This is a genomic window from Sphingobium chlorophenolicum (assembly GCF_000722875.1).
In the GTDB taxonomy this organism is placed as follows: domain Bacteria; phylum Pseudomonadota; class Alphaproteobacteria; order Sphingomonadales; family Sphingomonadaceae; genus Sphingobium; species Sphingobium chlorophenolicum.
Genome location: NZ_JFHR01000006.1, coordinates 57672 through 115342, shown reverse-complemented (window position 1 = coordinate 115342; position 57671 = coordinate 57672). Strand labels below are relative to the sequence as shown.

Genomic DNA, 57671 nt, shown 5'->3' with positions numbered 1-57671 from the left:
CGCCGAAACCGACCGCTATGGGCAGGTCGGTGGCGGCCTTGAGTTTCGCGACGGCCTGTTCGACGGCGGCTTGCGCGGCCTGCTGCTTGCCGGTGATGCCCGCGACGGCGACATGGTAGAGGAAGCCGCTGGCGCCGTTCAGCACGGCGGGCAGGCGGGCCGCGTCGGTGGTCGGGGTAGCGAGGCGGATCAGGTGGATGCCCGCTGCACGCAGGGCGGGGCCGATTTCGGCGTCCTCCTCCGGCGGGACATCGACGCAGATGACGCCGTCGACGCCTGCGGCCTTGCACTGGTCGGCGAACCAGTCGGGGCCGCGCGCGAGCATGGTGTTGGCATAGCCCATCAGCACCAGCGGGATGTCCGGGTGTCGGACGCGGAAGGCGGCGGCGAGGGCGAAGATGTCCTTCGTCTTCGTGCCGGAACCCAGGCTGCGCAGGTTGGCGAGTTCGATCGCCGGGCCGTCCGCCATCGGATCGGTGAAGGGCATGCCGAGTTCGATGATGTCGGCGCCGCCCTCCACCAGCGCGTCGAGGATCGCGGGGGTGTCGGCCGCTGTCGGGTCGCCCGCCGTCACGAAGGTGATGAGGGCGGCGCGGCTGCGCGATTTGCAGGCGGCGAAGCGGGTGGCGAGGCGGTCAGCGGTCACAATGAATTCCCAACATCCGTTCGCCCGGAGCCTGAAGAGAAGTGGAGGGCTTCGACAAGCTCAGCCCGAACGGGTGTGGGGTGGGTGCGCAGAGCGGAGCGGTCATATTTCCACTCCCAGGGCGCTGGCCACGGTGAAGATGTCCTTGTCGCCGCGGCCGGAGAGGTTGACGATGAGGATTTGGTCCGCGTCCAGCGTTGGCGCGACCTTTTCCGCGCTGGCGACCGCGTGGGCGGATTCCAGGGCGGGGATGATGCCTTCGAGCGCGGAGAGCTTCTGGAAGCTGGCCAGGGCTTCGTCGTCGGTGATCGGCATATAGTCGACCCGGCCGATTTCGTGCAGCCAGCTATGTTCCGGGCCGATGCCGGGATAGTCGAGACCCGCCGAAATGCTGTGCGCTTCGGTGATCTGGCCGTCCTCGTCCTGGAGCAGATAGGTGCGGTTGCCGTGGAGGATGCCGGACTTGCCGCCAGCCAGCGAAGCGGCGTGCTTGCCATTCAGCCCTTCGCCCGCCGCTTCGACGCCGATCATCTTGACGTCGGCATCGTCCAGGAAGGGGTGGAACAGGCCGATGGCGTTGGAGCCGCCGCCGACCGGTGCGATCAGCATGTCGGGCAGGCGGCCTTCCAGTTCCAATATCTGTTCGCGGGCTTCCCGGCCGATGATCGACTGGAAGTCGCGGACCAGTTCGGGATAGGGGTGCGGGCCTGCCGCCGTGCCGATGATGTAGAAAGTGTCGTGAACGTTCGACACCCAATGGCGCAGGGCGTCGTTCATTGCGTCCTTGAGGGTTTGCGAGCCGGAGACGACCGGGATCACCTCCGCGCCGAGCAGTTTCATGCGGAAGACGTTGGGCTTTTGCCGTTCGACATCCTTCGCGCCCATGAAAATCTTGCATTCCATGCCGAACAGGGCGGCGACGGTCGCGGTGGCGACGCCGTGCTGGCCCGCGCCGGTTTCGGCGATCACCTTCTTCTTGCCCATGCGGCGGGCGAGCAGCGCCTGGCCGATGCAATTGTTGATCTTGTGCGCGCCAGTGTGGTTCAGTTCCTCGCGCTTGAGGTAGATTTTCGCGCCTTTTCCGGCCGGGGCTTCGGCGCGGAGGGCTTCGGTCAGGCGCTGCGCATAATAAAGCGGGTTGGGGCGGCCGACATAGCTGCGCAGCAATTCGGCGAATTCGGCTTCGAAAGCGGGGTCTTGCCGGGCTTCCTTATAGACCTTCTCCAGCTCCAGGATCAGCGGCATCAGCGTTTCGGCGACATAGCGGCCGCCGAAGGAGCCGAAATGGCCGGAGGAGTCGGGCTGCGAGCGCAGGCTGTTGGCCAAGGTAGCGGGCAGGGTGATGGTGTTGGTCATCGGATCAATCTCGTCAGGCAAATGGGATCACTTCTTGGGTGCAAGCAAGTGATCAACGCCATCGTGTGCTGGTTAGCCGCCTCATGAGGATGCCGCATTGCAGAAGGCCATGATCTTGTCCACACTCTTGATGCCCGGCGCGCTTTCGACGCCGGAGGAAACATCGACCAGCGGGGCGTTGGTGATGCGGATGGCTTCTGCGACATTGTCGATGCCAAGGCCGCCGGACAGGCCCCATGGGACCGATATGGGGACGCCGCGCAGCAGCGTCCAGTCGAAGCGCAGGCCCATGCCGCCGGGAAGGGCCGCGCCGTCCGGGGTCTTGGCATCGAAAAGGAGGAGGTCGGCGGCGCCGCCATAGGTTTTGGCGGCGTCTATGTCGGCGCGGGTCTTGACGGAGATGGCTTTCCAGACGGGGAGGTTGAAGCGCTGGCGGATGGCGGCGGCGCGTTCGGGGCTTTCCTTGCCGTGGAGTTGGAGCGCGGTCAGGGCGTCGGTGGCGGTGAGTTCGGTCAGGACTTCGTCGGTGGGGTCGACGAGGATGGCGACGCGTTCGATATGGGTCGGGACCAGCGCGGCGAGGGCGCGCAGTTGGTCGGTTTCGATATAGCGGGGGCTTTTGGGGAAGAAGTTGAAGCCGAGATGGGTCGCGCCTGCCCTGATCGAGGCGCCGACGGTGTCGGGGGTGGAGAGGCCGCAGATTTTGATGGCGAGTCGGGACATGGAGGGGCTTTAGCGGGTGTTGGGGGGAGTGAGAACTGTTGTTGGATGTGGGGGCATGTGCTTCGATACGAGGCTTCGACAAGCTCAGCCTCTACTCAGCACGAACGGAGGGGGCTTCTCCTGTTCCTCCCCATCGGGAGATGGGGAGGGGGACCATGCGAAGCATGGTGGAGGGGAATGGGGCACGACCTCCGAATTTCCCCTCCACCACTCGCTTCGCGAGCGGTCCCCCTCCCCACGCTGCGCGTAGGGAGGATTTTTAGTTGGCTAGGTGGTGAGGTCCATGTCGTGGAGGGCGAGCCATTGGTCGGCGTGGTCGATGCAGGCTTGGCCGAGGAAGGCGTCGACCTGATCCATGATCTGGTCGTCCGTCAGGGTCGCCGGGTCCAGGGGGGCGTGCCAGTGGACGCGGAAGTGCGGACCCTGGGTGCGGATCATGTAGAAGGGCAGGAATTTCGCGCCGACCTTTCGGGCGAGGCGCAGGGCGACGGACAGGTTGCCGGACGGCGGCAGGGCGCGGCCGAAGCGGGGGAACCACACCTGACGGTCGCGGCGTTCGTCCAGCAATATATAGAGGGTGGCGCGGTCTTTGGTGGTGAGGTGTTTGAGGATGGCGCGGGCGGCGCCGTCTCCGGTGATCGCTTCGCCCATATAGCTGGAGCGGGCGCGCTTGAGTTGGGCCGCCTGCTCTGGATTTTCCGGCGGGTCGTAGACGCCCAGGCCGGGGCGGTCGGTGGACGCCTTGATATGGGCGGCGAGCAAATCCCAATTGCCGACATGGACGGCCAGCGCGATCAGCGGGCCGGGGCCGTCGAGCACTTGTTGATAGCCTGCGACGTCTTCGACCGTGATATGGTTGTTTTCGATCAGCCGGTCGATGTTGGTGAGTTCGGCCATGGTGCGGCCAAGGTTGAACCAGCGGCGGGTGAGGAGGGCTTCGCTGGTTGCCGTGTCGAGATCGGGGCGGAGGATGGCGAGGTTGGCGCGGGCGCGTCGGTCGCGCAATTTCATGCTCTTGCGCGCGACGTTCACGGATAGCCAGCCGCCAAGCCAGGAGGCGATGGACGCGGGGAGGAGGCGGAGCAGGCTGAAGAGAAAGGGGTTGGAGAGCATCGCCTGCCGTCATACAGCAGCGGTCGGGGCGGTAAAGGGCTTGGGTTTGCAATGAGTTTCGCTTTTGCGCTGTGGATGCTGTTGCAGGGGCTGAGCCTGTTGGGGGTGCTGAATTATTGGCGGCATCTGCCGGTGGATCGTCAGGAAGAGGCGCCGGAGGGCGTCGTGCTGCTGTTGTCGGTGCGGGATGATTGGGACGGTGGGGCGGCGCTGATCGCGCGGTTGAAGGCGCAGACGGCGCGGTTTCGGTTGGTGATTGCGACTTCTGGCGGATGTGCCGCGGCGGAGGCTTTGGCGGCGCGTGAGGGGGGCTGGGTGCAGGTCGTCCGGGCGGGCGTCGCGGACGATGAGGGGCAGAAGGTTCATAAGTTGCGGGCGGCTTTGCGGGCTTTGCGGCCGGAGGATCGCTGGCTGGTGTTCGTGGATGCGGATATTCTGCCTCCGGCGCGGTTGGTGGGGCGGTTGCTCTTTCCTCTGGTGCGGGGGAAGGCGGATATCGTGACCGGTTATCGGCTGTTGCTGCCGGAGGCGCGGGTGGGCGCGGCTCTGGTGGGGGCGGTGGAGATGCAGTTGGCGACCTTGCCGCGGGCGGCGAGTGCGACCATGCCGTGGGGCGGGGCGATGGCCTTGACGCGGGAGGTGGCGGAGCGGCTGGACCTGGATGCGGCGCTGGCTGGGCGATTGTCCGACGATATGGCGATTGGGCTGGCCGGGTGGCGGGGGAAGCTGCGGTTGCGGCCGGTGCGGGATTTGCTGGTGGCTTGTCCGTTGGAGGGGGCGGGGGCCTTTGGTTTCGGGGTGCGGCAATATCGGCATATCGTGACCAATAGTGGCGGGATGTGGGGGATTGCGGCCCTTGTGGTGGCGGTGCAGGCTTTTGGGTGGGTCTGGGCTTTGGGTTGGGGTGGCTGGAGTGCGGTGGCCTTGGGTTATGGGGCGGCTTTGGCGCGGGTTTTGGTGCGGCGGCGGATTGTCGCGGCGGTGGTGGAGCCGGGGCAGGCGGGGGGGGCCGGGCGGTCGCTCTGGTGGGATTTGCTGGCGCCGTTCGCGGTGTGCTGGGCGCATCTGGGGATGCAGGTGGTGGCGGTTTGCTCGAGCCGGATCAGGTGGGGCGGGTTCGATTATTGGGTGAAGCGCGGGAAGGTCGTGCGGATGGAGAGGGTGGGATGACCGCTTTGATATCCCGGATTTTGCTTTGTTTTTTGCTGGTCGGTTCGCTTGTGGGGGAGGTGCGGGCTGGTGTTGGGCCGGCGGTTGTTCAGGCAGGGCGGGTGACGGATGAGGCCGGGCTTTTCACGGACGAGCAGAAGCGGGTGCTTTCCGAGAAATTGGAGAGGTTGGAGCAATCGACCCGGCATCAGATGGTGATCGTTACTGTCTCTTCCCTGGGTGGGGCGGAGATTGGGGTTTTTACGACGGCGCTGGGGAATGAATGGGGGATTGGGCGCAAGGGTCATGATGATGGTGTTGTTGTGTTGGTGGCGCCGCAGGAGCAGTTGGCGCAGATTTCGGTGGGATATGGGCTGGAAGCGGTTTTGCCGGATGAGCTTTGCCAGAGCATCATGAATGAGCGGATGATCCCTCGCTTTCGGGAGGGGGATTTATTTGGTGGGGTTGATGCTGGGGTGGATGCTTTGATTGAGCGGTTGGATTGATGGGGTAGAGGTGATTGGGCATTAGCTGCCACTAATTCCTCCCTGCGCGAAGCGTGGAGGAGGGGAAATGGCGTGACCTGCGTATCTTCCCCTCCACCAGCCTTCGGCCGGTCCCCCTCCCCATCTATCGATGGGGAGGAATAGGATAGGTCAGCTTTCCATCCACTCCGGACGGTATGGGGAAAGGGGCGGTGGTTAGAAGCCTGCCGGGAAGAGGTGTTTGCCCTGTTCGTCCAGGCGCAGGACGACCTTGCCTGCGACCGCGCTCAGCGGGAGGTCGGCGTAGAGGTGGGGGAAGAGGGCGCCGCCGCGTGATTCTTCCCATTTGATCGCTTCGCCGAAGGGGGCGAGGTCGATCATCAGCATCACCAGATTGTCCTGACCCGCGAAATGTTTGGCGGCGGTTTCGGCGGCCTGTTGACGGGTGGACATGTGGATATAGCCGTCCTGAAGATCGACGGGCGCGCCCTTGAACGTGCCGTCGGCCTTCAGTTGGTCATACTGATCCTTCGTCAGTATCTTGTAGGCGAAGAGGTCGGTCACGCCTCCGGCGCTGCCGTTTCCGCCGTGTCTTCGGCTTCGTCGCTTTCCTCGATCTTCGCGGCGCTGACGACATGTTCGTCGTCGGACACGTTGAACAGGCGCACGCCCGCCGAGCTGCGGCCGATGACGCGCAGGCTGTCCAGGCCCATGCGGATCAGCTTGGCCTGGTCGGTCACCAGCATCAACTGGTCGGCCTGGCTGGCGGGGAAGCTGGCGACGACCGGGCCGTTGCGGCCGATATTGTCGATGTTGGTGATGCCCTGGCCGCCGCGACCGGTGCGGCGATATTCATAGGCGGAGGACAGCTTGCCATAGCCGTTGGCGCAGACGGTCAGGATGAACTGTTCGCGCTCCTTCATCACAGCGAACATGTCCTGATTCTGCATTTCCCCTTCCTTTTCCGGCTTCCACGGGGCGAAGCGCAGATATTCCTCGCGCTGGTCCTGATCGGCGCCGGAGCGGTGGAGGATGGAGAGGGAGATGACCTCATCGTCGCCCTTGAGCGTCATGCCGCGCACACCGGTCGAGGTGCGGCTCTGGAATTCGCGCACGTCGGTGGCCTGGAAGCGGATTGCCTTGCCCTGGCGGGTGGCGAGCAGGACGTCATCCTCTTCGGTCAGCAACGCGACGCCGATCAGCCGATCCTCGCTGTCGTCGTCGAAACGCATCGCGATCTTGCCGTTGGAGGGGATGTTGGCGAAGGCGTCCATGCTGTTGCGGCGGACCGTGCCGTTCGCGGTGGCGAACATGACGTGCAGATCCTTCCAGCTATCCTCATCCTCCGGCAGGGGCAGGACGGTCTGGATCGTTTCGCCGGGGCCGAGCGGGAGCAGGTTCACCATCGGGCGGCCGCGCGTGGCGGGACCGCCTTCGGGCAGGCGCCAGACCTTGAGACGATAGACCTTGCCCGCCGTCGAGAAGAAGAGGACCGGCGTGTGGGTGGAGGTCACGAACAATTCGGTGATCGCGTCCTCATCCTTGGTGGCCATGCCGGAGCGGCCCTTGCCGCCGCGCGCCTGTGCGCGGAAGCTTTCGAGCGGGGTGCGCTTGATATAGCCCTGCACGGTGACGGTGACGACCATCTCCTCACGCTCGATCAGGTCTTCGTCGTCGATGCCGTCGGCGGCGGCGGTGATTTCCGACAGGCGCGGGGTGGCGAAGTCGCGCTCGATCGCCTCGAACTCCTCGCGCATGACAGCGTAGAGTTTGACCCGGTCGCCAAGGATGGCGAGATATTCGGCGATGGCGGCGGCCAGTTCGGCCAGTTCGTTGCCGATCTCATCCCGGCCGAGCGCGGTCAGGCGGTGCAGCCGCAGGTCCAGGATGGCGCGGACCTGCGTGTCGGACAGGCGATAGGTGTCGCCGGACGCTTCGGTCTCGATGGCTTCGACCAGTTTCAGGTAAGGCGCGATTTCCGCCACCGGCCAGTCGCGGGCGAGCAAGGTTTCGCGGGCCTCTGCCGGACTGGCCGAACCCCGGATGATGCGGACGACTTCATCCAGGTTGGTGACCGCGATGACGAGGCCCAGCAAGATATGGGCGCGGTCGCGGGCCTTGTTCAGTTCATATTTGGTGCGGCGGGTGATGACCTCTTCGCGGAAGCGGACGAACGCTTCGATAATGTCGCGGATGTTGAGCAATTCCGGGCGGCCGCCGCGAATGGCGAGCATGTTGGCCGGGAAGCTCGACTGGGCGGGGGTGTTGCGCCAGAGCTGGTTGAGCACGACTTCCGGTGTGGCGTCGCGCTTCAGGTCCATGACGATGCGCACGCCTTCGCGGCTCGATTCGTCGCGAATGTCGCTGATGCCCTCGATCCGCTTGTCCTTGGCGGCTTCGGCGATCTTTTCGACCAGGCCGTTCTTGCCGACCTGATAGGGGATGGCGGTGAGCACGATGGAGCGGCGGTCGCCGCGCCCCTCCTCCACCACATGGCGCGAGCGCATCATGATGGAGCCGCGTCCGGTATGATAGGCGCTGCGCGCGCCCGACTGGCCCAGGATCAGCGGCGCGGTCGGGAAATCGGGGCCGGGGACGATCTGGATCAGTTCGTCGACCGTGATGCCGGTGTTGTCGATATAGGCGAGGCAGGCGCGGATCACTTCGCCAAGGTTATGCGGCGGGATGTTGGTCGCCATGCCGACCGCGATGCCGCCCGCGCCGTTGACCAGCAGGTTGGGGAAGCGCGCGGGCAGAACCTGCGGTTCGCTTTCCGAGGCATCGTAGTTCGGCTGGAAGTCGACCGTATCCTTGTCGAGATCGTCCAGCAGGGCGTTCGTCACCTTGGCCAGGCGCGCTTCGGTGTAGCGCATGGCCGCCGGCGGATCGGGGTCCATGGAACCGAAATTGCCCTGGCCGTCGATCAGCGGCACGCGCATCGACCAGTCCTGCGTCATGCGCGCCAATGCGTCGTAGATCGCGCTGTCGCCATGCGGGTGATATTTACCGATCACGTCGCCGACGATGCGGGCCGACTTGCGATAGGGTTTGTTGTGGGTGAAGCCCGATTCATGGGCGGAAAAGAGAATGCGGCGGTGCACTGGCTTCAACCCGTCGCGCACGTCCGGCAGGGCGCGGGCGACGATGACCGACATGGCATAGTCGAGATAGCTCGCCTTCATCTCCTCCACGATGGAGATGGGGCTGATGTCCGAAGGGTCGGCGAGGGCAGTCTCGTCGGTCAAATCGATTCTCTTTTTGGTGAATGTATGTTGTGGACCATGCACTAGCGGAGCGAAACAAATCTGTCACCCCTCGCGCGCGCACGCGCAAAGGCATGAGATGCGTGCCGGGCGCGGCGGATCGTTTCCGGGGGGCTGACAGGCGGTTAACTGGTGCATATAGATCGTTCAAACGTTATTCACGCGCCGACCCCTAATCGGCGTCAAGCAAAGGCCGCCTGTCCCCCGGGCGCAGAGGAGAAGATGAACATGCGTTTTGTTACCCCCGTGGCGCTCGCGCTGACCCTGGCGCTGGCCGGCGGCGCCGTTTCGGCTCCGGCCTTCGCGGCCAAGAAGGAAGAGAAGAAGGGCGGCGGCCTGAAGCTGAACGTGTCGCCCGACGTCATCAAGGCGTTGCAGACCGCTCAGCAGGCCGCGGAGAAGCAGGATTTCGCGGCTGCCAAGGCGGCGCTGGCCGATGCGGACAGCAAGGCGAAGTCGAACGACGACAAATATCAGATCGGCGCGATCAAGCTGAACACCTCCATCGCCAGCAAGGACACGGCGATGCAGAGCGAGGGGCTGACCCAGATGCTGGACAGCGGCCTGACCCCGCCGGAGCAGGCCGGGCAGTTCAACGCGGTGGCCGCCGAACAGGCGTTGCAGGCGAAGAATTACGATCTGGCGATCACCCGCGCCAAGGCGGCGGGCGCCGCGGGTTACAAGCCCGAAGCGGTCAACGTGACGCTGGCCCAGGCCTATTTCGGCAAGGCGGGCACAGCCAATCCCTCCGTCGAACCGCAGCGCAGCCTGAACCAGCAGGGTCTGGCCGCGCTGAAGGCGGCTGCCGACGCCACCAAGGCGGCGGGCGGTCAGGTGCCGCCGCAATGGTATCAGATCGGCGTCAGCCGCGCCGCGACGGCCAAGCTGCCGGAAGTCACCGAATGGGCGAAGTCCGCCTATCAGGCGGCCCCCAATGGCGAGAATCTGCGCACGCTGGTTCGCCTGTTCCAGCAGGCCAATCCCACCATCTCCAACCGCGAGAATCTGGACGTGCTGCGCCTGATGGCGACGTCCGGCGGGCTGGTGCTGGCGCAGGATTATCTGGAATATGCCGAAATGGCGTCCAAGACCGGTATTTACGGCGAAGTGAAGTCGGCGATCGACGCGGGCCGCAGCAAGGGCGTGCTGAACGCCAGCCAGGGCGGCGACCTGTATCAGCCCGCCGTGGCGAAGATGGCGGGCGACAAGGGTTCGCTGGGTTCGGCCGAGGCTGATGCGCGCAAGGCCGCCACCGGCAAGATCGCGGCGGCGACCGCGGACGCCTATCTGGGCTATGGCGACTATGCCAAGGCGGTAGCGATGTTCGAACTCGCCAAGCAGAAGGGCGGCGTCGACGCGGACGAGATCAACACCCGCATGGGCATCGCCAAGGCGCTGGGCGGCGACAATGCGTCGGCCAAGGCGGCCTTCCAGTCGGTGCAGGCCGGTTCGCGCAAGCAGGTGGCCGATCTGTGGCTGGCCTATCTGGCGACCAAGGGCTGATTTTGCCTGATATGAGGCGCGCTGCCCGTCAGGGGCGGCGCGCCTTTCTGTCTTCGAACATGATGAACGATCTGGCCAGGGCCAGGCGACAAGGGGGATGGCTGACATGGCCATGATGCGACATTCGATTCCGACCTTTGGGCTTTTGGTTGGGGCGGCTTTGCTGACCTCCACGCCGGCCGTCGCGAAGAAGCCGGTTGCCGTTGGCCCTGTGATCCAGATGTCGGACAGCTTCCGCGCCGCGACCCAGGCGGCGGACGGCGCGATCAAGGCGGGCAATGTCGCCGCCGCGCAGACGCAGATTTCCGGGCTGATGCCGGTCAGCGATTTCGAATCCTATGTGGCGGCAGGTCTGCGGTTCGAACTGGCGGTGCTGAAGGTCGACCGGCAGGCGCAGCGCGTTGCGTTGAACGACATGTTCAAGACTTCTTCCGTGCCGAAGGGGGACATGCCGCGCCTGCGCTATATTGCGGGTTATCTGTCCTTCGTCGTCGGCAATTATGACGATGCGACCGCGCAGCTCGATTACGCCAAAACGCTGGGGTACGACCCGATCGACGCCACCATGTTGCGCGCCGACATCGCGCTGCGGCGGAACAAGGCGAAGGATGCGCGGGCCTATGTGCAGGAGGCGCTGGCGCGGCAGCGGACGGCGGGGCAGCCGATCCCGGCGGCCTGGTATGACCGGGCGATCTCCATGGCCTATCAGGCGGGGGATTGGACCGATGTGGGCGCGCTCTATCGCGAGCGGCTGAGCCATTATGATTCGGCGGGCGAGTGGCGGTCGGCGCTGGCCAATTATCTGAGCGCGCCGGGCATGGACGCGCAGGTGCAGTTGGATCTTTATCGCTTGCAGGCGGCCAATGGCGCGATGGCGAGCGAGCGCGACTATCAGGCTTATGCGCAACTGGCCGACAAGACGGGCTATAGCGCGGAGACCAAGGCGATCATCGAGGCCGGGCGCTCTTCGGGCAAGCTGACGCCGACGCAGGCGGTGACGGCGCAGCTCATGAAATCCGCGACGCCCAAGGCGGCCAAGGAGATCGCGGCACTGCCCGCTGCGGTGAAGAAGGCTGCGGCGGCCAAGGACGGATCGGCGGCGATGGCGGTGGGGGATACCTATTTCTCGCTTGCCCAGTTCGCGCAGGCCGTGGGGCAATATCGGCTGGCGCTGAGCAAGGGCGGGGTCGATGCGAACAAGGCCAATGCCCGGCTGGGCGTGGCGCTTGCGCGGTCCGGCGATCTGGCGGGCGCTAAGGCGGCGCTGGGGCAGGTGACGGGGGGGAATTGGGCGAATGTCGCGGGATTCTGGTCGGTTTGGGTGGATCAGCAGAGCCGGAAGACGGCGTTTACGCCGGTGGTGGTGACGCCCGCGAGTTGAGGTGATGGCGGGTTTTGGCCAATGGCGGTCACTCTCCGTTCGTCCTGAGTAGCATTGAGCTTGTCGAAATGGCGTATCGAAGGACCGCGCAGACCCTTCGATACGGGCCTTCGACTTCGCTCAGTCCCTACTCAGGGCGAACGGAGGAGAGAAAGCGGACTGACTGCCATCCACCCCTCGCCGCCCTCAAACCGGGAGGGGAACGCCTGGCATGTTCTTCGACGTGCGGATGGTAAGGGACGTCTTCACGCTCACCACATTGGGGGCGGGGGTCAGTTTCGAGGTTAGGAATTGCTGGAAGCTCTGCAAATCCTTCGCCACGACCTTCAATATGAAGTCGATCTCGCCGTTCAGCATATAGCATTCGCGCACTTCCGGCAGGGTGGCGATATGGTCCTCGAACGCCTTCAGGTCCGCCTCGGCCTGGCTTTTCAGGCTGACCATGGCGAAGACCGTGATGGTGTAGCCCAGCATCGATGGGTTCACCACGGCATGGTAGGAATTGATGGCGCCGCTTTCCTCCAGCGCGCGGACGCGGCGCAGGCAGGGGGGAGCGGTCAGGCCCACCTTGCGGGCCAGCTCCACATTGGTCATCCTGCCGTCGCCCTGCAATTCGCCCAGGATCTGGAGGTCGATGTCGTCAATATTGGGGCCGGCCATTATTCCGCTTATTTCCTTGCCTGTTAATATCGCGTTATCATAATAATATTTCAGAGCAATGCAATTGTCCCACTATGCGACGTTCGCATAAGAACCCATTTGCGTCCCTTCCCCTTTGGTCCGGGAAGCATTATTCCTGTGTAACGATATCGCCGGCTGATGCCGGAAATGGGGAATTTGCGTGCGCTTCAACGATCTTATGCAGACGGTACTCGCCGGGGAAGGCCGAAGCGGCCTGGGTGCGGTGACGCTGTGGCGGCAATGCGTTGATCTGCTGGCGCAAAATGACCGGCATGACCGGTCGGCCCTGTCGGATGCCGAGCGCGGGGCGCTACTGGAGCGGCTGAACGGGCTGCTGCCCAAGCTGTCGGAAACGCAGCGGATCGCCACCGTGGTGGAACTGGGCGGGCGGCTGCGGTCGCCGAGTCTGATCGAATTTTTCGCCAATGACCGGCCAGCGATCGCGGCGGCCGCCATGTCCCGCGCCCGCCTGCCCGATGCGGCTTGGGTGGAGATGTTGCCGCGCCTGACGCCGACGGCGCGGGGCGTGTTGCGGTCGCGGCGCGACCTGGGGGAAGAGACGTTGCAGGGGTTGGCCGCCTTTGGCGCGACCGATCTGGTGCTGACCAGCGATGCGGAGGTCGAGCAGGAGGATATGCTGCTGACCGAGGCGATGATCGTGCAGGCCGATCCGCCCGCCGCGCCGCAGCCGGAGGAAGTTGTCGAGGAGGACGCGGCCGAGGAGGTTGGGGAGGGGCGGAGCCAGATCCGCAATCTGGTCGACCGGATCGCGCGCTTCACCAGTGCCCGCCGGGCTGGCGAGGAAGAGGAGCAGCCGCAGCGCGCCGCCGTGGCGGGGCCGCGTGCCTTCGCCTTCGAGACGGATGCGGCGGGGACCATCGTCTGGATCGACCAGGGGCCGCGGGCGGCGTTGATCGGGCTTGCGCTCAACGAGACGGCGCTGGAAGGCGGCAGCGGGCCGGACGGGCATGTCGCGGGTGCCTTCATGCGGCGCAGCGGGTTCCAGAATGGCCGCTACACCATCATGGGCGGGACGATGGCGGGCGAGTGGCGCCTGTCGGCGACGCCCTTTTTCGATCCGCGATCCGGCCGGTTTCAGGGCTATCGCGGGCAGGCGCGGCGGCCTTTCCTGCATGAGGTCGCGTCCGAGCCGCGTGCCGAATCCGTGGCGATTGCGGGGCTTTCCGCCGATTCGATCCGGCAACTGGTGCATGAATTGCGCACGCCCCTGAACGCCATTTTGGGCTTTGCCGAGATTATCGAGCAGGAACTGTTCGGTCCGGCGGGGCTTCAATATCGCGATATGGCGGGCAAGATCGCGGTGGATGCGCGGCATTTGCTGACGGCGTTCGACGATCTGGACCTGGCGGCGCGGGTTGCGCGGGGGGAAGGCGGGGAGGCGCCGCGCTCGGTCGATCCGGCGTTGCTGGTGACGCAGGTTTCGGCGCGCTTCCGCGAGCAGGGCGACAGCGCGCAGATCGACATCGCCATGGGACGCGACCTGCCGATGGTGCGGATCGACCCGGTGCAGGGCGAGCGCATGGTGCAGCATCTGCTGCGCACGCTGATTTCCGTGTCGCCTGCGGGAGAGGCGTTGACCGGGGCCTGCTGGTATCAGCCCGACGGAGCCGATGGGCGCGTGGTGCTGGCCATCGACCGGCCGTCATCACTGACGGGGATGGAAGAGGATCGATTGCTCGATCCGGGCTATATGCCGGACGGGAATTGGGCGGATGGGCCTTTGCTGGGGCTGGGTTTTTCGCTACGGCTGATCCGCAGTCTGGCCACGGGATGCGGCGGCGCGCTGGAGATTGAGCCGGGCCGTTTCCTGCTGGCCGTGCCTGCCCTGACCGAAACCGAGGATGCGGTCGGCAGCGCCTGATTTCTGCTTAGGGAAACCCTATCGCAACCAAATCGGGTTAGCGATGGCGGGATGACCAGCTTTTCCCATGATGGCGGCCTGCTGCGCATGCCTGCGGCGGAGGACAGGATCGCGTTCGATCCGGCATTTGGCACGCGGTTCATGCTGTTCGTGGATACGGAGGAGGAGTTCGACTGGAACGCGCCCTTCCGCAGGACCGGCCATGGCGTGACGGCGCTGGACGGCATGGCGCGGGGGCAGGCCTATTTCGCGGCGGCGGGGGTGAAGCCGGTTTATGTGACCGACTATCCGGTGGTCGACAGCGATGCGGCGGCGGAGATGATGGGGCGCTGGCTGGCGGATGGCGCGGCGGATGTCGGCGCGCATCTCCATCCCTGGGTCAATCCGCCGCATGTCGAGGAAGTGACGGCGGCCAACAGCTATGTGGGGTTCCTGCCGGAAGCGGTGGAGCGGGCGAAGCTGGAGGCGTTGTGCCAGAGGATCGCGGAGCGCTTTGGCGCGCGGCCGGTCGCTTATCGGGCGGGGCGCTATGGCGTGGGGCCGAACAGTGCGCGCCTGCTGGAGGAGGCGGGGTTCCGGCTGGACAGTTCGGTGCGCGGGCGGTTCGATTATAGCGGGCAATATGGGCCGGATTTTCAGGGTTTGCCGCAATATCCCTATTGGGCGGGGCCGGGGCGGAGGCTGGTGGAACTGCCGCTTTCGACGGCCTTTGTCGGTTGGTTGCGAGGGGGCGGGGAGCGGCTCTATCGCGTGGCGCAGCGCATGGGGCCTGTCGCGGGCGCGCTGGCGCGGGCGCGGATGCTGAGCCGGATACCGCTGACGCCGGAGGGGATCGCGCCGCAGGAGGCGATTGCCGCCATCGATGCGTTGATCGGGGAGGGCGTGCCTGTGCTGAATTTCAGTTTCCACTCCCCAACGTTGGAGCCGGGCCATACGCCCTATGTTCGCGACGAAGCGGACCGGACGGCTTTTTATCGCTGGTGGGATAAGGTGCTGGGCCATCTGGACCGGCGGAATGTCCGGGCGGTGACGCTGGATCAATTGCTGGGCGCGGTTCAGCCGCACGGACGGGCTTGCCAAGCGGCCTGATGCTGCCTATCCGGGCACGAAGGTGGGGCCTGTAGCTCAATGGTTAGAGCTGGCCGCTCATAACGGCTAGGTTGCGGGTTCGAGTCCTGCCGGGCCCACCAAATCCCCGCTTTGCCGCTATCGCCCGGATGACACTTTGCGCGATTTTCTTATTTTGTGAGAGATAAGGTTGGGCGGCAAATTGCCTCCTGGAAGGGGACGACGTAACGTCGTCGGCGGTATTTCACATTCCAGGGCAGGGAAATCTTGAGCAATTTCGAACGGACGGCCGCGGCCTTGCGGGCTGCTTATGACGGCGAGGCGATTGCCCCGTTGCGCGGCGTGCTGGAACCCACCGACGCTGCGGGTGCATATGCGGTGCAGGCGATCAACACCCGTTACTGGAGGGAGGCGGGCCGTCGCATCGTCGGGCGCAAGATCGGGCTGACCGCCAAGGCGGTGCAGGCGCAGCTTGGCGTCGATCAGCCGGATTTCGGGGTGTTGTTCGCTGATATGGAGATTGCCGACGGAGGCGTGCTGCCGGCGTCGAAGGCGATCCAGCCCAAGGCTGAGGCCGAGATTGCCCTGATATTGGGCCGCGATCTGGACGATGTGGACGCCACCGTCGAAACCGTGGCCGCAGCGGTGGAGCATGTCGCGGCGGCCATCGAGATCGTGGACAGCCGTATCGCCGACTGGAAGATCAGCTTTGCCGATACGGTCGCCGATAATGGCTCCTCCGCCTTCTTCGTGCTGGGGCAGGAGCGCAAGGGGCTGGCCGGGCTGGATCTCTATAGCTGCGGCATGGTGCTGGAGGTTAATGGGGCGGTGGCTTCGCTGGGCGCCGGCGCGGCCTGCCTCGGCCATCCGTTGAATGCCGCCGTCTGGCTGGCGCGTACCATGGCGGGTCTTGGCGAGCCGTTGCGGGCCGGGGATATAGTGCTGACCGGGGCGCTGGGGCCGATGGTGGCGCTCAATCCTGGCGACTCTGTGGTCGCCAGGATTGGCGGGTTGGGGACGGCTTCTTTCCGCGTGGTTTAAAAATTCATGCCGACCGCGATGCCGTAGCGGCGCGGTTCCAGCGTGAAGATGTTCGTGAACAGGCCCGAAGGCTGGTCGGACACGTACAGGCCGGTGATCGCGTTGCTGTTCGTCAGATTCTGCACGAAGGCGCGGGCGAACCAGCGGTCGTCCCGGCCGTTGAGCTGCATCTGGGCGTTCAGGATGACGTAGCTGGGGATGCGGTTGGCGTTGCCGTTGAACACCGATCCATAGCTGCCGCCGGTCAGGATGGCGTCGATGCGGGGCACCAGGGTCATCCCGTTTCCGCCCAGGTCGACGCTATATTGCGCGCCTGCCGAAACCTTGAAATTGGGGGCCTGGGGCAGCCGGTTGCCGCGCAGGTTCACCGGATTGCCGTCGGTCAGGACCGTCACCCCGCTGGCCCCCGTTCCCCCCGCGCTGGCGACGTAGGAGGCCAGGACCGAACAGACGCCGTAGGCGCCGGTCGCGCCGTTCAGGCCGCTGGCCGCCGGGAAGGGCGTGGTCCCCTGCAACCCCGCCCCCGGCCGGAACATGGGGCGTCCGGTCGACTGGTTGATGACGCGGCCCGCGTTGATCTCTCCATTCACGAAGTTGACGAAATTGTTCGCCGCCGCCGCGTTTCCGGCGGTGTTGGGCAGGACCGTGCAGTTGGAGCCGTTCGCGATATCCTTCACGATGACGGCGTCGCTGCGCCCGCCCGACGGATCGCGGGGGTTGGTGATATAACGGTCCGACGATACTTTGGTGTGCAGGTAGCTGGCGTTGATGTTCACCGTCAGGGCGGGAATGGGCTTGGCGATCGCCTCCAGCTCCACGCCGTAGATGTCCGCGTCGACATTGTCGTTCACGCTGGTGCGGCTGACGATGCGGCTGAGTTGCAGCCCCTTATATTGATAGTAGAAGGCGGAGGCGTTGAAGCGCAGCGTGCCGTTCAGGAAGCTGTTCTTCGTTCCGATTTCGAAAGCGTTCACGAATTCCGGTTCGAAACTGTCCGAAATGCTGAAGATCGGCAGCAGCGGCGGGTTGATGCCGCCCGATTTATAGCCCCGCGAATAGGATGCGTAGAGCAGGTTCCTGGGCGTGATCTGGAAATCCAGCACGGCGCGGCCGGTGAATTCGCTGAATGTCGCGTTGCGCAATTGCACCGGCTGGATGCCCGGCCGTCCGGCGTCGGCGTCATAGGCGGCGAAATAGGGAGAGTCGAAGGCGTTCGCCGTGCCGTAGGGAACGGGGAAGGAAATGACGGTGTTGCGCGCCCGATTGGACTTGCTGTCATGATTGTAGCGCAGGCCCGCCGTGAATTTCAGCCGGTCGTCGAGGTCGATATAGCCTTCGCCGAACAGGCCGTAGGATTTGAGCTGGAAGATCTGCGAATTATTTTTGACATAGGGCGATGCCAGGAAAACGGTGGGATAGGTGACGGGCTGGCCCGCCGCCTGTTGCGCGCCCTGCTGGCCGAGCGAGGTCAGCACGCCCAGCACACCCGCCGCATAATCGACGTTGAAGGCGTTCACATTATAGTCGGCGTTGCGGTTGCGGTAATTGCTGTAGATGCCGCCGACCAGGAAGTTGAAGGGGCCGTCGAACTTGCTGGATAGGATGGCTTCGCCGGTATAGGCGCGGCCGAACAGGCTGGTGCGGTCGAAATCCTGCGGCGTGGCGGCGCAAAGCTTGTGCCCGCCATAGGCGCCGGTGGCGCTGTCGTCCACGACCGAGGTGCAGTAGGGGCCTGCCGGACCGTTGGGGATCAGCGCCGCCGCCACCTGGCCGAACTGCGCCAGCGAGGGGCCCGCTACGCCGTTGCCATAGGCCTGGAGCGTCGTGAGGCCCGGCAGCATGCGCGCCGCGTTGTTGACGCTGAGATTATAATCCTGCGACGCGGCGGTGCGGGTGCGCTGATATTGGCCCGACACGCGCAGGGTGACGGGGCCGAAATCATGTTCGATCCGCAACTGGGCCTGAATCTCGTCGGAGAAGAAGGTGGGATGGAAATCGGTGTTCACGGTCCTGGGATCGGAGATCAGCGGATTTCCAAGGTTCGCGTCGGGGCCGTAGAGGCTGCCCAGGGCGAGCGCGCCGATGCCGGGGCCGCCCTGCATCGTCAGATATTCGCGGGACGTGAGCGTGCCGCCGAACGTCGCGTTGCCGTTCGTATAATCGTTGCCGAGACGGCCGGGCAGGCAGCCCAGCACGCCGGTGGGGTCGCGCAGGCACTTCTGCTTCTGGATGCGCAGGCGGTTGTCGCGCTCATGGAAATAATAGCCGACAAGGTCGATGGTGGTCGAACTGGACGGTTCCCAGCGGACCGATCCGCGAACGGCGTAGATGTCGCGACCGTCCAGATGCGATCCGTCGTAGAGATTCTTCGTATAGCCGTCGCGCTTGACGTAGATGCCCGCGACGCGGACGCCCAGAGTATCGGTCAGGGGCACGTTCAACATGCCCTTCACCTTCTTCGAATCATAATTGCCATATTCGAATTCGCCCGACGCGTGGATGCCGTTCAGGTCCGGTCTCGCGGTGATGAAATTGACCACGCCGGAGGTTGCGTTGCGGCCGAAGAGGGTGCCCTGCGGTCCGCGCAGCACCTCGACCCGTTCCAGGTCGAAATATTCGACTTCGAACAGGCGGGTGTCGAACAGGGGCAGGTCGTTGCTGGTGATGCCGGTCGCGCTGTCGCAACTGCTGCCGACGCACAGGTCGCCGATGCCGCGGATCGTGAAGCTGGACTTCGAGAAATTATTCTTGGTGAAGATCGTGTTGGGCAGCGAAAGCTGAAGGTCGAGCGAATTGTCGATCTGCTGCTGCTTGAGCGATTCCGATGTGAAGGCGCTGACGGAGATGGGGACGCTTTGCAGCGACTGGCTTTCGCGCTGGGCCGTGACCACGATGTCGGGCATGGTGGCGGGCGGCGGCGCAGGCTGCTGCTGCGCCAGCGCGCCGGACGACGCCATCAGGCCGGCCAAGGATGCGCCGAATAGCAGGCTGGCGCGCGTTCCGATAAATTTCGTGGTCATTTTTCTGTCCCCTCCTGGCCTTTTGCGATGGGCGGTTGTTGCCCTGTCCATCTGCGAGTCCATTTCTCAATGAACGATATATATTATTTTGATCGCTGTTACGAATAAATATCGATATTATTTTTCAGGTCAAGCGGCGCCGGTATCGGAATGCGCTGCCATCGTAGAAAAGGGCGTCGACGCCCGGTTCGGAAACATGCACCACGCATAGGCGCGGCGCATGTTTCGGTCGTTCGACCGTTATTTGCGGCGGCGGACGGTGTTGGTCAGCGTGCCGATGCCGTCGATCTCCAGCGTGACCTCATCCCCGTCTTCGAGGAAGCGGTCATGTTCCAGGCCGCAGCCATTATCCATCGTGCCGGAGCCGAGAAGCTCGCCCGGATGGAGCGTTTCGCCGCGAGAGACATAGGCGATGATATCTTCGAACCGGTGCAGCATGACGCTGTTGGACCCTTCCGCCCACAATTCGCCGTTGACGAAGGCGCGCATCCGGATGTCGTGAACGTCGGGAAATTCGTCCGGCGTCACGATGCAAGGGCCGATCACGTTGCTGCGGTCGAAATCCTTGCCCTTGGCCGGGCCCATCATGCCGGGCATTTCCGCCATCTGGGCGTCGCGGGCGGAAAAATCGTTGAAGATCGTATAGCCGAATATGTGGGCGGCGGCATTATCCGCGGAAATGTCGACGCCGGGGCGGCCGATGACGATCGCCAGTTCCAGTTCGAAATCCATATATTGGCTGTAGCTGGGCCAGAGGATTTCCGTGCCGGGGCCGACAACTGTCAGAGGGTTGCCCTTATGGTAGATCGCCTTTTCCAGATAGAGGGCCGGTATCTCCGTCAGCGGGGGAACGGCGGGTGCGGACGCTCCCGCCAGCTTCGCGCCCAGGCGCTGCATGCCTGCATAGGATTGGCGGATATGGCCGGGGAAGGTGAAGAAGTCGCGAATCGATTGCGGGCGCGGCAAGGGGGCCAGCAGGCGGACGGCGTCGGCGGAGACGATGTGCCCGTCCGTTTCCAGCAGGCGGCGCGCTTCGTCCAGGCCCGCTTCCCCGGATTCGATCAGGGCCTGCATGCTTTTGAACCAGGCGGGGTCTCCGCGTCCTGAGGCGGAGCTTGCTTCGGTCAGATTCTTGATCCCGCCGATGCCGACCAGCGCGCCCACATAGGTGCCGTCCGACTGTTCAAAGGTCACGAATCGCATATTTCCTCCTGATTTGAATCGTCATATATTTATCGATATTTTTATGTAATGACGATATCTAATGTGATTATCAAGCTAAATGGCGGGAAGGAAAAAGGGTGTGATCGATCGCGTGGCGTTGTTGGGCACGGGACTGATGGGTGAGCCGATGGCCCGGAATCTGGTTCGGGCGGGGTACGCGCTGAGCGTCTGGAACCGGACGCAAGCCAAGGCGGCGGCGCTGGCCGACGAGGGCGCGGCGGTGGCGGAAACGGCGCGCATGTGCGTGGCGGATGCGGATGTCGTGATCTTCATGCTGAGCGACGGGCCGACCTGCGACCGGCTGCTGTTCGATGAGGATTCGGGCGGCGTGGCCGGGGCGATCAAGCCGGGCGCGACGGTCGTCATGATGAGTTCCATCGCCCCCGATTCGGCGAGGCGGCAGGCGGAGCGGCTGGCGGCGCTGGGCGTGGACTATATCGACGCGCCGGTGTCGGGCGGGGAGCGCGGGGCCATCAAGGCCAGCCTCACCATCTTCGCGGGCGGCGCTCCGGAAATCGTCGAGAGGATGAGTCCGCTGCTGGGCGCGCTGGGCCGGGTCAATCTGGTGGGCGGGGTTGGGAGCGGGCAGTTGGTCAAGCTCGCCAACCAGATGATCGTCGGGATCACCATAGAGGCGGTCGCGGAGGCGCTGCTGCTGATCGAGCGCGGCGGCGGACGACCGGCGGCGGCCTTCGCGGCGCTGGAGGGCGGGTTCGCCGATTCCACCGTCCTGCGCCAGCATGGCGCGCGCATGGTGAGCGGCGATCATGTGCCCGGCGGCACCGTCGCCACCCAGCTCAAGGATCTGCGCATGGCGACCGCCATGGCCGCCGACCTCGGCCTTTCGCTGCCTTTGCTGAGCGAAGCGGAGGCCATGTTCAGGCAGGCCGCCAGCGGGCCTGACGCTGCCCTGGACCACAGCGCCGTCCACCGCACGCTGCGCGGGCTGCAACCAGCCGAAATCCAATCCTGAAAGTGACCAATCCTGAAAGGGGAGTGAGTATGAAGATCAGCGCCAGCATATCGATGATGTTTCGGGAGGTGCCGATCCTCGACCGGTTCGCCGCCGCCGCGAAGGCGGGCTTCGACGGGGTCGAGATACAGGTGATCGATGAGGGCGATCCGGTCGAGATGGCCGGGGCGGCCCGCGCCGCCGGAATGCCGGTCGTGCTGATCAACCTGCCGCTCGGCGATCTGTTCGTCGGCGGTGTGGGTCTGTCGGGGGTGCCCGGCCGGGAGATGGAATTTGACGAAGCGGCCGAGCGGGGGCTGCGCGCCGCTGGCATATTGGGCGCGCGTTTCGTCCATATCGGGCCGTCCCGCATTCCGTCCGGCCATGGCAGGGAGGAATGTCTGGAGACCTACCGGCGGAATGCCGCCAGCGCGCTGGACCTTGCGGCGCGCCTGGCCCCCGATGCCGTGTTGCTGGCCGAGCCGATGAACCGGGTGGAGATGCCCGATGCCCTGTTCGCGTCCATCGATGAGGCGGCGGACATGGTTCGCGCCATCGGCGATGCGCGTTTCGGGCTGCTGTTCGATCTTTATCATATCGCCATGAACGGCGACGACATCGCGCGGGCATGGACGTCGCACGGATGGTTGGCGCCGCATGTCCAGTTTTCCGATGCTCCGGGCCGGAACGAGCCGGGCACGGGATCGATCGACTTCGCCGCTGCTTTCGCGCTTCTGCGGGCTTCGGGCTATGGCGGCTGGTATGGGGCGGAATATCGTCCGGCGGGCGCGACGGCGGCCGGGCTGGAGTGGATCGACGGGATGCGCGGCATCGTCGCCTGATCATGCGGGGCGGCGTGGAGGGGATTGCCTCCACGCCGCCTTTTAGGCTGTATCGACATTCAGTTCTGGCGGCCTGCAAATGGCGCTTTCCCGCGCTTCCGGTGCTCACGTACTTTTAGTACGCTGCGCGCCGGGTCACGAAAAACCACCATTTTCGGCTCGCCATCTTCTGAATGTCGATACAGCCTAGTTCAGATCGCCCGTCCGCTCTGGCCCCAATAGGCTTCGCGCAGGCGGCGCTTGAAGATCTTGCCCGAATCCTCGCGGGGCAGGCTGGCGGCGAATTCCACCACCTTGGGTATCTTGTAGCGGGACAGCGTGTCGGCGAGCCTTGTCCTGATGCCCGCGGCGTCGAGCGAGGCTTCATCGTCAGGTTCGACATAGGCGCATACCGCCTCGCCGAATTCCGCGTCCGGTATGCCGAAGACCGCGCAGTCGCGCACGCCGCCGATGGTCAGCAGCGCCGCCTCCACCTCCGCCGGATAGATGTTGACGCCGCCCGATATGATCATGTCGCGGCGGCGGTCGCACAGGAAGAGGAAGCCGTCCTCATCGATCCAGCCGATGTCACCGACCGTGACGAAGCCCGCCCGTTCGATCTCCGATTTCTCGTCGTCGCGACCGTGATAGGAGAAATCGGGCACCGACCGGGAATGGACGTAGATGTCGCCGATGGCGCCCGGTTCGACATCCTTCCCATCCTCCCCGATGGCGCGCATCGTCACGCCGGGGAGCGCCCGGCCCACCGTGCCCGGCTTCGCCAGCGCTTCGGCGGAACCATGGCCGGTGACGAGGCCCGTTTCGGTCGATCCATAATATTCGTGGATGACCGGTCCCCACCAGTCGATCATCTGCCGCTTGATCTCCATGGGGCAGGGGGCTGCGCCGTGGACCACGAACTTCAGGGAGGATATGTCATATTTCGCCCGCACGTCGGGCGGCAGCTTCAGCAGCCGGACGAACATGGTGGGAACCATGTGCATGTGCGTGATGCGATGTTCCTGCACCAGCGCCAGCAATTCCTCCGCATCGAAGCGGGGTTCGAGCACGATCCTTTCCGCCAGTTCGGTCGACACCAGGCCGTATGCGTTCGGCGCGGAATGGTACATCGGGCCGGTCATGAGCACCCGGAGCGGCTGGCTGGGGTCCAGCCCATAGCCCGCCACCGCGACCTCTGCCTGGGCGGCGAGATGTTCGGGCTGGAACGGCCTGCGCCGCACGCCCTTGGGCTTTCCGGTGGTGCCGCTGGTGTAGATGAGGGAGGATGCGCCGCCCGGTCCACGCGGCGGTGCGGGCGTGCTGTCGTCCGGTAGCCAGGCGTCCCATGCGGTCGCCTCCGCCAGAGGGGCCGAAGGGGTAAGGCCGTAGGCGGCGGTGATTTCGGGCGGGGTCGGCACGGCGACCAGCGTCCGTCCCGCCAGTTGACCGGCGAGCGGAGCGGCCAGATCGTCATGCGCGATCAGCAGCTTCGCGCCGCTGTCATCCAGGATATAGCCTATCTCGTCCGGCGTCGCGTGCCAGTTGATCGGCATGGCGAAGGCGCCGATCCAGCGCGCCGCAAGGCTGGCGGAGAAAAAGGCGAAATCGTTGCGCAGCAGGAGCGCGACGGCGTCCCCCGGCTTGACGCCGCTGGACAGCATGGCGGCGGCGGCGCGCTCTATCTGCCGGTCCAGCGCGGCGGGGGGAAGGTTCCGGCTTCCGGAAATGAGGGTGGCGGTCGTCATCTGCGCACTCCATGAATGGGGATCGATATTCTGCGGTCGGCCGAACGGGTCGGCGTCAGGCCGGCGATTGGCGGCGGTAGACCGGCTTAGGGATGCGGCGCGTACAGGCCCGCATTCACGGCGAGGCGCTGCGCCACCGCCCCCAGCATGTCCAGCGTGGGGGTCTCCAGACCCGCCGCCCTGGCGAAGGCTATGGGCGCGCGGACGAGCGCGTCGATCTCCAGCGCCCGGCCGAGCAGGAAATCCTGGAGCAGCGAAGGCTTGTGATCGGGGGCGCGATAGCCGGGCGGCATGGGTGGGATGGCATATCCCTGCGCTCCGGCGATAGCCCCGGCTTCGCCGATCAGTCTGGGCACCAGATCCTTGAAGATCGGGTCTTCGACCGCTTCCCGCGCCGTCTGGCCGGTGATCATGCAGAGGACCGAGACCGTCATGTTCGCCAGCAGCTTGCGCCAGAGCATTTCCCGGACGTCGCCATTGGGGGGGCTGGCGAGGTCAGCGTCGCTCAGCACCTGCCGCAACCTGCCGATGCGGTCGCTTTCGGAACGGTCGGGCTCGCCGATGATGAGGGCGTTATGTTCGGGGGAATCGTTGCGGATCACGCCCGTTTCGAGCACCTCGTTGGACGAGAAGATGACGCCGCCGATGGTCCTTTGAATGCCGATGTGGCGTTCCAGTTGCCCTTCGGGGTCCAGCCAGTCGAGGCGCGGGAGTTTTTCCGACGGCGGCAGGCCGTGCGTGTACCACCAGGGAATGCCGTTCTGGGCGAAGATGACCGGCGTGTCGGGGCCGAGCAGGGGTTGAACGCCCTCCGCCAGCGCGCCGAGGGAAGAGGATTTGAGCGTGCTGATCACCAGATCCTGCGGCCCCAGTTCCGCCGCGTCGTCAGAGGCGCTGACGTTGACGTTCAGGCGATCCGTCCCCGTAAGAAGGGTCAATCCCTTCGACCGGATGGCCGCCAATGCCGCGCCGCGCACGACGACCGATACGTCATGACCGGCGGCCGCCAGCCTGGCGGCGAAATGGCCGCCGACGGCCCCGGCTCCATAGATCGCTATTTTCATCGGCTGCATGCCATGCGGGCAATCATCGTCGAACGGTCAATGGCGGTCGCCATCGGATCGACAATATGGCGGTGGATCATCACTGTCTCCAATATTCATTCGACTGGAAGGGGTTTCCGTCATTCCTTGCGGATTCTGACGCCCTCGACGGTCGGCGCGTCGCATCGGGCCGCGCTTCACGAGCCTATGGTCCCATCGCCGGTCCGCCGGTTCAATTTATCGATATTATATCAATATATCGGTTGTCAATCGATGTTCCGGCATGTTATCGATATTTGTAAATGGAGGATGAAGAATGGATGGAAGAGCGACAGGCGCGGCGAACCCGGACATCAGGCTTTTCGGAGAGACGGGCGAGGCGGAGGGCGCTGGCGAGCTTCGCCATGGCTGGCCGATCATCCTGGTCGCCTTCCTGAGCATCACCGTCGGCATCAGCAGCACCTTCCTCTTTTCGACCGGCCTGTTCCTGAAGCCCGTGGCCGACGCGTTCGGCTGGGGGCGCGGGACCGTCAGCGTCGCGCCGTTCGTGGCATCCATGCTGACGGCGCTGTGCGCGCCTGTCGTGGGCCGTTATGTGGACCGGCTGGGCGTGCTGCCGGTTCTGCTTCCCTCCCTGATCGGGCTGGCCGTCGGTTTGCTGCTGCTGGGCGCGCTGACCGCCAATTTCATCTCCTATGTGGCGTTGATGGCGCTGGTCGCGCTGCTGGGCGCGGGGACCGCCGCGCCGGTCATCACCAAGATGATCATCGCCGGATTCAAGCGCCACAGGGGGCTGGCGCTGGGGCTTTCGCTGGCGGGGTCGGGGCTGGGCGGGGGGCTTCTTCCCTTGATCCTGACGCCGATCATCACCACGCATGGCTGGCGCGCAGGCTATATGGCCCTTGCGGCCGTGGAACTGGCGGGATTTGCCGTCATCGGCGTGCTGGTCTGGTTCTGGCGGCGGACCATCCTGCCGCCCGCCCGTCCGACCGGCGTCCGTCCTGCCGCGCAGGAAGCCGCCGCCGGGCGTGACGGACCATCGTTGCTGCGGGACCGCACTTTCCTGCTGCTGGCGGGCGCATTCTTCCTGTCGGCCTGGGGCATCCTTACGACCGTGGTGCATTTCGTGCCGATGCTGACCGACGCGGGCGTCGATCCCACGCGGGCCGCGGGCATGGCGGGGACGATCGGCGCGGCGCTGATCATCGGCCGAATCGTCGTCGGTTACCTGCTGGACAGGCTGCCCGCGGTCAGGCTGGCGCAATGCCTGTTCGCGATGGTCGCGGCGGGGATGCTGGCGCTGGTCGCGGGCGGCGCGGAAGTCGCGCTGGTCGCGGCGGTGGCGGCGGGAATCGGCATCGGTTCGGAAAACGACATCATGTCCTTCCTGGTCGGCCGCTATTATGCGACCAGCCGCTTCGGCTCCGTGAACGGGGCGCTCTTTGCCGTATTCCTGATCGGCGGGTCCATCGGCCCGGCCGTATCGGGATATATGTTCGACGCGACCGGGGCCTATACGCTGGCCCTGCTGGTTTCGGCGGGCGCGCTGATTTCGGCCGCGCTGCTGCTGTTCGCGCTGCCGAAGTTGCCATCACCCGCGGATGCCCGCTAAGCGGTCCGCAAGACTTGCCCATCCTGCAACCACATGCGATCCTGAAACCGACATGCCCAACGACCAAATGAAAACCAACCCCGCCGAAACCGCCTTCGCCACGCATACGGAGGCGGCGGCGCGCCTGTTGTCGGATGCGATCCTTTCCGGCGACATCGCACCGGGCGCCAGGCTCAACATCCGGGCGCTTTCCGAAGGAACCGGCCTGGGGCCGACGCCGATCCGGGAAGCGCTGGCCAATCTGGCCGGGCGGGGCCTTGTGACCTTCGCCGGGCAGCGAGGGTTTCGCGTGGTGCCGGTCAGTCCGGAGGATCTGGAATCCATCATGACGGCGCGCACCGTCGTGGAGCAGGGCGCGCTGACCCTGTCGATGGCGCGGGGCACCGAGGAATGGGAGGTGGAGGTCGTCGCCAGCCTGCACAGGCTGAAGATGTTCACCGACAATCCGCCCGCCGATCTGGAAACGCGGATCGAAACTTTCGAACGGGTGCACTGGCGCTTTCACCTGGCGCTGATCGCGGCATGCGGTTCGGACCATCTGATTGCCATCTATCGCGATCTATATGAGCAGACCCGCCGATACCGTTCGCTGATGTTCAAGTCGGACGCGGACGCAGGCGACGCTTATGAGAAGCATGGCCAGCTCGCCCAATATTGCCTTTCGCGCGACAAGGATCGCGCGCTGGAGGTTCTGTCGGGGCATAACAATATATTGCTCAATACGATCTACGAGCGTTAGTGAGCGACGTCATGCTGAAACAAATTCAGCATGACGATTAGAATGAAGCTGGCGCCAATCGTACGAAATAGCTGAATGTGGATGCAGCCTAGGCGGCGTGGACAAATTCAAGACTCGCCGGACTGAGTGATTTGGGTGGAAAACGGACCTATCCTATTCCTCCCCATCGAGAGATGGGGAGGGGGACCGCGCGTAAGCGTGGTGGAGGGGAAGATACGCAGGTCACGCCATTTCCCCTCCACCATCGGCTGCGCCGACGGTCCCCCACGCTTCGCGTAGGGAGGAATTGTGTCCGCCATTGGCCATCTCCCGACATTCCGAATTTGTCCACGCGGCCTAGGCTTCGCCTGCCGCTACTGCGCGCTGGATTTTGCGTGGGCGTGTAAGGTTCGTCCTTCATTCCGACGGGTGCGCGAAATGGGAGGCAGTTGCGTTTTGTGCAACGCAAAAATTTTGCTTGCGACTCGCGCGAATCGGTGACAGCTTCCCTTTCGTCGAAGCAGGGGCGCTTCGACGCTCTGGTCGAACCCGCCGATGACGGTAAGGTTCGGCTCCGGTTCGTAAAAGAGCCGATTTGGCAATGACGCCGCCCGGACAGGTCTGAAAGAGACCTTTGTCCCGGCGGCTTTTTTATTGGTTTTCCGCTGGCGGCATGGATGTCGCCGGGCGGCCTTCAACATCAACTTTCGAGCGCCGGACTGGCTTCCGGCGATGGCCGGTTGCGCCCTTTCGCGCAGCGGCGACGATCATCAGGGAAGGACTTTCGGAATGGCAGAGGGGGATAATCCGGACAGCGTCAGCCGGCGCGGATTGATCAAGACGACCGGCACGGCGGCGCTGTTCGCTGCGGTGCAGCAGGCCTTTCCCTCGGGCGCTTTCGCGGCGGGTTCCGGGCCGGAGGTTACGGGCGCGAAGCTGGGCTTCATCGCGTTGACCGACGCGGCGCCGCTGATCATCGCCAAGGAACTGGGTTTCTTCGCCAAATATGGCATGCCCGACGTGCAGGTGGCGAAGCAGGCAAGCTGGGGCGCGACCCGCGACAATCTGGTGCTGGGCAGCGCGGGCGGCGGCATCGACGGCGCGCATATCCTGACGCCCATGCCCTATCTGCTGACGCTGGGCGCCATCGGCAAGGCGACGCCGATGAGCATCCTCGCCCGTCTGAACGTCAACGGCCAGGCGATCTCGGTTTCGAAGGAATATCTGGGCGCCAAGGCGGACCTGAACGCGGGCAAGATGAAGGGCGTGATCGCCCAGCGGAAGGGCGCGGGCAAGAAGATCACCATGGCCATGACCTTCCCCGGCGGCACGCATGACCTGTGGCTGCGCTACTGGCTGGCGGCCGGTGGGATCGACCCGGACAAGGATGTGGAACTGATCACCGTGCCGCCGCCGCAGATGGTGGCGAACATGAAGGCCGACACGATGGACGCCTTCTGCGTGGGCGAGCCGTGGAACGACCAGTTGGTCGCGCAGCAGCTTGGCTACACCGCCGTTTCGACCGGCCAGATGTGGATGAACCATCCCGAAAAAAGCTTCGCCATGCGGTCAGACTGGGTGGCGAAATATCCCAAGGCGGCGCAGGCGATCACCGCCGCGATCATCGAGGCGCAGCGCTGGGCCGACAATCCGGGCAATATCACCCGGCTGGCGGGCACGATTGCGGGACGCGACTATCTGAAATGCCCGATCACCGACATTGCCGACCGCTTGCAGGGCAATTTCAACATGGGCGACGGGCGCAAATTCCCGAACGCGGCCTTCAAGATGAAGTTCTTCGCGGGCTATGCGTCCTTCCCCTACAAGAGCCATGACCTCTGGTTCCTGACCGAGAACCAGCGTTGGGGCAAGCTGCCCATGACGCTCGACACCAAGGGCACCATCGCCAAGGTCAACCGCTCCGACATCTGGCGCAAGGCCGCCGCGATGCTGGGCGGGAAGGGCCCGGCCAGCGACAGCCGCGGCGTTGAGAAATTCTTCGACGGCAAGACGTTCGATCCCGCCAATCCCAAGGCCTATCTCGCCAGCCTGGCGATCAAGCGGGCCTGATGAGCAAGGCCAGATGAGCAAGGAGAACAGCATGGCGTCGCCATCGCCCAGCAAAAATGGTGGACCGTCGGCTTCGGCCGGCGGGACGCCCACCGAATTGGGGGTTATCGTGCCCTATCCCGAAGAGGCCATCGCCCGCCGCAGTTTCGAGCCGGTGGCCGCGCCCGTGCATCCGCTGGTGCGGATCGCCCGATCCATGGCGGCGAGCGCGCTGCCGACCGTGGTGATGATCGCGGGGCTGCTGGCCTTCTGGCAATTGCTCTGCGGATCGCCGAGCGCGGCTTTCCCAAGCCCGCTTGCCGTCTGGGAACAGAGCCATGACGTCATCATGCATCCGTTCAAGGGCGTGGACATCGGCCTTACCCATTTCAGCATTCAGGATGGCGGCGATGTCGGCATTGCCGGGCATGTGCTGACCAGCCTGAGCCGCGTACTGATCGGCTACAGCATCGCGGCGGTGATCGGCGTGGCGCTGGGCATATTGATCGGGCAGAGCGTTTTCGCTTTCCGGGCGCTCGATCCGCTGTTCCAGGTGCTGCGCACCGTGCCGCCGCTGGCCTGGCTGCCGATCAGCCTCGCCATCTTTCAGCAGGCGCAGCCTTCCGCCATCTTCCTGATCTTCATCACCGCGATCTGGCCGGTCATATTGAACACGGCGGCGGGCGTTCAGACCATTCCGGCGGCCTATCGCAACGTCGCCAAGGTGCTGGCGCTCAATCCGGTCGAATATTTCGTGCGGATCATGTTGCCCGCCACCGTGCCGCACATGTTCACCGGCCTGCGCATCGGCGTCGGCATGAGCTGGCTGGCCATCGTGGCGGCCGAGATGGTGCAGGGCGGCACCGGCGTCGGCTTCTTCATCTGGGACAGCTACAACAGCTCGCTGCTGACCGACACCATCGTCGCGCTGATCTGGATCGGCATGGTGGGCTTCGCGCTGGACCGCATCGTCGCCTTTGCGGGCCGCATCATCGGCCGCGCAGGCTGAGCAGGGGAGGGCATTTTCATGAAACAGCGCAGCTATCTCGCGCTTGAGGGCATCACCGTCGAATTCCCGACCAAGGCGGGGCGCTTCTGCGCGCTCGACGGGATCGACCTGGAGGTGGAGAAGGGCCAGTTCGTGGCGCTGATCGGCCATTCGGGTTGCGGCAAGTCGACGCTGCTCAATGCCGTGGCCGGGCTGGTCAAGCCGACGCGAGGGGCGATCTTCCTCGATGGGGAAGTGGTCGACGCGCCGGGGCCTGACCGGGCGGTGGTCTTTCAGGACCATAGCCTGCTGCCCTGGCTGACGGTCGAGGAGAATGTGCGGCTGGCGGTCGACAAGACGGCGGGCGGCAAGAACAAGGCCGAGCGCAAGGATTGGGTCATGCACAATCTGGAACTGGTCCAGATGGCCCACGCCGCCGCCAAGCGCCCCGGCGAACTGTCCGGCGGCATGAAGCAGCGCGTCGGCATCGCCCGCGCCATATCGATGAACCCGCGCGTCCTGCTGATGGATGAGCCGTTCGGCGCGCTGGACGCGCTGACGCGGGCGGCGTTGCAGGATGTGGTCATGGATTTGCAGGCGCGGCTCAACAACACGGTGCTGATGATCACCCATGACGTCGACGAGGCGGTTCTGCTGGCCGACCGGGTCGTCATGATGACCAACGGCCCGGCGGCGCGGATCGGCGAGGACCGGGCCGTGACGCTGGCGCGGCCCCGCAACCGGCTGGAGGCCATAGACGCGCCTGAATATGCGGAGGCGCGCTCCGCCGTCATCCACTTCCTGCACGAGCGTTACCGCAATCCGGCGACGCTTGCCGCCTGAAATCCAGAAAAGACGAGGGGATGCCCTGAAAAGGCCCAGAAAAGCCATCGGGAGCAAATGAAGGGGGATTTATGGGTAAGGTTTCATTTCTGTTGTCGGCGTCGGTCCTGACCGCAATCGCGGCGCCGGCACTGGCGCAGGATATCGTGTTCAAGCCGATCGTCGAGGCGCGGCTGCGCTACGAGACGGTCGATCAGGCCGGTCCGGCGCCGCTCAGCAGCAGCCGCGACGCCCAGTCCGTGACGATGCGGTTGCGCGCTGGCGGCGAGATTTCGAAGGGGCCCTGGGCCTTCCTGGCGGAAGCCGAGGGCACGCTGGCCATCGACGAGGATTATAATAGCGGCGTCAATGGGAAGACGCTCTATCCCATCGTCGCCGATCCGGAGACGGTCGAGGCCAACCGGGTGCAGATCCAGTACCGCACCAAGCCGCTGGTCGTGACCGTGGGCCGTCAGCGGATCAACCTGGACGACCAGCGTTTCGTCGGTTCGGTTGCATGGCGGCAGAATGAGCAGACATTCGATGCGGTGCGCGTCGAATATATGGGCGTGAAGAACCTGAAGGTCGACCTGACCTATGCGATTTCGGCGCGCACCATCTGGGGCGTGGACGGCGGCAAGTTCGGTTCGACCAACCGGCCGACGCAGATCGACGGCGACAATATCTTCGCCAATATTTCCTACAAGACGAAGCTGGGGACGCTGACCGGCTTCGCCTATCTGGTGGATGAGGATGAGGCGGTGGCCGCGCTACGGCGCAACAGCAGCCAGACCTATGGCCTGCGCTTCATGGGCTCGCGGCCGCTGACGAAGAAGGTGAAGCTCAGCTACCTCGCCAGCTATGCGCGGCAGAGCGACTATGCAACCAATCCTGTCGACTATTCGGCGGACTTCGTCACGGCGGAACTCGCGCTGGATGTTGCCGCCTTCAAGCTGACGGGCGGTTATGAACTGCTGGGGTCGGATGCAGGCGCGACCGGGATCGCGGGCGGTTTCGCCTTCCAGACGCCCTTCGCCACGCTGCACAAGTTCAACGGCTGGGCGGACAAGTTCCTGACGACGCCGGGAACGGGCATTCAGGACTATTATGCCGGGGCCGCCTATACCGTGCCGAAGGTCGGCAAGGCGGGGCCGCTGGTGGCGTCCTTCACCTTCCACCGCTTCAGCAGCGACCGTCTGTCTATCCATTATGGCGACGAATATAATGCGCAGGTGACGCTCAAGCTGAACAAGCATCTGAGCGCGCTCGTCAAATATGCGGATTATCAGCGCAAGGGGATCGCCAGCTATACCGGCGATGCCGATACGAAGAAGTTCTGGGCGCAGATCGACTACGCGTTCTGAGTTGCGACGGCGGGGCGGCGACGCCCTGTCCCAAGCGCCATCGCCGCCGGTTCGCGGAAAAACCGGCGGCGGTGGCGTTTGTCCTTTTTGGAACTGCCGTTCGTTGGGCAGCGTGGACAAATTCAGGACTCGCCGGACCGGGTGATTTTGGGTGGAAAACGGACCTATCCTATTCCTCCCCATCGAGAGATGGGGAGGGGGACCGCGCGTAAGCGTGGTGGAGGGGAAGATACGCAGGTCACGCCATTTCCCCTCCACCATCGGCTGCGCCGACGGTCCCCCTCCCTACGCTTCGCGTAGGGAGGAATTGTGTCCGCAATTGGCCATTCCCCGACATTTCAAATTGGTCCACGCGGCCCGATGGGCGTGGCGGAACATCTGCCGGGCCTGGACAGTTGGAGGAGGAACGAAACGGAAGAGGATGGGTCAGATGGGCAAAGGCATATTGCTGTGGCTGCTGGGCGTGCCCATTCCCATCATCATCATTTTGTGGCTGCTGTTCCGCTGACATCCGTCGCGGCCGCGCAAGGCGTCGGATTTCTGCGAAAAGGGTGAAATCTCACGGTCGCCAGAAGGTGGTCGGGGAGACAGGATTCGAACCTGCGACATCCTGCTCCCAAAGCAGGCGCGCTACCAGACTGCGCTACTCCCCGGCGCTCGCGGGCCTTAGCGGTGAAGCAACCGGCGCGTCAATCTTGCTTTTGTGCCTTTCGCCGTTCGCCGCATAGAAAAAGGGCGGATCGTACAAGACGATCCGCCCTTTCGAAAATCTCGCTGAAGCGAAGATTATTCGGCGTTCGCGGCGTTGCCAGCGACGTTCGCAGCGTTCGCGGCGTTGTCGGCAGCGTTCGCGGCGTTGTCAGCAGCGTTAGCGGCGTTCTCGACAACGTTCTCAACAACAGCGTTCGAAGCGTTCGCGGTCTCGTTGGCCGGCTTCTCACCGCAAGCGGCGAGGGCCATCAGGCCGGCCGAAGCGAAAACAACAGCGATCTTCTTCATTGTGTACGGCTCCCATAGCATTTTGCCGCGTCGCCACTCAAAAAATCGTGACTTACGCGAGCGACCCGCATTAACGTGTGCGCTGCACAAATCAATGCTTTTCTGCGTCGGTGAAGCGACAGAATCACGCGACAAGCAGTTGTCTACAATAAAAGTTCAGTTAATGCCTAGCTTTTCCGGCGCATTCGCGGTTTCGAAAAGTGCAACTGCCCAGGCGGCGACATTTTGCCGGAGCTGCGCCGGATCGATCTTGTCCAGCGTGTCGTCCGGCGTGTGGTGGATGTCGAAATAGCGGGTGCCGTCCTGCTGGAGGTCGATCACCGGGACGCCCGCCTTCACCAGCGGTTCTATGTCGGAGCCGCCCCCTGCGGGGAGGCGGCTGGCGCCGACGCCAAGCGGGGCCAGGCCCGCGGCGATGCGTCGGGCGAGCGCCTCATGCCCCTGCGGCAGCTTGAAATCTACGCGCCAGACGCGATCCGCGCCGAAGTCCGATTCCATCGTCATGGCGTGGGCTTCCTTGCCATGGGCGTCGAAATAGGCGCGGCCGCCATTGCCGCCGACCTCCTCCGCGCCCGCCATCAGCAGGCGGATGGTGCGGCGGAGCGGCCCGGCCTTGGCGGCCTGGAGGGCGGCGGCCGCGATGATGCCGCAGCCCGCGCCATCGTCTATCGCGCCGGTGCCCAGATCCCAACTGTCGAGGTGGCAGGCGGCGACGACGATGCCCGCGCCCGGATCGCTGCCGGGGATTTCGGCGATGACGTTGCCCGACGGCTGGTCCTTCAGCATTTTGGAGGTGAGCGTCAGGTGCAGGCGCACTGGCTGTCCCCGCAAGACCATGCGGGCAAGCTGTTCGGCGTCCGGCACGCTGAGCGCGGCGGCGGGGATGGGCTTCACGCCGTCTGCCCACATCTGGACGCCGGTATGCGGCTGGCGGTGGTTGTCGGTGCCGATGGAGCGGATCACTATGGCGATGGCGCCCTTTTTCGACGCGATGCTTGGCCCCTGGCGGCGGGCGGCGCCGGAAATGCCGTAGGAACTGCCGTCCTGGGTTGGGCGCATGGCGTGGCTGACGAAGGCGATCTTGCCGGTCAGGCTGCCTTCCGGAGCGGCTTCCAGGTCGGCCAGGGTGGGGAAATAGGCGACTTCGCCCTCTATGCCCTTTTCCGGGGTGGAGGCGCTGTTGCCCAGCGCGGCCAGGACCAGATTTTGCGGGAAGGGCGATATCACGCGGGCTTCGTCGCGGCCGCGCAGCCAGACGGGCATGGCGTAGGGTTCGGCGCGGACGTTGGAGAAGCCGAGGCTTTTCAGCTTCGCCACCGTCCAGTCGCGGGCGCGGGCCTCCTGCGGGGTGCCGGCCGGGCGGGGGCCGACTTCGGTGGTCAGGCCCTCGGTGAAATCCATCGCGACCGTGTCCGTCAGGGCGGTGGCGCGAATCGCATCGACGCTGGACGGCGCGGCCAGCAGGGGGGAAGGGGTGAGGATGCTGCCGAGGAGGAGGGCGGCCAGCGTGCCCGGTCGGATTTTCTGCATGGATGAAGGCTTAGCGGGGCATCCCCCATTTGCCAACGCGTTCCGCCTCCGCTAACCCGGCGCGGATTTCCAACGATTATCCTTTCGGAGCCGCTTCAAGCCATGTCCGCCTCGTCCCAATACGCCTTCGTCATGAAGAGCATGACCAAGAGTTTTCCCGGCGCCGCCAAGCCGGTGCTCAACCAGATCAACCTGCAATTCTATCGCGGGGCGAAGATCGGCATCGTCGGCCCCAACGGCGCGGGCAAGTCGACCCTGATGAAGATCATGGCGGGCATCGACACCGATTATAGCGGCGAGGCCTGGCCGGGCGAGAATATCACGGTCGGCTATCTGCCGCAGGAGCCGCAGTTGGACCCCAGCAAGACGGTTCTCGAAAACGTCAAGGACGGGGCGCGGGAGATTGCGGACAAGCTGGACCGCTTCAACGAGATCAGCATGATCATGGCCGATCCGCCGGAGGACGTCGATTTCGACGCGCTGATGGAGGAAATGGGCACGTTGCAGGAGCAGATCGACGCGGTCGACGGCTGGACGCTCGACAATCAGCTTGAGATCGCGATGGAAGCGCTGCGCTGTCCGCCGTCGGATTGGGCAGTGGACAGCCTGTCGGGCGGTGAGAAGCGCCGCATCGCGCTGACCCGCCTGCTGATCCAGAAGCCGGATATCCTGCTGCTCGACGAACCGACCAACCATCTGGATGCCGAGAGCGTCGAATGGCTGGAAAACCACCTGAAGGAATATGCGGGCGCGGTGCTGATGATCACCCACGACCGCTATTTCCTCGACAATGTGGTCGGCTGGATCCTGGAACTCGATCGCGGGAAATATTTTCCCTATGAGGGCAACTACTCCACCTATCTGGAGAAGAAGTCGAAGCGCCTGGAGCAGGAAGACCGCGAGGCGACCGGTCGCCAGAAGGCGATCAACGACGAGCTGGAATGGATCAGGGCCGGCACCAAGGGCCGACAGACCAAGTCCAAGGCGCGCATCAAGAAGTTCGAGGAACTGGTCGCCAGCCAGGAAAACCGCACCCCCGGCAAGGCGCAGATCGTCATCCAGGTGCCGGAGCGTCTGGGCGGCAAGGTGATCGAGGCGAAGAATATCTCGAAGGCCTATGGCGACAAGCTGCTGTTCGAAAACCTCTCCTTCATGCTGCCGCCGGGCGGCATCGTCGGCGTGATCGGGCCGAACGGCGCGGGCAAGTCGACTTTGTTCAAGCTGATCACCGGGCAGGAACAGCCCGATTCTGGCGAGATCGACATCGGTTCGACCGTGCGTCTGGGCTATGTCGACCAGAGCCGCGATCATCTCGACGCTTCGAAGAATGTCTGGGAGGAAGTGTCGGACGGCCTGGATTATGTGAAGGTCAACGGGCACGACATGTCGACGCGGGCCTATGTCGGCGCCTTCAACTTCAAGGGGCAGGACCAGCAGAAGAATGTCGGTAAGCTGTCGGGCGGTGAGCGCAATCGCGTGCATATCGCCAAGATGCTGAAGAAGGGCGGCAATGTGCTGCTGCTCGACGAACCGACCAACGATCTTGACGTCGAAACGCTGGCGGCGCTGGAAGAAGCCATCGAGAATTTCGCGGGCTGCGCGGTGGTGATCAGCCACGACCGCTTCTTCCTTGACCGTTTGGCGACGCATATCCTGGCGTTCGAGGGCGACAGCCATGTCGAATGGTTCGAGGGCAATTTCGCCATGTATGAAGAGGATAAGCGGCGTCGCCTGGGCGATGCGGCGGATCGTCCTACGCGGCTCGCCTACAAGAAGCTGACCCGCTGAGTTAGCAGTGCGGTGCGGGGGCGAGGATGAGCATGCAATGATTGCAATCCTCGTTTCTTATTTCGCACTTGCAAAATGATATGGTGCAGTGCACATAGAGAGGGCCTTTCAGGCATCCTCTCCTAAAACTTTCAGGCCGGTCCCCTGGGGATCGGCCTTTTTTTTGTGCGGAATGCGAGGAGTGACATCAATTCCTCCCTACGCGGAGCGTGGGGAGGGGGACCGCCGCCGAAGGCGGTGGTGGAGGGAAATTCGGAGGTCGTGCCCCATTCCCCTCCACCACGCTTCGCGCGGTCCCCTCCCCATCTTCCGATGGGGAGGAATAGAAGCGCCTTTTGCTGTCGCCAGCCCCGTGGCGCTTCAGTCAGCAGGTAGGCCGCTTCTGAAAGGATGCGAGTCCCTCGACATCCACAACCGCCGCATCAATCCGCGTCACATGCGCCGCGGGAGGCCCCTCATGGGCGAGGGCGATGAATTGTTCCACCGCTTCCTCGGCCCCTTCCACCAGCGCTTCGACGCTGCCGTCCATGCGGTTGCGGACCCAGCCCGCGAGGCCAAGGCTGTTCGCCCTTTCCACGGCCCAGTTGCGGTAGAACACGCCCTGCACCCGGCCAAGGATCGTCAGATGCCGGGCGATGACGGCCATCAATGCACCCGCTTGATCCAGGTCTGGCCGTCGCGGCTTTCCACCTTGAAATTCTTGATCGAGCGGACGAGGTCCGACAGGCGCTTGAAACCGTAATTGCGCGTGTCGAAGCTGGAACGGTTGCCCGCAAGCTGGCCCACTTCGCTTAAGCGGGCAAAGCCCTGATCGTCGCGCTTCACCGCATTATAGGCGTCGATCAGCAGCTTGACGAGGTCGGGCGCGACCTCCGTGCCGCCGGGGGCTTCAGCTTCGGCATCGGCTTCGTCGCTCGGAACCTCCTGCTCGACCGGCGCTTCCCGCGCACTGGTCAGCGCGCCCACGTCGATGAAGCGGGTGCAGGCGCTGCGGAAGGCTTGCGGCGTCTTGTCCGTCCCGAAGCCGTAGACCGGCAGCCCCTCCTGCCGGATGCGGGTGACGAGCGGGGTGAAATCGCTGTCGCTCGACATCAGGCCGAAACCGGTGACGCGGCCCGACGCCATCAAGTCCATGGCGTCGATGGTCATCTTCATGTCGGTGGCGTTCTTGCCCTTGGTGAGGTCGAACTGCTGCTGCGTCTCTATGGCCTGGGTCACGGCCTGCCGCGCCCAGCCCTTGAGCGCGGGCTTGCTCCAATTGCCGTAGGCGCGGCGGATATTGACGGTGCCCAGTTCCGCCAGCACCGTCAGCACCGGATCGAAATGATCGGCGGAAACATTGTCGGCGTCGATCAGCAGGGCAATGTTGCCGCTGGGGATCGGCGCCGTCATGTCAGGCGTCCAGCGGCGCGGGATGGAATTCGCCGCTTGCCTCGTCCAGCAGGTGGAGCTGGCCGTCGGCGATGGCGAAGAAGGCGCCGACCAGCTTGAGTTCGCCCTGGCGTTCCTTGACTCGGACGCAGGGGAAGGTGCGCAGATTGGCGAGGCTGACCTTCACCCCTTCATGTTCCATGGCGCGTTCGGCGTTGCGGCTGCGGTCGTCGCCGAAGCGCTCCACGACCTTTTCCCGCGCTTCGTCCAGCAATTCGATCCAGTTGTGGATGAAGCCGCCTTCACCCGGAGGCGCGTCCTTCAGCGAATGGCTGAGCGCCGCCTTGCAGCCGCCGCATTTGCCATGGCCCATGACGACAATCTCGCCCACCTTCAGCACCTGGACGGCGAATTCCAGCGCAGCCGACACGCCATGGCGGCCGGGATTGGTTTCGAAGGGCGGCACCAGCGCGGCGACGTTGCGGACCACGAAAATCTCGCCGGGGCTGGTGTCGAAGATCTGCGCGGGATCGACTCGGCTGTCGGAACAGGCGATCACCATGACGCGGGGGCTTTGCCCTTCACTGAGTTCGTCCCATCGCCCGCGCTGCTGGGTCCAGCCGGTGTTGCGGAAGCGGCGATAGCCGGCGAGCATATCAGCGAAATCAGTCATGCGCTGGTCTGTGCCGAACAATGATGGGGCTGGCAAGAGCGCGCTTGCATCGCTATCTGGGGCGCATGAACGATATCGCCCCTGCCAATCGCCCCGAACGCGTTCGCAAGCCCGACTGGATTCGCGTGAAGGCGCCGACCAGCCCCGGCTATCATGAGACGCGCAAGCTGATGCGGGCGAAGGGGCTTGCGACGGTGTGCGAGGAAGCGGCCTGCCCGAATATCGGCGAGTGCTGGACCAAGAAACACGCCACCGTGATGATTTTGGGCGATGTCTGCACGCGGGCCTGCGCCTTTTGCAACGTCAAGACCGGCATGCCGCGCAAGGTCGATCCCAATGAGCCGCAGAATCTGGCCGATGCCTGCGCGGAGATGGGGCTGGAACATATCGTCATCACCTCGGTCGACCGCGACGACCTGCCCGATGGCGGCGCTTCGCAGTTCGTGAAGGTGATCGAGGCGCTGCGCCGCACGACTCCGGACACGACCATCGAAATCCTGACGCCGGATTTCCGCAACAAGCATGAGCGGGCCGTCGAGATGATCGTCGCGGCGCGGCCGGACGTCTATAATCACAATCTGGAGACGGTGCCTCGGCTCTATCCGACCATCCGGCCCGGTGCGCGCTATTATGCGTCGCTGCGGCTGCTGGAGACGGTGAAGAAGCTGGACCCGTCGATCTTCACCAAGTCGGGGGTCATGCTGGGCCTGGGCGAGGAACGGCTGGAGGTTCATCAGGTGATGGACGACATGCGCTCCGCCGACATCGACTTCCTGACCATGGGGCAATATCTCCAGCCCACGCCCAAGCACGCCAAGGTAATGGAATTCGTCACTCCGGCGGCATTCAACGCCTATGCGGCGATTGCGCGGGCCAAGGGCTTTTTGCAGGTGGCTTCCAGCCCGCTCACGCGGTCCAGCTATCATGCGGGCAAGGATTTCGCCGAAATGCGCGCCGCTCGCGAGGCGCAACTGGCGAAGGCCGTCAAGTAAGCTCCATGCCCAAGCATAACGAAACAAGGCCGCTTCCCTACACGCCCGAACAGATGTTCGACCTGGTCGCGAATGTGGAGGCCTATCCCGAATTCCTGCCCTGGGTCAGCGCGATCCGGGTGCGGTCCGACAGCGAGTCGGAAATGGTCGCGGACATGATCGTCGGCTTCAAGGGGATCAAGGAGAGCTTCACCTCCCGCGTGCACAAGCATCGGCCGGACCATGTGCGGGTCGATTATCTCGACGGGCCGTTGAAGCATCTCCACAATGAATGGAATTTCCGCGACGACGGCAAGGGCGGGGTGCTTGTGGATTTCGAGGTCGAGTTCGAATTCAAGAACCGGCTGTTCGAAATGCTGGCGGGCCAGATGTTCGACAAGGCGCTGCGCAAGATGATCGGCGCGTTCGAGACCCGCGCCGCTGAACTTTACGGCGCGGACGAGTCGGGCAGCAGCAGTTCGAGCGCGCAAAGCGCCGCCTGAAGGCGCACGCCGCCCCGGCCAGTATCCCCGAAATGATGCATGTCGGCCACGATCTTGTCGGGGCTGGCGCCGCGTTCGGCGCGGGCGAAGACGACGGTGCCGACGGGCTTTTGTTCCGAACCGCCGCCGGGTCCGGCTATGCCGGTGATGGCGACGGCGACATTGGCGTGGCTCTTGGTGAGCGCGCCCTGCGCCATGGCCCAGGCGGTGGCGATGGAAACCGCGCCGAAGGTTTCGATGACATCCTGCGAAACTTTTAGAAGTTCGCTCTTCATATCATTGGAATAAGTGATGAAACCGGCTTCAAACACTTCCGAGGAACCGGCAATCTCCGTCAGCGCGGCGGAGACGAGGCCGCCGGTGCAGCTTTCCGCCACGGCGATGGTGCGACCGGCGCGGCGGTTGGCGATGATGACGCGTTCGGCCAGTTCGACCAGCGGCGCGGGAAGGATGTTATCGGGCATGGCGATCAGAATAGCGCGGGGAGGGAGAGGGTGGCAACAGCCTGTGCGGCGATGCCTTCGCGGCGTCCGGCAAAGCCCAGCCGCTCGGTCGTGGTCGCCTTCACGCTGATCCGGTCGAGCGACAGGCCCAGTATTTCCGCGATCCGGTCCCGCATCGCGTCCCGATGCGGGCCAATTTTCGGTGCTTCACAGATCAGCGTCAGGTCGACATGTTCGATGAAGCCGTCCCGTTTTGCGACGCGCTCCGCCGCATATTCCAGGAACCGGGAGGAAGCGACTCCGCGCCATTGCGGGTCGGAAGGCGGGAAATGGCTGCCGATGTCGCCATCCGCCAGCGCGCCGAGCAGCGCGTCGACCAGAGCGTGGATCGCCACGTCAGCGTCGCTATGGCCAGCAAGGCCCCGATCATGGGGAATGCGGACGCCGCAGAGCCACAGCTCCTCTTCGGGCGCGAGCCGGTGGACGTCATAGCCCATGCCGGTTCGGATGCTGCGTGCCGTGCCCAGCCGGGCCTCGGCGCGGAGGAAATCTTCGGCGTAGGTCAATTTTTCCAGCCTTTCGTCGCCAGCGACCAATATGACGTCATGGCCCGCATGGCGCATGATCTGGGCATCGTCGGTTGCTTCCCTTGCGCTGTCCCAGGCCCGGTGGGCGGTCAGGATCGCGTCGAAATGGAAGGCCTGCGGGGTCTGGACGCGGGCCAGCCCGTTACGGTCCACGATATTCCCGGCGCGGTCCGCTTCGTTCCTGACGAGCGTGTCCGTGACGGGCAGGGTGGGGATCGCTCCGGGTGCCTCAGCCAAGGCGGAGAGCAGCCGGTCGATCACCGCACCGGGTAGAAATGGACGGGCCGCATCATGGATGAGGATGCGCGCCGCGCTGCCGGTGGATGCGATATGCTCCAGCCCTGCGCGGACCGATCCGCGACGGCTGTCTGCGCCCTGGACGATGGCCGCGACCGGGCGGTCCCCGATGGCTTTGCGCGCTTCGACTTCCTGACCGGGGCCGATGACGAGGATGATGGAGTCGATGGCCGGGTGCCGGGCCAGCGCATCGACCGCATGGGCCAGGACGGGCTTGCCGCCGATCAGCCGGAATTGCTTGGCAATGTCGCCGCCTGCGCGGCTGCCCTGTCCTGCTGCGACCAGCAATGCGACGCTTTTGTCTGTCATGGCCGCGCCTGTATCGCAGCATGGAGCGGATCGCCAGACCCGGCTTGCTTGCCGTTGGCCCGGAATTCGGCTAAGGGCTGCCTGTTTTTTAGGCAGTGATGGTTTGATGCAGACGCTTTCTCCGATTTCCATTGGTCCCGTGACGATCGACATGCCGGTCGTGCTGGCCCCGATGACGGGCGTGACGGACATGCCGTTCCGCACGCTGGTGCGGCGTTACGGCTCCGGCCTCAACGTGACGGAGATGATCGCCACGGCAGCGATGATTCGCGAGACGCGCCAGTCCTTGCAGAAGGCCGCCTGGCATCCGCTGGAGGAACCGGTGTCGATGCAGTTGGCCGGTTGCTCACCCGCCGAAATGGCGGAAGCGGCGAAGCTGAACGCGGATCGCGGCGCTGCGATCATCGACATCAATATGGGCTGTCCGGTGAAGAAGGTCGTGAACGGCGATGCGGGCAGCGCATTGATGCGCGACCTGCCGCTGGCGGCTTCGCTGATCGAGGCGACGGTGAAGGCAGTGGACGTGCCCGTCACGGTCAAGATGCGCATGGGCTGGGACCATGCCAGCCTGAACGCGCCGGAACTGGCCCGGATCGCGGAGGATCTGGGCGCGAAGCTGATCACGGTGCATGGCCGCACCCGCTGCCAGATGTACAAGGGATCGGCGGACTGGGCTTTCGTGCGGAACGTCAAGGAGGCCGTGTCGCTGCCGGTGATCGTCAATGGCGACATCTGTTCCATCGACGACGCGGAAACCGCGCTTGAGCAGAGCGGCGCGGACGGCGTGATGATCGGGCGGGGCGCCTATGGGCGGCCGTGGCTGATCGGTCAGGTGATGCACTGGTTCCGCACCGGGGAGCGGCTGGCCGATCCCTCGCTGGAAGAGCAATATCGTGTGATTACAGAACATTATCGCGCAATGCTGGAACATTATGACAATCATACCGGCGTCAACATGGCCCGCAAGCATATCGGCTGGTACACCAAGGGCCTGCCGGGTTCGGCCGAATTCCGCAACGCCGTGAACCAGGAGCCGGAAGGCGATGTCGTGCTGGACATGCTGGCGGGTTTCTACGAACCGCTGATCGCCGACGATGGGCTGGTCGAGACGCGCAAGGCGGCATGACGGCGGATATGACGACCATCCCGCCGCTTCGATCGGAACAGGATGGGCCGGCGCTTTCCGAATTGATGACGGCGCTGCCGGTGGCGACGCTAGTCGTGCGGCCGGACAACAGCATTGCCGACGCCAATGTGCGGGCGGAAACGCTGCTGAACATGGCGCGTTCGGCCATTGTCGGCAGTGACGTGTCGCGCACGATCCGCATGGCCGACATGGGCGCGCGCTTCGACATATGGCACAGCAACAAGCCGATCTCGGCCTATGACGTTCGCGTCCATGCCGGGCGGACGGCGGAGATGGAGGTCGACCTGATGATCGCCCCCATCGTCGACCATGACGGCTGGCGCGTTGTGTCGATCCACAGCCAGAGCCAGGCGCGCAAGATCGGCCACCGCGGCACGGCTGGCGGCGCGAGGTCGGCCATGGGCGCGGCCGCGATCCTGGCGCATGAGATCAAGAACCCGCTGTCGGGCATCCGGGGCGCGGCGCAATTGCTGGAGTCCGGCAATGGCGGGCGGGATGCGGCGCTGACGCAACTCATCTGCAACGAGGTGGATCGCATCGCCGCGCTGATCGACCGGATGCAGGATTTCACCACCGACCGCACGCTGGAATGCCGCGCCGGGAACATCTATCCGCTGATCGACCGGGCTGCCAATATTGCCGCTGCCGGTTTTGCAAAAAATATCCGTATTATAAAGAGATATGACCCATCCCTGCCATTCGCCGTCATCAATGACGATGCGCTAGTGCAGGTGATGATCAACCTGCTGAAAAATGCGGCTGAGGCGCTGGAGCATACGGCCAAGCCGAAAATCCGGGTGGAGACGGCCTTTCGCCACGGCGTGTCTGTCGTGGTCGGGAAGGGGAAGGGCAGCGCCGTGCTGCCGATAGAGATATTGGTGGTGGATAATGGGCCGGGCGTGCCGGAACATATTCTCGACCATCTGTTCAACCCCTTCATCACCGGAAGGCGGGATGGGACGGGATTGGGGCTGGCGCTGGTAGACAAGCTGGTGCGCGACATGAACGGCTTCGTGCAATATTCGCGGGACAGGGAAGCGGGGGAATCGACCTTCCGCATCCTGCTGCCGATGGGAATGGGATGATGGCGGCGACAGGCGCGATTTTGGTGGTGGACGACGATCCGGCGATCTGCGTGGTCGTCGGCGAAGCGCTGCGGCGGCAGGGGTACAGGGTCAAGACGGCGGCCTCCATCCGGGAGCGCGGCGCGCTGCTGGACAGCTTTTCGCCCGACGTGCTGATCACCGACGTTATGCTGCCCGACGGCGACGGTCTGGACGGCATATCGGAGATTCTGGAGCGCAGACCCGCGCTCAGCATCATCATCCTGTCGGCGCAGAATACGTTGAACACCGCCATCCGCGCTACGGAAAAGGGCGCGTTCGAATATCTGCCCAAGCCCTTCGACCTCAACGAACTGACGCGGGCCGTCTCCGATGCCATCGGCGCGGGGAAGGGCGCGGATGAGGAAGCGTTCGACGCGGGCCTGCCGCATGACGGCCTGCCGCTGGTCGGGCGATCTCCCGCAATGCAGGAGGTGTATCGGACCATCGCCCGCGTGCTGTCGAACGACCTCAGCATATTGGTGCTGGGCGAATCCGGGACGGGCAAGGAATTGGTGGCGGAGGCGATCCACAGCCTTGGCCAGCGCCGGACCAAGCCCTTCGTGCCGATCAACATGGCCGCCATCCCGCGCGAATTGATCGAGGCGGAACTGTTCGGTTACGAAAAGGGCGCCTTCACCGGCGCCCATGCCCGCACCGCCGGCAAGTTCGAGCAGGCGCAGGGCGGCACCCTGTTCCTGGACGAAATCGGCGACATGCCGATGGAGGCGCAGACGCGGCTGCTGCGCGTCCTGCAGTCCGGTGAGGTGACCACCGTGGGCGGGTCGAAATCGGTGAAGGTCGATGTCCGCATCATCGCCGCGACCAACAAGGATTTGTCCAGGCTGATCGAGGAAAATCGTTTTCGGCAGGATCTGTACTACCGGCTGAACGTGGTGCCCGTGGCGCTCCCCGCGCTGCGTGAACGGCGGGAGGATGTGATCCTGCTCGCCCGCCATTTCCTGGATCGGGCCGCGCAGGACGGGCTGCCGCGCAAATCGCTGTCGGAGGATGCGGCGCAATTGCTGATGGCCTATCACTGGCCCGGCAATGTCCGCGAATTGCAGAATATGATGCAGCGGCTGGCGGTGCTGAGCCGGGAAAATGTGATCAACGCGGACCTGCTGCGTAACAGCCTGCCGCTGGACGCCGTGCCCGCCGACTATGCCGCCCCCGGCAATTTGCTGGGCCAGGCGGTGCGCGAATGGGCGAAGCGGCAGTTGGGCATCGGCCTCAGCCAGCCGAACCGCAACCTGCATGACGACCTGCTGGCCGTGGTCGAGCCGATATTGTTCCAGGAAACGCTGGCGAGCGTCGACGGGAATCAGATTCGGGCGGCGGGGCTGCTGGGCATCAACCGGAACACGTTGCGCAAGAAGCTGACCGACTATGGGCTGGACCCGTTGCAGCTTCGGATCGGCGATTGAAGGGCGGCGACGAACCGAAAGCGCTTTTCGACCGAAGGCCCGGCTACGGTCAATTACTGTGTTTGATCGGGCACAACAATGTTGTAACCAAGCCACTATGGAAGGCGCAGTGACTCTCCCCACGCGGGGCCGGGCATGGAAAAGGCATTTCCCCCTTTTCCTGCGTCGCCGCCTTGCCACGGTGGTGGAGGCGGTGACCCTTGTCCTGTTCCTGGGAATGGCGGGGATCACTTATTTCCTGCTGACGGGGCAGGGGCAAAGCTACACATTGCTGACGCCGCCGATCGTGGCGCTGCTGCTGGTCGCCAATCTGGTGCCTGCCATCGCGCTGCTGGTGCTGCTCGGGCGGCGGGTGGCGAAGCGGCGGGCCGCGCAATCGGCCATCGGCAGCGACGGGCAGTTGCACGTCCGGCTGGTGGCGATCTTCTCCATCGTCGCCAGCGTGCCGATGCTGCTGGTGGTGATCTTCGCATCGCTGCTGTTCCAATATGGCGTGCAATTCTGGTTTTCCGACAGTGCGCGGGGCATGCTGCAAAATGCGAGCGACCTGGCGCGGGGCTATTATGAGCAGAATCTGCGCGATGTCCGCGACGAGACCGTCACCATGGCGAGCGACCTGCGCGACTATCTGGCCCAGTCCAACGTCTCCAGCCCGCGCTTTGCCGAGGGCTATATCTATCAGGTGGTGACGCGGAAGCTGAACCGGTCCGCGATCATAGAGATCGGCAAGGACGGCGTGGCCCGCACGGCGGCGACGGTCGATCCGGAAAGCAGGCCGGTGTCGGAGATGCTGACGCCCGATGTGGTCAAGCGGCTGGCGTCGGGCGAGGATGTCGTCGTCGCCGCCAAACCGAACCAGATTGAGGCGGTGACGCTGCTCTATCCGAACGCGAAAATCTACCTCTACGCCACCCGCGATTCCGGCTCGACGGCGTTCAGCAATGTGGAACGGGCGCAGAAGGTGTTGTCGGATTACGACATTTTTGCCGCGCAATCCCGCGCCTTGCAGTTGCGCTTCAACATATTGCTGTTCGTGGGGTCGCTGCTGCTGGTGGGCGTGGCGGTCTATATCGCGCTCAAGGTGGCGGACTGGATGGTGCAACCGGTCAACGAGCTGGTGATGGCGGCGCGGCGGATCACGGCGGGCGATCTGTCCGCCCGCGTGACCAGCCCGCAGGCGCGGGACGAGATCGGAACGCTTGCGTCCGCCTTCAACCGCATGACCCAGCGGCTGGAGGCGCAGACGGGCGCCCTGGTGGCGGCGAACAGCCAGTTGGACGAGCGCCGCGCCTTTATCGAGGCGATTCTGTCGGGCGTGTCGGCGGGAGTGCTGTCGGTCGACCGGGACGGCATCGTCCTGCTGCTCAACAGTTCGGCGGCGGACATATTGGTGCGGGAGGGCGACGATCCGGTTGGACGGCCGCTGACCGAGGTGTCGCAGGAACTGGCGGCGCTGATCGCGTCCGATGAAGATGCCGGGATCGTGCAGATCAGGGCGCATGGCGACGTGCGGACGCTGGCGGTGAAGGTGTCGGAGGATGCTTCGCGCCATATCCTGACCTTCGACGACATCACCCAGCAATTGTCCGACCAGCGCCGCGCCGCCTGGTCCGACGTGGCGCGGCGCATCGCGCATGAGATCAAGAATCCGCTCACGCCCATCCAGCTTGCCGCCGAACGGTTGCAGCGCCGCTATGCCGGGGAGGTGACGAGCGACAAGGCGACCTTTACCCGCCTGACCGGCACCATCGTGCGGCAGGTGGGCGACCTGCGGCGGATCGTGGACGAATTCTCATCCTTCGCCCGCATGCCCAAGCCCGTGTTCCGGCGCGAGCGGTTGGACGACATCGCCCGGCATGCGCTGTTCCTGCATGAAGTCGCGCATCCGGATATCCGGTTCGAATATCATTCCGTCGACGCCGATGTGGAAATGGTCTGCGACCGTCGGCAATTGGGGCAGGCTCTCACCAACATCGTCAAGAATGCGGTGGAGGCGATAGAGCCCAAGCCCGCCGCCGACGATGGCCAGTGGCGCGGCCATGTGTGCATGACGGTGGAGCATGATGAGGGCCATCTGCTGATCGAGGTGCGGGACAACGGCATCGGCCTGCCCCCTGAACGCGAGCGCATATTGGAACCCTATATGACCACGCGGACCAAGGGCACGGGCCTGGGCCTGGCCATCGTCAAGAAGATCGTCGAGGAACATATGGGCGAAATCCGCTTCGACGATGCCGAGGGGGGAGGGGCGCGGGTGACTTTGCGCTTCCCGGTCGCGGCGCTGGAAAAACTGGAAGAGGGGCAGGTGATCGCCTTGCCCCATGGGAAAACTCCTGGAAAAGTGACGGCCAATGGCGCTTGATATTCTGATAGTCGACGACGAAGAGGACATTCGCGATCTGGTCGCGGGCGTGCTGGAGGATGAAGGCTTCACCACCCGCACCGCCGCCAACAGCGACAGCGCGATAGAGGCGCTGGATTCGCGGCGGCCTTCGCTGGTGCTGCTGGACGTGTGGTTGCAGGGGTCGAAGCTGGACGGACTGGAACTGCTGGATGAGATCAAGCGGCGGGACGCCAGCATTCCGGTGCTGATGATATCCGGCCACGGCAATATCGACACCGCCGTCGCCGCCATCCGCAAGGGCGCGGCGGATTTCATCGAAAAGCCGTTCGAGGCGGATCGGCTGCTCCATCTGGTGTCGCGGGCGACCGAGACGGAGCGACTGCGGCGGGAAAATCAGGTGCTGCGCGCCCGTTTCGGGCAGGATGACGAACTGACCGGCACGTCGGCGGCCGTCAATGCCGTGCGGGCGACGATCAAGAAGGTGGCGGGCACCGGCAGCCGCGTGCTGATCTCCGGCCCGGCGGGCGTCGGCAAGGAAGTCGCGGCGCGCATGCTGCATAGCTGGAGCGGGCGGGCCGACGCGCCCTTCATCATCGTCGCCGCGGCCCGCATGGACCCGGATCGCGTCGAGGAAGAATTGTTCGGCGTCGAAGATCCCAGCGGCCTGGTTCGTCCCGGCTATCTGGAGCAGGCCCATGGCGGCACGCTCTATCTGGACGAAATCGCCGACATGCCGCTGACGACGCAGGCGAAGATATTGCGCGTGCTGACCGACCAGAGCTTCACCCGCGTCGGCGGGCAGCGGCAGGTGAAGGTGGATGTGCGCGTCATTTCCTCGACCGCGCTCAACCTGGCGACGGAGATTGAGGAGCGGAGGTTCCGCGAAGACCTCTTCTATCGGCTGAACGTGGTGCCGCTGGTGATCCCGCCTTTGGCCGAGCGGCGGGACGATATTCCGCCGCTGGTCGAACATTATCTCGCCCGCTTTGCCGCGGAACGTCGGGTGCCGCCGCCGGAAATCGCCAGCGACGCCATGGCCGCGTTGCAGGCCAATGAATGGCCCGGCAACGTCCGGCAACTGCGCAATGTCATCGAACGCACGATGATCCTGGCGCCGGGCGAGCGGATCGGCCGGATCGAACTGGACATGCTGCCCGCCGAACTCACCAGCAACGGCGGTTCGGACGGGATGGGCCAGTCCGCGATCATGGGCGCGCCGCTGCGCGAGGCGCGGGAAAGTTTCGAGCGCGAATATCTGCGCATCCAGATCAGGCGCTTTTCCGGCAATATCTCCCGCACCGCCACCTTCATCGGCATGGAGCGTTCGGCGCTCCACCGGAAGCTGAAGCTGCTGGGGATCACCGACGGCAAGGACGGTTGATCGCAGAAGGGCGCCTTTTACCCATTGGAGGCATGGACGGCTCTTCGCAATTGCGGTAGGTTCCACCTGCTCCCGACAGGCGGGGGCAGGCAAGACACTCTGCTTAAGGGTGCGAGAGCGGGTAACGTCCCGCCAATAAAGGAATGGTGAAGACCATGGCCGACAAAGTGAACAACCTTCAAGACATCTTCCTGAACAGCCTGCGCAAGAGCAAGACGCCGGTGACCATGTTCCTGGTCAAGGGCGTGAAGTTGCAGGGCATCATCACCTGGTTCGACAATTTCTCCGTACTGCTGCGGCGGGACGGCCAGTCGCAACTGGTGTACAAGCATGCGATTTCCACCGTCATGCCCGCCCAGTCCATGGACCTGACCGATCTGCGCAAGGCCAGCGACGGCAACGGCAAGTCGAAGCTGCTCCAAGAAATCTTCCTGAGCGCGGTGCGCAAGTCCGGCAGCCCCGTCACCATGTTCCTGGTGAACGGCGTCATGCTGCAGGGCGAAATCGCCGCCTTCGACCTGTTCTGCATGTTGCTGGAACGGGACGGCATGGTCCAGCTCGTCTACAAACATGCCATCTCCACGGTGCAGCCTTTGCACAATCTCGACCTGACCGGTGAAGGTGAGGGCGAGGATTGATCGCTTTTTCTTGTCCCCGCCCGGTTTCCAATGAAGCCGGCCGGGGCCGGAAGTGTTAAGCACCCATGGCCGTATTCAACCGGGATTCCGCTGATGAAGTGTCGCGTGGCGCGCGCGCCATTGTCGTGCGCGCCGATGTCCACGGGCCGGAGCGCCGCGACAGCGACGCCCGGCTGGAGGAGGCGCGGGGCCTTGCCCTTGCAATCGGCATCGACGTGCGGGCGGCGCAGGCCTTCCGCGTGCGCGACCGCAAGCCCGCCACGCTGTTCGGGAGCGGGCAGGTGGACCAGATCGCGACGCTGGCGCGGATGGAAGAGGCCGAACTGGTCATCGTCGACAATGCGCTCAGTCCCGTGCAGCAGAGCAATCTGGAAAAGGCGACCGAGACCAAGGTGATCGACCGGACCGGCCTGATCCTGGAGATTTTCGGCGAGCGGGCGGCCACCAACGAAGGTCGGTTGCAGGTCGAACTGGCGCATCTGGACTATCAGGCGGGGCGGCTGGTGCGAAGCTGGACCCACCTGGAGCGGCAACGCGGCGGCTTCGGCTTCCTCGGCGGTCCCGGCGAAACGCAGATCGAGGCCGACCGGCGGATGATCCGCGACCGGATGGCGAAAATCCGCCGCGAACTGGATCAGGTGACGAAGACGCGGGGCCTTCATCGGGCGCGGCGGCAGCGGGCGCCCTGGCCAGTGATCGCGCTGGTCGGCTACACCAATGCGGGCAAGTCGACCTTGTTCAACCGGATGACCGGCGCTGACGTCATGGCCGAGGATCTGCTGTTCGCCACGCTCGATCCCACCATGCGGCAGATTGCCCTGCCGGGTCTGGACAAGGCTATATTGTCCGACACGGTGGGCTTCGTTTCGGACCTGCCGACGCAGTTGATCGCGGCCTTCCGCGCAACTCTGGAAGAAGTTCTGTCGGCCGATCTGATCGTCCATGTCCGCGACATCGCCCATCCCGACAGCGACGCTCAGCGCGATGACGTCATCGATGTGCTGAGTGAATTGGGCTTGGCCGGAGAACAAGCGCTGGAAGGCGAGGGCAATGACCCGCCACCGATCATCGAGGCGTGGAACAAGCTGGACCTGCTGAACGATGAAGCGGCGGTGCTGGCGCATGAGACGGCGGCGCGACGGGATGACGTCGTGATCCTGTCGGCTTTGACGGGCGAGGGGGTGGATGACCTCCAGCGGGCGATCAGCGCGCGGCTGACGTCGGGCGCGCAGGTGCATCAGTTGCGCGTGCCGGTGGCCGATGGCGCGGCGGTGGCGTGGCTGCACGAACATGGCGAAGTGATCGCCAGCCGGGCAGACGGCGAGGATATGCTGGTGGAAGTCCGGCTATCGGACTCTGCGCTGGCGCGGTTCCTCAAGCGGCGGGAAAGTTGAGAGCAGCCCGTATCAGGGCCTCTTCAACTGCTGCTTCGCCTGCTGCCAAAGGGCTTCCTTCTCATCGAGGGAAAGGGCAGGAAAACCGCCGCCAGCCAGATTTTCCATGACGCGGAAGCGCCGGTCGAACTTGGCGTTGGCGGCGCGCAGGGCAACTTCCGGATCAACCTTCAAATGGCGGGCGAGGTTGACGACGGCGAAGAGCAGATCGCCTATTTCCTCTTCCCGATCCGCCTGGGATTCCGCCGCCTGCACTTCGGCCAATTCCTCCTCGACCTTGTCGATGGCGCCAACCGTATCCGGCCAGTCGAAACCCGTGCGGGCCGCTCGCTTTTGAATCTTTTCGGCGCGGAGCAGGGCGGGCAGCGCAATCGCCACGCCCGCGAGCGCGCTGGGGTCGGGTTCCTTTTCGGCCCGTTCAGCCGCCTTGATCGCTTCCCACTGGGCATGGCCGTCCTCGCGGGCTGCACCTTCCTCGAAGACATGCGGGTGGCGGCGGATCATCTTTTCCGTGATGGCGTCGATCACGTCCTGCAACGCGAAATGACCGCCCTGTTCCGCCATGCAGCTGTGAAAGGCGACCTGGAGGAGCAGGTCGCCCAGCTCGTCGCGCAACGCCGCCATGTCGTTGCGCTCTATGGCGTCGGCGACCTCATAGGCTTCCTCGATCGTATAGGGCGCGATGCTGGCGAAATCCTGTTCGATGTCCCACGGGCAGCCGGTTTCCGGATCGCGAAGCCGCGCCATGACATTGGCAAGCGGCATGATGTCGGCGGGACTCGCTGTGCGGGAGGAAGACATGCAGAACCTTTGAGATGATAATGGGAAATAGGACGCTGAGGGGACAATGGCCAGCCTTGCCCGTCGGCATATATTAGTTCGATAATAAGGATTATGTTAAATATCTATCCATCAATCTTCCAATATCCGGCTGTGCCTCTGGGTATCCCGCATCCGGATATATACGATCAGCGAAATGCCGATCATCACCGTGACATAGACATAGAATGCCTGTTCCATGCCCATCTTCTTGAACCACAGCGCGACGAATTCCGCCGTCCCGCCAAACAAGGTGTTGGCCAGCGCATATGGCAGCGCCACGCCCAGCGCCCGGATATGGGCCGGAAAAAGCTCCGCCTTCACGACGGCGTTGATCGACGTGTAGCCGGTGACGATGATCAGCCCCGCCATCACGAGCAAGCCCGCCAGCAACGGGTCTTTGGTGACGGCTAATGTCGCGAAGATCGGATAAGTGCAGATAACGCCCAGCACGCCGAAACCGATCATCAACGGCTTGCGTCCGATGCGATCAGAAAGCGCGCCCGCAAGCGGTTGAATCATCATAAAAAGAAACAGCGTTATCCCATTGATCTGAGACGCTGTTTCCCGGCTAAGTCCGCTGGTATTGACCAGGAATTTCTGCATGTAGATGGAATAGGCGTAGAAGGCGATGGTACCGCCCGCCGTCAGCAGCATCACTGTCAAAGTTTCCCTGGGGTGCCGGGTTACCAGTTCGATGAAGCCCGATTTGGGCGCGCCCTCCGCCCTGGCGATGGCAAAGCTCTGCGTTTCGGAAAGGCCGCGCCGGAGCCAGAAGACGATGACGGCCAGCGCCCCGCCGATCAGGAACGGAATACGCCATCCCCAGGCGTCGAGTTCGGCTTCGCTCAACGTCGCCTGGAGCAGTAGCAGGACGCAAATGGCGACCAATTGCCCGGCGATCAGCGTGACATACTGAAAGCTGGAGTAAAAACCGCGCCGGTTGCGGCCCGCCATTTCGGACAGATAGGTCGCGCTGGCGCCATATTCGCCGCCGATGGAAAGCCCCTGCATCAGCCGGGCCAGCACCAGCAGCAACGGCGCCCCCACCCCGATTGTCGCGTAGGAAGGCGTGACCGCGATCAGCAGAGAGCCGGCGCACATCAACGCGACGGACAGGGTCAGGCCGCTCTTTCGCCCATGGCGGTCGGCATAGACGCCCATCAGCCAGGCGCCGATGGGCCGCATCAGGAAACCCACGGCGAAAATGCCCGCGGCGCTCAGCAACTGGGCCGTGCGATCTTCGCTGGGAAAGAAATGCTGGGCGAAATAAAGGGTGAAGGCGGAATAGGCATACCAGTCATACCATTCCACCAGATTGCCGGTGGAACCGCCGATAATGGCTTTCAGGCGCTGGCGCTGGTCGGGCGCGGCAATCGATGACGTCATGGGGTCAGCACCATTTCCTTATCCTGCACGCCCCAGCTTTTCAGCCGCGACAACATGTTCATGCCGATCACGTTCACGTCGCCGAAGGCGGGCGAAATGACGATATCCAGGTCGCTGGTGCGGATCGGGCCGATGACGAGCGTCGCGATGGTGGAGCGTTTGGCGTCGATCTTGCCGTTGGCGGTCATCATGCCGACGCCGGGAGCGTTCAGGTCGAAATTCAGGCCGGATCCGCGGGCGGACGCCATGGACAGGGCCGTGACGCTGGCGCCGCTGTCGATCAGGAAGCGGGTCGGGGTGCCGTTCACCATGGCTTCCACCCAATAATGGCCGTCGGGCGCGACGGGAATGCGCAACGCCTGCCCTTCAGCCAGCGCTGCGGGGATGGGCGGCGGCCCGCCATCGCTGGCCGAGGCTGCGGGCCTGTCCCCTTCCCCTTCCAGTCGGCTGGAAAACAGGCCGAATTTCTCCCCCGCCTTGAACAGGCCGAGCAGCGTGGCGAAGATGACGATCCACAGCATCGCCATCCGCATGAGGCCGCCCATCGGCGCGCGCCGGGCCAACAGGGCCGATCCGACCAGGACGAGCGCCAGCACATACCAGAGACTGGACATCGCCTGATCGCCATCCATGCCCCCACCCCCGCTTTCTAAGTCCCGCCCAATTCCGCCACCAGCCCGTCATAGCCCGGTTCGACCCCCGCCGGGAGAGTCCGGCATAGCGTAGCGTAGTCCATGCTCTGGTCCATATGGATCAATATGGCGCGCCGGGGCCGCACCGCCTGCACGGCGTCCAGCGTGAGCGCCAGATGCGCATGGGTGGGATGCGGCTTTTCCCGCAGCGCATCGACCACCCAGATGTCGAGATCGTCGTAAAGGGCCAGCATATCGGGCGTAATATCATGAAAATCAGTGGCATAGCCAATGGAGTGGCCATTATATGTGAAACGAAACCCGGTGGAGAAGATTTCGCCATGGGGCTGATCGGTGCAGGCGATGCCGATGTCCCCGATGCGCAGCCCGTCGGGCAAGGCATGGGCGTCGATCGTCGCATGATAACCATGCCGCCCCTCAAAGGCGTAGCCAAACCGTTCCCGCAGCAATTTCAGCGTCTGCGGGCGGGCATAGCCGGGCACCGGCGTGCCGCGATAGTGGTAGAGCTGACGCACATCGTCCAGTCCGTGACTGTGATCGGCATGGTCATGCGTCCACAGGATCGCATCGATCTGCACGACGTCCGCCGCCAGCAATTGGGCGCGCATGTCAGGCGAGGTGTCGATCAGCAGCCGCGTCGTCGGGCTTTCGACCAATATGGATGCGCGGGTGCGGCGGTTCTTCGGCTCCTGCGGATCGCAGGCGCCCCAGTCATTGCCGATCCGGGGAACGCCGGAGGAGGTGCCGCTGCCCAGGATGGTGAGCTTCAGGCTCATGCCGCCTTGCTGAACAGCGTGCGGAAATTGGCGGAGGTCGCTTCGGCCAGTTGCTCGACGCTTTCGCCCCGCAGATGGGCGAGGAAACGGGCGGTATCGGCCACGAAGGCGGGTTCGCAGGGCCTGCCGCGATGGGGCACGGGCGCCAGGAACGGCGAGTCCGTCTCGATCAGTAGCCGGTCGAGCGGCAGGCGCGCCGCTGTCTCCTGCAAATCCTTGGCACTCTTGAAGGTCACGATACCGGAAATGCTGATGTAGAAGCCCAGTTCCATCGCCGCATCGGCAAAGGCGCCGCTGGCGGTGAAACAGTGGATGACGCCGCCATAGGCCCCCTTCCCCATTTCATCGCGCATGATGGCCAGCGTATCCTCCTCCGCATCGCGGGTGTGGACGATCAGCGGCAGGCCGGTTTCGCGGGACGCCGCGATATGCGAACGGAAGCTGCGTTGCTGCCGTTCGCGGTCGCTATGGTCATAATAATAATCAAGGCCCGTTTCGCCTATGCCGACGATGCGCGGATGGGCGGCGCGTTCGACCAGCTTGGCGGTGTCGACATGGGGATGCTCGTCCGCTTCATGCGGGTGGATGCCGACGGTCGCCCAGACATCGGGTTCGCGCAGCGCCGTGCCCAGCACGTCGTCCCACTCGCTTTCGCGGGTGGCGATGTTGAGCATCAGGCCGACTCCGACACTCCGCGCCCGTTCAAGCACATTCTGCTGATCCTCGATCAACCCCTTGTAATTCAAATGGCAATGGCTGTCGATCAACATGACGTCACGCCTCTTCCGCAGGCAGTTCGAGGCGCGGGAAAAGCGGCTTGGGCGCGCCGAGTACGAAGCCCGAAGCGCGCAGCGTCGCATACCAACCGCTGCCGATGGCGGCATAATTCCGCCCGTGCCCTGCCACGCCCATCTGGTCCAGCAGGGCCGAGGCGCTGGCCGGAATCACCGGCTGGACGATGATGGCAAGATGCGCGATGGCCTCGTAGAGGGTTGCGAGCACGGCCTCCATCCGGGCGGGGTCGATCTTGCGGAGCGTCCAGGGGGCCTGCGCGTCGATATAGGCGTTGCAGGCGAAGACCGCCCGCATCCATGCTTCTATGGCGGTGGAGGGCGCAAGATCGGCCATGGCGGACTGGAAACTCTGTGCAGCCTCAGCGACGGTCTGGAGCAGGTCGCCGTCCACTTCCTGCGGCGCCGGTTCGGGCAGCCTGCCTTCGAGATTCTTGGCGATGAAGCTCAGCGTCCGCTGGGCAAGATTGCCGAAGCTGTTGGCGAGATCGCTGTTGGATCGGGCGACAATGGCTTCCGCGCTGTAGCTGCCGTCATTGCCGAAGGTGACTTCGGACAGCAGGAAATAGCGCAACTGGTCCACGCCGAAACGCTCCGCCAGTTCCATCGGATCGGCGACATTGCCGAGCGACTTGGACATCTTCTCCCCCCGGTTGAGGAGGAAGCCGTGCCCGAACACCTGTTTCGGCAAGGGCAGCTTCGCGCTCATCAGGAAGGCTGGCCAGTAAACCGTATGAAAACGCACGATATCCTTGCCGATAATATGCGTGATGTCGCCGCCTTGGGACCAATAGCGAGCCATGCGCTCCGCATCGTCCGGATAGCCGCAGCCGGTCAGATAATTGGTCAGCGCATCGACCCACACATACATGACATGGCCGTCGCTGCCTGGCACCTTCACGCCCCAGTCGAAGCTGGTGCGGGATACGCTGAGGTCCGAAAGACCGCCCTCGACAAAGCGCATGATCTCGTTGCGGCGGCTGTCGGGCTGAATGAAATCCGGCTGGCTGGTGTAAAGGTCCAGCAGCTTCTGCTGATAGGCGGACAGGCGGAAGAACCAGCTTTCCTCGACGGTCCATTCGACCGGCGTGCCCTGGGCCGATAGCTTCTGCCCGCCCTCCCCTTCGGTCAGTTCCTTTTCGTCGTAAAAGGCTTCGTCGCGGACCGAATACCAGCCCTCGTAACGACCGAGATAGAGGTCGCCATTGGCCTCCATCGCCTGCCAAATGGCCTGGCTGGCGCTGTGGTGATCCGGCTCGCTTGTGCGGATGAAGCGATCATAGCTGATATTCAGGCCATCGTTCATAGCCTTGAAATAGCTTGACATTTCATCGGCCAGTTCACGCGGCTCGATGCCCCGGTTGCGGGCTGTCTGGGCCATTTTCAGACCATGTTCGTCGGTGCCGGTCTGGAAGAAGACGTCGCGGTCCATCATCCGCTGGAAACGGGCGATCGCGTCGGTGGCGATCACTTCATAGGCGTGGCCGATATGCGGGCGGCCATTGGGGTAGCTGATGGCGGTGGTGATGGTATAGGGCTTGGACATGCGGCCTTCCCTAGCGGTTGTTCGCCCTTGCGCAAAGCCGCTTTTCAGCGCGCAAGCGCCGCGACATGCCCGGCCAGTTCGAACACCACCGCCCCCGGTTCCAGCGACAGGATGATCGCCCCGCCCGCAAGCTGCCGGGCAGC

The 57671-nt window shown here is 64.3% G+C and carries 50 protein-coding genes and 2 tRNA genes (2 of these 52 cut by a window edge); 26 read left to right on the top strand and 26 right to left on the bottom strand.

From position 1 onward, the window contains the following. The 4 genes from trpA to BV95_RS04070 form a co-directional block, all read right to left on the bottom strand. Positions 1-646, bottom strand: partial view of a tryptophan synthase subunit alpha gene (gene trpA / locus BV95_RS04085; protein WP_037447787.1) — the 5' portion only. It extends 185 nt beyond the left edge of the window; the window shows 646 of its 831 coding nt (coding positions 1-646); the start codon lies at positions 644-646; its stop codon lies off the left edge, out of view. Positions 647-748: 102 nt separating this feature from the next. Further along, complete coding sequence (gene trpB, locus BV95_RS04080) at positions 749-2002, bottom strand: tryptophan synthase subunit beta (RefSeq protein ID WP_037447784.1); 1254 nt, start codon at positions 2000-2002, stop codon at positions 749-751. Between the two features lie 81 nt (positions 2003-2083). Next, positions 2084-2725 carry a phosphoribosylanthranilate isomerase gene (locus tag BV95_RS04075; RefSeq protein WP_037447782.1) on the bottom strand — a complete coding sequence of 214 codons (642 nt, stop codon included), beginning with the start codon at positions 2723-2725 and terminating at the stop codon, positions 2084-2086. A gap of 267 nt (positions 2726-2992) precedes the next feature. Continuing rightward, positions 2993-3838, bottom strand: coding sequence for a lysophospholipid acyltransferase family protein (locus tag BV95_RS04070; RefSeq protein WP_037447780.1), 846 nt, complete (start codon positions 3836-3838; stop codon positions 2993-2995). Between the two features lie 51 nt (positions 3839-3889). Between BV95_RS04070 and BV95_RS04065 the strand changes: the two genes are divergently transcribed. Both BV95_RS04065 and BV95_RS04060 read left to right on the top strand, forming a co-directional pair. Beyond that, positions 3890-5008: a glycosyltransferase gene (locus BV95_RS04065; protein ID WP_037447777.1), complete on the top strand. Its 1119-nt coding sequence runs from the start codon at positions 3890-3892 to the stop codon at positions 5006-5008. After that, positions 5005-5493 (top strand): TPM domain-containing protein, encoded by a 489-nt coding sequence (locus BV95_RS04060; RefSeq protein ID WP_051749617.1) that lies wholly within the window; start codon positions 5005-5007, stop codon positions 5491-5493. Before BV95_RS04065 ends, BV95_RS04060 begins: the two co-directional genes overlap by 4 nt. Before the next feature lie 195 nt (positions 5494-5688). On the opposite strand, the gene BV95_RS04055 is transcribed toward BV95_RS04060, so the two are convergent. Both BV95_RS04055 and gyrA read right to left on the bottom strand, forming a co-directional pair. Further along, positions 5689-6036, bottom strand: a complete 348-nt coding sequence (locus BV95_RS04055) for a DUF952 domain-containing protein (RefSeq protein ID WP_037447775.1) — start codon at positions 6034-6036, stop codon at positions 5689-5691. After that, complete coding sequence (gyrA, locus tag BV95_RS04050) at positions 6033-8717, bottom strand: DNA gyrase subunit A (RefSeq protein ID WP_037447773.1); 2685 nt, start codon at positions 8715-8717, stop codon at positions 6033-6035. The genes BV95_RS04055 and gyrA overlap by 4 nt, the downstream gene beginning before the upstream one ends. Before the next feature lie 240 nt (positions 8718-8957). Here gyrA and BV95_RS04045 point away from each other — a divergent pair, with 240 nt between their 5' ends. Further along, a complete protein-coding gene (locus tag BV95_RS04045) occupies positions 8958-10238 on the top strand; it encodes a hypothetical protein (protein WP_037447769.1) in 1281 nt (426 codons plus the stop codon). A gap of 106 nt (positions 10239-10344) precedes the next feature. Further along, on the top strand, positions 10345-11619 hold the full coding sequence (locus BV95_RS04040) for a tetratricopeptide repeat protein (RefSeq protein WP_037447766.1): 1275 nt from the start codon (positions 10345-10347) through the stop codon (positions 11617-11619). Between the two features lie 186 nt (positions 11620-11805). Here the strand turns inward: BV95_RS04040 and BV95_RS04035 are convergent, their stop codons facing one another. Continuing rightward, entirely contained in the window at positions 11806-12279 is a 474-nt protein-coding gene (locus tag BV95_RS04035) for an Lrp/AsnC family transcriptional regulator (RefSeq protein ID WP_037447763.1), read from the bottom strand. A gap of 199 nt (positions 12280-12478) precedes the next feature. On the opposite strand from BV95_RS04035, the gene BV95_RS04030 reads away from it, so the two are divergent. The 4 genes from BV95_RS04030 (at position 12479) to BV95_RS04015 (ending at position 16291) form a co-directional block, all read left to right on the top strand. Further along, complete coding sequence (locus BV95_RS04030; protein WP_081873276.1) at positions 12479-14182, top strand: sensor histidine kinase; 1704 nt, start codon at positions 12479-12481, stop codon at positions 14180-14182. Positions 14183-14233: 51 nt separating this feature from the next. After that, positions 14234-15271, top strand: a complete 1038-nt coding sequence (locus BV95_RS04025) for a polysaccharide deacetylase family protein (protein WP_037447757.1) — start codon at positions 14234-14236, stop codon at positions 15269-15271. 25 nt (positions 15272-15296) lie between these two features. Then, positions 15297-15372 (top strand) — tRNA-Ile (locus tag BV95_RS04020). 142 nt (positions 15373-15514) lie between these two features. Further along, the gene (locus BV95_RS04015) at positions 15515-16291 is read left to right on the top strand and encodes a 2-keto-4-pentenoate hydratase (RefSeq protein WP_409372071.1); all 777 of its coding nucleotides are present in this window, start codon (positions 15515-15517) and stop codon (positions 16289-16291) included. Here the strand turns inward: BV95_RS04015 and BV95_RS04010 are convergent. Both BV95_RS04010 and BV95_RS04005 read right to left on the bottom strand, forming a co-directional pair. Beyond that, positions 16288-19311, bottom strand: coding sequence for a TonB-dependent receptor (locus BV95_RS04010; protein WP_037447752.1), 3024 nt, complete (start codon positions 19309-19311; stop codon positions 16288-16290). The two genes, BV95_RS04015 and BV95_RS04010, sit on opposite strands and share 4 nt — an antisense overlap. 240 nt (positions 19312-19551) lie before the next feature. Continuing rightward, the gene (locus BV95_RS04005; RefSeq protein ID WP_037447750.1) at positions 19552-20514 is read right to left on the bottom strand and encodes a fumarylacetoacetate hydrolase family protein; all 963 of its coding nucleotides are present in this window, start codon (positions 20512-20514) and stop codon (positions 19552-19554) included. 100 nt (positions 20515-20614) lie between these two features. On the opposite strand from BV95_RS04005, the gene BV95_RS04000 reads away from it, so the two are divergent. Next, the gene (locus BV95_RS04000; protein ID WP_037447747.1) at positions 20615-21508 is read left to right on the top strand and encodes an NAD(P)-dependent oxidoreductase; all 894 of its coding nucleotides are present in this window, start codon (positions 20615-20617) and stop codon (positions 21506-21508) included. A gap of 29 nt (positions 21509-21537) precedes the next feature. Further along, a complete protein-coding gene (locus BV95_RS03995) occupies positions 21538-22329 on the top strand; it encodes a hydroxypyruvate isomerase family protein (protein WP_037447743.1) in 792 nt (263 codons plus the stop codon). Positions 22330-22520: 191 nt separating this feature from the next. Here the strand turns inward: BV95_RS03995 and BV95_RS03990 are convergent, their stop codons facing one another. Both BV95_RS03990 and BV95_RS03985 read right to left on the bottom strand, forming a co-directional pair. Then, complete coding sequence (locus tag BV95_RS03990) at positions 22521-24053, bottom strand: acyl-CoA synthetase (protein ID WP_037447741.1); 1533 nt, start codon at positions 24051-24053, stop codon at positions 22521-22523. Between the two features lie 86 nt (positions 24054-24139). Beyond that, positions 24140-25117, bottom strand: coding sequence for a ketopantoate reductase family protein (locus BV95_RS03985; RefSeq protein WP_037447738.1), 978 nt, complete (start codon positions 25115-25117; stop codon positions 24140-24142). Positions 25118-25412: 295 nt separating this feature from the next. Between BV95_RS03985 and BV95_RS03980 the strand changes: the two genes are divergently transcribed. The 6 genes from BV95_RS03980 (at position 25413) to BV95_RS03955 (ending at position 32649) form a co-directional block, all read left to right on the top strand. Next, a complete protein-coding gene (locus BV95_RS03980) occupies positions 25413-26708 on the top strand; it encodes an MFS transporter (protein ID WP_037447735.1) in 1296 nt (431 codons plus the stop codon). A gap of 67 nt (positions 26709-26775) precedes the next feature. Beyond that, the gene (locus BV95_RS03975; protein ID WP_234703092.1) at positions 26776-27447 is read left to right on the top strand and encodes a GntR family transcriptional regulator; all 672 of its coding nucleotides are present in this window, start codon (positions 26776-26778) and stop codon (positions 27445-27447) included. A 768-nt stretch (positions 27448-28215) separates the two neighbouring features. Beyond that, complete coding sequence (locus tag BV95_RS03970) at positions 28216-29496, top strand: CmpA/NrtA family ABC transporter substrate-binding protein (RefSeq protein ID WP_037447929.1); 1281 nt, start codon at positions 28216-28218, stop codon at positions 29494-29496. A gap of 31 nt (positions 29497-29527) precedes the next feature. Further along, positions 29528-30484 (top strand): nitrate ABC transporter permease, encoded by a 957-nt coding sequence (gene ntrB, locus BV95_RS03965; protein WP_234703091.1) that lies wholly within the window; start codon positions 29528-29530, stop codon positions 30482-30484. 18 nt (positions 30485-30502) lie between these two features. After that, entirely contained in the window at positions 30503-31306 is an 804-nt protein-coding gene (locus tag BV95_RS03960; protein WP_013846650.1) for an ABC transporter ATP-binding protein, read from the top strand. 71 nt (positions 31307-31377) lie between these two features. Then, the gene (locus BV95_RS03955; protein WP_037447726.1) at positions 31378-32649 is read left to right on the top strand and encodes an alginate export family protein; all 1272 of its coding nucleotides are present in this window, start codon (positions 31378-31380) and stop codon (positions 32647-32649) included. Between the two features lie 576 nt (positions 32650-33225). On the opposite strand, the gene BV95_RS03950 is transcribed toward BV95_RS03955, so the two are convergent. The 3 genes from BV95_RS03950 to BV95_RS03940 all read right to left on the bottom strand — a co-directional run bounded on the left by BV95_RS03950 (position 33226) and on the right by BV95_RS03940 (position 35178). Continuing rightward, positions 33226-33302: transfer RNA gene (locus tag BV95_RS03950), tRNA-Pro, on the bottom strand. Positions 33303-33435: 133 nt separating this feature from the next. After that, positions 33436-33648: a hypothetical protein gene (locus BV95_RS03945; protein WP_013846652.1), complete on the bottom strand. Its 213-nt coding sequence runs from the start codon at positions 33646-33648 to the stop codon at positions 33436-33438. A gap of 156 nt (positions 33649-33804) precedes the next feature. Beyond that, positions 33805-35178, bottom strand: a complete 1374-nt coding sequence (locus BV95_RS03940; RefSeq protein ID WP_037447724.1) for a M28 family peptidase — start codon at positions 35176-35178, stop codon at positions 33805-33807. Positions 35179-35280: 102 nt separating this feature from the next. Between BV95_RS03940 and ettA the strand changes: the two genes are divergently transcribed. Continuing rightward, positions 35281-36966, top strand: a complete 1686-nt coding sequence (ettA, locus tag BV95_RS03935) for an energy-dependent translational throttle protein EttA (protein ID WP_037447721.1) — start codon at positions 35281-35283, stop codon at positions 36964-36966. 364 nt (positions 36967-37330) lie between these two features. Here ettA and BV95_RS03930 read toward each other — a convergent pair whose 3' ends face one another. Genes BV95_RS03930 through BV95_RS03920 form a run of 3 tightly spaced genes read right to left on the bottom strand, consistent with a single transcriptional unit; the run spans position 37331 to position 39010 of the window. Next, positions 37331-37612, bottom strand: a complete 282-nt coding sequence (locus tag BV95_RS03930; RefSeq protein ID WP_037447926.1) for an acylphosphatase — start codon at positions 37610-37612, stop codon at positions 37331-37333. Beyond that, positions 37612-38358 carry an NYN domain-containing protein gene (locus tag BV95_RS03925; RefSeq protein ID WP_037447719.1) on the bottom strand — a complete coding sequence of 249 codons (747 nt, stop codon included), beginning with the start codon at positions 38356-38358 and terminating at the stop codon, positions 37612-37614. Before BV95_RS03925 ends, BV95_RS03930 begins: the two co-directional genes overlap by 1 nt. Before the next feature lies 1 nt (position 38359). Further along, complete coding sequence (locus BV95_RS03920; RefSeq protein WP_037447923.1) at positions 38360-39010, bottom strand: carbonic anhydrase; 651 nt, start codon at positions 39008-39010, stop codon at positions 38360-38362. Positions 39011-39030: 20 nt separating this feature from the next. On the opposite strand from BV95_RS03920, the gene lipA reads away from it, so the two are divergent. After that, the gene (lipA, locus tag BV95_RS03915) at positions 39031-40002 is read left to right on the top strand and encodes a lipoyl synthase (RefSeq protein ID WP_037447716.1); all 972 of its coding nucleotides are present in this window, start codon (positions 39031-39033) and stop codon (positions 40000-40002) included. A gap of 5 nt (positions 40003-40007) precedes the next feature. Continuing rightward, positions 40008-40484, top strand: a complete 477-nt coding sequence (locus BV95_RS03910) for a type II toxin-antitoxin system RatA family toxin (RefSeq protein ID WP_037447713.1) — start codon at positions 40008-40010, stop codon at positions 40482-40484. Here BV95_RS03910 and BV95_RS03905 read toward each other — a convergent pair. Continuing rightward, complete coding sequence (locus BV95_RS03905; RefSeq protein WP_013846660.1) at positions 40430-40948, bottom strand: CinA family protein; 519 nt, start codon at positions 40946-40948, stop codon at positions 40430-40432. The two genes, BV95_RS03910 and BV95_RS03905, sit on opposite strands and share 55 nt — an antisense overlap. Before the next feature lie 5 nt (positions 40949-40953). Beyond that, positions 40954-42120 carry a bifunctional 2-C-methyl-D-erythritol 4-phosphate cytidylyltransferase/2-C-methyl-D-erythritol 2,4-cyclodiphosphate synthase gene (locus BV95_RS03900; protein ID WP_037447711.1) on the bottom strand — a complete coding sequence of 389 codons (1167 nt, stop codon included), beginning with the start codon at positions 42118-42120 and terminating at the stop codon, positions 40954-40956. A gap of 106 nt (positions 42121-42226) precedes the next feature. Here BV95_RS03900 and dusB point away from each other — a divergent pair, with 106 nt between their 5' ends. The 7 genes from dusB (at position 42227) to hflX (ending at position 51554) form a co-directional block, all read left to right on the top strand. Next, the gene (gene dusB, locus BV95_RS03895; protein WP_037447708.1) at positions 42227-43246 is read left to right on the top strand and encodes a tRNA dihydrouridine synthase DusB; all 1020 of its coding nucleotides are present in this window, start codon (positions 42227-42229) and stop codon (positions 43244-43246) included. Next, positions 43243-44352 (top strand): two-component system sensor histidine kinase NtrB, encoded by a 1110-nt coding sequence (locus BV95_RS03890; RefSeq protein ID WP_037447706.1) that lies wholly within the window; start codon positions 43243-43245, stop codon positions 44350-44352. Before dusB ends, BV95_RS03890 begins: the two co-directional genes overlap by 4 nt. Beyond that, positions 44352-45797 carry a nitrogen regulation protein NR(I) gene (gene ntrC, locus BV95_RS03885; RefSeq protein ID WP_037447704.1) on the top strand — a complete coding sequence of 482 codons (1446 nt, stop codon included), beginning with the start codon at positions 44352-44354 and terminating at the stop codon, positions 45795-45797. The genes BV95_RS03890 and ntrC overlap by 1 nt, the downstream gene beginning before the upstream one ends. A 97-nt stretch (positions 45798-45894) precedes the next feature. Further along, entirely contained in the window at positions 45895-48159 is a 2265-nt protein-coding gene (locus BV95_RS03880; protein ID WP_037447702.1) for a HAMP domain-containing histidine kinase, read from the top strand. Then, positions 48149-49522, top strand: coding sequence for a nitrogen assimilation response regulator NtrX (ntrX, locus tag BV95_RS03875; protein ID WP_037447699.1), 1374 nt, complete (start codon positions 48149-48151; stop codon positions 49520-49522). Before BV95_RS03880 ends, ntrX begins: the two co-directional genes overlap by 11 nt. Positions 49523-49665: 143 nt before the next feature. Further along, positions 49666-50160, top strand: a complete 495-nt coding sequence (gene hfq / locus BV95_RS03870; protein ID WP_255265387.1) for an RNA chaperone Hfq — start codon at positions 49666-49668, stop codon at positions 50158-50160. A 65-nt stretch (positions 50161-50225) separates the two neighbouring features. After that, positions 50226-51554 carry a GTPase HflX gene (gene hflX, locus BV95_RS03865; protein ID WP_037447693.1) on the top strand — a complete coding sequence of 443 codons (1329 nt, stop codon included), beginning with the start codon at positions 50226-50228 and terminating at the stop codon, positions 51552-51554. 12 nt (positions 51555-51566) lie between these two features. Here hflX and mazG read toward each other — a convergent pair whose 3' ends face one another. From mazG to BV95_RS03830, 7 genes are all read right to left on the bottom strand, one after another. After that, complete coding sequence (gene mazG, locus BV95_RS03860; protein ID WP_037447690.1) at positions 51567-52355, bottom strand: nucleoside triphosphate pyrophosphohydrolase; 789 nt, start codon at positions 52353-52355, stop codon at positions 51567-51569. Positions 52356-52466: 111 nt separating this feature from the next. Beyond that, positions 52467-53762 (bottom strand): MFS transporter, encoded by a 1296-nt coding sequence (locus BV95_RS03855; protein WP_037447687.1) that lies wholly within the window; start codon positions 53760-53762, stop codon positions 52467-52469. Next, positions 53759-54394, bottom strand: coding sequence for a retropepsin-like aspartic protease family protein (locus tag BV95_RS03850; RefSeq protein ID WP_037447684.1), 636 nt, complete (start codon positions 54392-54394; stop codon positions 53759-53761). Before BV95_RS03850 ends, BV95_RS03855 begins: the two co-directional genes overlap by 4 nt. Positions 54395-54411: 17 nt before the next feature. Further along, on the bottom strand, positions 54412-55191 hold the full coding sequence (locus BV95_RS03845; protein ID WP_037447681.1) for an MBL fold metallo-hydrolase: 780 nt from the start codon (positions 55189-55191) through the stop codon (positions 54412-54414). Beyond that, on the bottom strand, positions 55188-55961 hold the full coding sequence (locus tag BV95_RS03840; RefSeq protein WP_037447678.1) for a TatD family hydrolase: 774 nt from the start codon (positions 55959-55961) through the stop codon (positions 55188-55190). Before BV95_RS03840 ends, BV95_RS03845 begins: the two co-directional genes overlap by 4 nt. 4 nt (positions 55962-55965) lie before the next feature. Beyond that, positions 55966-57528 (bottom strand): methionine--tRNA ligase, encoded by a 1563-nt coding sequence (gene metG / locus BV95_RS03835; RefSeq protein ID WP_037447676.1) that lies wholly within the window; start codon positions 57526-57528, stop codon positions 55966-55968. A gap of 44 nt (positions 57529-57572) precedes the next feature. Then, positions 57573-57671, bottom strand: partial view of an AAA family ATPase gene (locus BV95_RS03830; RefSeq protein ID WP_037447673.1) — the end only. 864 nt of this gene lie beyond the right edge of the window; 99 of the gene's 963 nt are visible here — the last part of the coding sequence; its start codon lies off the right edge, out of view; its stop codon occupies positions 57573-57575.

Bases quoted from the DNA above. Each gene is read 5' to 3' on its own strand.
- BV95_RS03985 (WP_037447738.1), bottom strand. From the start codon at position 25,117: ATGAAAATAGCGATCTATGGAGCCGGGGCCGTCGGCGGCCATTTCGCC.
- BV95_RS03960 (WP_013846650.1), top strand. From the start codon at position 30,503: ATGAAACAGCGCAGCTATCTCGCGCTTGAGGGCATCACCGTCGAATTC.
- BV95_RS04025 (WP_037447757.1), top strand. From the start codon at position 14,234: ATGACCAGCTTTTCCCATGATGGCGGCCTGCTGCGCATGCCTGCGGCG.
- BV95_RS04010 (WP_037447752.1), bottom strand. From the start codon at position 19,311: ATGACCACGAAATTTATCGGAACGCGCGCCAGCCTGCTATTCGGCGCA.
- BV95_RS04070 (WP_037447780.1), bottom strand. From the start codon at position 3,838: ATGCTCTCCAACCCCTTTCTCTTCAGCCTGCTCCGCCTCCTCCCCGCG.
- BV95_RS04075 (WP_037447782.1), bottom strand. From the start codon at position 2,725: ATGTCCCGACTCGCCATCAAAATCTGCGGCCTCTCCACCCCCGACACC.
- BV95_RS03970 (WP_037447929.1), top strand. From the start codon at position 28,216: ATGGCAGAGGGGGATAATCCGGACAGCGTCAGCCGGCGCGGATTGATC.
- BV95_RS03930 (WP_037447926.1), bottom strand. From the start codon at position 37,612: ATGGCCGTCATCGCCCGGCATCTGACGATCCTTGGCCGGGTGCAGGGC.
- ntrX (WP_037447699.1), top strand. From the start codon at position 48,149: ATGGCGCTTGATATTCTGATAGTCGACGACGAAGAGGACATTCGCGAT.
- BV95_RS03910 (WP_037447713.1), top strand. From the start codon at position 40,008: ATGCCCAAGCATAACGAAACAAGGCCGCTTCCCTACACGCCCGAACAG.
- BV95_RS03855 (WP_037447687.1), bottom strand. From the start codon at position 53,762: ATGACGTCATCGATTGCCGCGCCCGACCAGCGCCAGCGCCTGAAAGCC.
- BV95_RS03940 (WP_037447724.1), bottom strand. From the start codon at position 35,178: ATGCAGAAAATCCGACCGGGCACGCTGGCCGCCCTCCTCCTCGGCAGC.
- BV95_RS04005 (WP_037447750.1), bottom strand. From the start codon at position 20,514: ATGCGATTCGTGACCTTTGAACAGTCGGACGGCACCTATGTGGGCGCG.
- BV95_RS04045 (WP_037447769.1), top strand. From the start codon at position 8,958: ATGAACATGCGTTTTGTTACCCCCGTGGCGCTCGCGCTGACCCTGGCG.
- trpB (WP_037447784.1), bottom strand. From the start codon at position 2,002: ATGACCAACACCATCACCCTGCCCGCTACCTTGGCCAACAGCCTGCGC.
- BV95_RS03995 (WP_037447743.1), top strand. From the start codon at position 21,538: ATGAAGATCAGCGCCAGCATATCGATGATGTTTCGGGAGGTGCCGATC.
- BV95_RS03840 (WP_037447678.1), bottom strand. From the start codon at position 55,961: ATGTTGATCGACAGCCATTGCCATTTGAATTACAAGGGGTTGATCGAG.
- BV95_RS03845 (WP_037447681.1), bottom strand. From the start codon at position 55,191: ATGAGCCTGAAGCTCACCATCCTGGGCAGCGGCACCTCCTCCGGCGTT.
- BV95_RS03945 (WP_013846652.1), bottom strand. From the start codon at position 33,648: ATGAAGAAGATCGCTGTTGTTTTCGCTTCGGCCGGCCTGATGGCCCTC.
- ntrC (WP_037447704.1), top strand. From the start codon at position 44,352: ATGGCGGCGACAGGCGCGATTTTGGTGGTGGACGACGATCCGGCGATC.
- BV95_RS04030 (WP_081873276.1), top strand. From the start codon at position 12,479: ATGCAGACGGTACTCGCCGGGGAAGGCCGAAGCGGCCTGGGTGCGGTG.
- BV95_RS03980 (WP_037447735.1), top strand. From the start codon at position 25,413: ATGGATGGAAGAGCGACAGGCGCGGCGAACCCGGACATCAGGCTTTTC.
- mazG (WP_037447690.1), bottom strand. From the start codon at position 52,355: ATGTCTTCCTCCCGCACAGCGAGTCCCGCCGACATCATGCCGCTTGCC.
- hfq (WP_255265387.1), top strand. From the start codon at position 49,666: ATGGTGAAGACCATGGCCGACAAAGTGAACAACCTTCAAGACATCTTC.
- BV95_RS04035 (WP_037447763.1), bottom strand. From the start codon at position 12,279: ATGGCCGGCCCCAATATTGACGACATCGACCTCCAGATCCTGGGCGAA.
- hflX (WP_037447693.1), top strand. From the start codon at position 50,226: ATGGCCGTATTCAACCGGGATTCCGCTGATGAAGTGTCGCGTGGCGCG.
- ettA (WP_037447721.1), top strand. From the start codon at position 35,281: ATGTCCGCCTCGTCCCAATACGCCTTCGTCATGAAGAGCATGACCAAG.
- BV95_RS04060 (WP_051749617.1), top strand. From the start codon at position 5,005: ATGACCGCTTTGATATCCCGGATTTTGCTTTGTTTTTTGCTGGTCGGT.
- BV95_RS03890 (WP_037447706.1), top strand. From the start codon at position 43,243: ATGACGGCGGATATGACGACCATCCCGCCGCTTCGATCGGAACAGGAT.
- metG (WP_037447676.1), bottom strand. From the start codon at position 57,528: ATGTCCAAGCCCTATACCATCACCACCGCCATCAGCTACCCCAATGGC.
- BV95_RS03905 (WP_013846660.1), bottom strand. From the start codon at position 40,948: ATGCCCGATAACATCCTTCCCGCGCCGCTGGTCGAACTGGCCGAACGC.
- BV95_RS03990 (WP_037447741.1), bottom strand. From the start codon at position 24,053: ATGACGACCGCCACCCTCATTTCCGGAAGCCGGAACCTTCCCCCCGCC.
- BV95_RS03920 (WP_037447923.1), bottom strand. From the start codon at position 39,010: ATGACTGATTTCGCTGATATGCTCGCCGGCTATCGCCGCTTCCGCAAC.
- BV95_RS03880 (WP_037447702.1), top strand. From the start codon at position 45,895: ATGGAAGGCGCAGTGACTCTCCCCACGCGGGGCCGGGCATGGAAAAGG.
- BV95_RS03850 (WP_037447684.1), bottom strand. From the start codon at position 54,394: ATGGATGGCGATCAGGCGATGTCCAGTCTCTGGTATGTGCTGGCGCTC.
- ntrB (WP_234703091.1), top strand. From the start codon at position 29,528: ATGGCGTCGCCATCGCCCAGCAAAAATGGTGGACCGTCGGCTTCGGCC.
- BV95_RS04065 (WP_037447777.1), top strand. From the start codon at position 3,890: ATGAGTTTCGCTTTTGCGCTGTGGATGCTGTTGCAGGGGCTGAGCCTG.
- BV95_RS03900 (WP_037447711.1), bottom strand. From the start codon at position 42,120: ATGACAGACAAAAGCGTCGCATTGCTGGTCGCAGCAGGACAGGGCAGC.
- dusB (WP_037447708.1), top strand. From the start codon at position 42,227: ATGCAGACGCTTTCTCCGATTTCCATTGGTCCCGTGACGATCGACATG.
- BV95_RS04040 (WP_037447766.1), top strand. From the start codon at position 10,345: ATGGCCATGATGCGACATTCGATTCCGACCTTTGGGCTTTTGGTTGGG.
- BV95_RS03955 (WP_037447726.1), top strand. From the start codon at position 31,378: ATGGGTAAGGTTTCATTTCTGTTGTCGGCGTCGGTCCTGACCGCAATC.
- BV95_RS03975 (WP_234703092.1), top strand. From the start codon at position 26,776: ATGAAAACCAACCCCGCCGAAACCGCCTTCGCCACGCATACGGAGGCG.
- BV95_RS03925 (WP_037447719.1), bottom strand. From the start codon at position 38,358: ATGACGGCGCCGATCCCCAGCGGCAACATTGCCCTGCTGATCGACGCC.
- lipA (WP_037447716.1), top strand. From the start codon at position 39,031: ATGATGGGGCTGGCAAGAGCGCGCTTGCATCGCTATCTGGGGCGCATG.